This is a genomic window from Paracoccus albicereus (genome assembly GCF_024359525.1).
GTDB lineage: Bacteria > Pseudomonadota > Alphaproteobacteria > Rhodobacterales > Rhodobacteraceae > Paracoccus > Paracoccus albicereus.
In genome coordinates this window covers 55767-113437 of sequence record NZ_JAKZEU010000002.1, presented here as the reverse complement: position 1 = coordinate 113437, position 57671 = coordinate 55767, and the positions used below count along the sequence as shown (strand labels likewise).

The following is a 57671-nucleotide window of genomic DNA, read 5'->3' as shown; positions in this document are numbered from 1 at the left end:
CTGCGGCGGTCTCATCGCCTTCGATGCGGCTCAGCGACACCGCCTGCCCTGCCCTCTGCGCGTCACCGACCAGCGCGCGGACGAAAGGCAAGGCTGGCAGACGCTGTGGGGGTCCGTCCTGCGCCTCGTCGCGGGCAAAATCCAGAAACGCCTCGACCATATGAGTCATCTCGGCGATATCGGATTCCATCGCGACCAGATCGGCCTCGTCCGGGGGCAGGTCCGGCGACATCATCGACAGGCCCAGTTTCAGCCGGGTCAGCGGCGTGCGCAGATCGTGGCTGATCCCAGACAGCATTAGCTTGCGCTGTTCGTTGCTGCGTTCGATCCGGTTGCGCATGTCGAGAAAGGCTGCACCCGCGCTGCGAACCTCGGCAGCGCCGCCGATCCGGTAGGGCACCACCCTGCCCCGCCCGTATTCCTCGGCCGCCGTGGCCAGCCGCTTGATCGGACGCAACTGGTTCCGCAGGAAGATGATCGCGATTCCCGACATCAGCATCGCCGTCACGGCCATCAGCACCAAAAGCTGATGCGGGTTCGAGGCGCTGACCCTTTTGCGTTCGAACCCCAGGCTGTAAGGGCCGAAGGGACCGATCATCGTGATCGCGACTCGCTTGTAGTCGGTGGTCAGGTCAACCGCACGGATCTGCGGTATTTCGGCTCGAAGCTCTTCGATCACGACGCGCCCGGACAGATCGTAGAATTTGCGCGCATCCGCCTCGGCGGCGTCGGGATCGGGCAGCCGCAGGGTCAGGCCCAGGGGGGCTGCGATCGACTCGCCGGCCAGCCCGGCTGTCTCGGTCCCCTCGGCGCGTTCTATCCGGCGCGCAACCAGCGCGATCTCCTGCGCCATGCTCGCGGTCATCTGCCGCGTCACGCCCTCGAAATGGCGCTGCAGGAACATCACCGAGACGACCAACAGCAGGGTCACGATCGGCAGCACCAAAATCAGGGCGGCGCGGCCATAGATGCCACGCGGCAGAATACGTTTGGCCAGGTCGCTGCGAGCGCCGTCGCGCCGCAGCCACGTCCCCTTCAGTCTTTCGCTACGGACCCTGTCGGCCATGGTATCCCCGCCTCGCCACGGCTAGGCTAGCCCGATGGCGATGGATACGGAAGCATTGCAGCGCATCTTGGCCCCGAACCCGTCACCACTGACCGGTCCGGGAACGACGACGTTTCTTCTGGGCCACGACCATGTCGCCGTGATTGATCCCGGACCCTCCATCGACAGCCACGTCGAGTCGATTCTGCAGGCAGGTGGCGGCCGGATCAGCCATATCCTTGTCACCCACGCGCACCGGGATCATTCCGGTGCGGTGCCGGCACTGCGGGAAGCGACAGGCGCGCCCGTGCTGGCCTTTGGCGACGCTCTGGCGGGACGGTCGGCCGTGATGCAGCAACTGGCCGCGAGCGGACTGGGTGGCGGTGGGGAGGGGATGGACCTGGACTTCACGCCGGATCATCGCATCGCCCACGGTCAGACGATCGAGACCCCGGACTGGCAGCTGAAGGCCCTGCACACGCCCGGTCATTCCGCAGGGCATCTCTGCTTTCAGTGGGGCGAGACGATGTTCTGCGGCGATCTGGTGATGGGCTGGGCGACGACCCTGATCTCACCGCCCGACGGCGACCTCGCCGACTTCCTGCGCAGCCTCGCCCTGCTTCAGGCGCTGGCGCCGACGCGCCTGCTGCCGACCCACGGCGATCCGATCGACACGCCCGCCGCGCGGCTGGCGGAGTTGGCCGCCCACCGGCGTCAACGCACCGCCGAGATCGTGGCGGCCCTGCGCGACGGACCTGCCCGCCCCGCGGAACTGGCGGCACGGATCTATCGCGAGCTGCCAGAGGCGATGTTGCCCGCCGCAACGCGCAATGTGTTGGCTCATCTGATCGCGCTTGCGAACCTTGGCGCGGTTGGTCATGACGGCCCGCTGTCGGCCGAAGCGCTCTTTTCGCTGGCCTGAGAGCCCCGGGCGAAATTTTCGTCCGAACCCCACTGGACGCCCCCGAAAGCCATTGCTATACGCCCCTCGGTGTTCCGGCGTAGCTCAGCGGTAGAGCAGTTGACTGTTAATCAATTGGTCGTAGGTTCGATCCCTACCGCCGGAGCCAATTTTCCCTAGATTCTGACGAAAGTGGCGCTAGTCGTATGCCGAACTGGGCGTGACGGCATACCTGCCGATGTCCATCCTTGTGCGAGGAGAGCTGACGTGAGCGTCCCCTTCGATTTCCAATCCGGTCGTCGGCCGCCGAATTATGCCAGCCGCGCGATGATCGCGACATCGCACGGGCTTTCGACGTCGGCTGGACTTGCGGTCCTGGCCGAAGGCGGCAATGCCGTCGATGCGGCGATCGCGGCCTCGGCCGTGCAGGCGGTGGTCGATCCGCAGATGACCGGGATCGGTGGCGACTGCTTCGTCCTCTATGCACCCAAAGGTGGTGCAGTGCGGGCGCTCAACGGGTCGGGGCGCGCGCCCGCCGCCGCCACGCCAGAGGCGCTGGCGGCTGCCGGCGTGACGGAACTGACCCAGACCAGCGTGCACTCCGTGACGATTCCGGGCGCCATCTCGGCCTGGTGCCTGCTGCATGCCGATTACTGTTCGCTGCCACTCGATCGTCTGTTCGCGCCCGCGATCGATTACGCCGAGAACGGATTTCCCCTTTCAACCCGCGTTGCCCGCGATTTCGCCGAAAGCGCCGAGATCCTGCGCGGCGACGAACACGCGACCGCCGTCTTCCTGCCCCAAGGCGATCCTTACCCCGGCCAGGTCCTGCGCCAGCCGCTTTTGGGCCGACGCCTGCGCGAGATCGCGTCGAACGGCGCAGCCGCCTTCTATAAGGGAGAGACGGCCGCATCGATGGCAGCTCATCTGCAATCGCTGGGTGGGCTTCACCGGGTCGAGGATTTCCACGAGGGCTTGACGACCGCACGTTGGGAAGAGCCGATCGCCGCCAGTTACCACGGTTACGAGGTTCTGGAATGCGGGCCCAACGGTCAGGGACTAGCAGCGCTGATGATGCTGCGTATTCTTGAAGGGTTTGACCTAGGACCCGCCCGTCCGCTTGCCGATCGCATCCATCTGCAGGCCGAAGCGACGAAGCTTGCCTACCACCATCGTGACGCGCTGATCGCGGATGCTGATCATTGCCGGGGCGTCGTCGACGAACTGCTGTCGGACCGCGTGATCGACAGCCTGCGCGCGCGCATCGACCCGCGCCGCGCCTCGGCGCCCACGCTGTGGACCGAGCCCGAGCATCGCGACACCGTCTATATGTGCGTTGTCGACCACGAGGGTAGCGCGATCTCCTTCATCAATTCGGTGTTCCATGGCTTCGGCTCGACCCGTCTGTGCCCGAAGACCGGTGTGCTGTTTCACAGCCGTGGCGCGTCGTTCCGGTTGCAGCCCGGCCATCCGAATTGCATCGGGCCAGGCAAGCGTCCGCTTCACACGATCATTCCCGGGATGCTGCGAAAGGATGGCCGCCTGATCATGCCTTTCGGCGTGATGGGCGGCCAGTATCAGGCCGCAGGACACGCCGCGTTAATGTCGGCGCTGATCGATCGCGGGCTCGACCCGCAGGCCGCCATCGATGAGCCACGCAGCTTCGCCTATGAGGGCGTCCTGCGCATCGAAGCAAGCCATCCGTCCGACGTCCTGGACGATCTGGCCGCACGAGGTCACAAGCTGGACGTCACACAAGACCCGATCGGCGGCGCGCAGGCGATCCGGATCGATTCCGACAACGGCGTTTTGATCGGCGGATCGGACAGCCGCAAGGATGGCGCCGCGTTGGGTTTTTAAGCCGCGCTATCGATTGTCAATCGCGGCTTCGTCGCAAAGCACATCCATCTTTTCCTGCATGTCGCGCAGATGCGCCTCAACCCGGTCAGCTTCGTCACTGGATGGCCGAGGTTCACGCGATGGGTCCGCACCTTCGGTAAAGTGCTTCAGAAACAGTCGCATGACGTGTTCGACACCGGCGGGCAGGACCTCGCGGCAGTCGGTATCGAAATAACGACCGCGGACGTGGGGCGCAGTTATGATGTCGAACGAAGGGAAGTAGACGCAGTTATCGAAGGCCTTCGTGCAACGCTCGGCTGCGACGCGCAGCACCGCCTTGGAATAGACGGTCGAAGTCAGGACGTGGCGGTCTTCGAACGTCGCGTTCAGTGGCACGGGCGATACGGTCAGGATGATCCGCAGATCGGGCCGCTTTTCACGAAGAAAGGTCAGCGCGTCCGCCATGTCTGCGTAGACCTCGTCGTCGTCGAAATTCTTGAACGCGACGGTCTCGGGGTCGTAGCTCCCGCCCGCGACGCCCGGCGCGATCGGAAAGACCGCGCCATCGCGTGTGTCGACCCAAGCCTCGGTCAGGCCCAGCGTGAAGACGAAGACATCCATCTCTTCGATGGCGCGGCGAATGGCCGCAAAGTGGCTTTCGCGGTCGGCCTCAAGCTCTGCGTCGCTCAGGTAGCCGCCAGGCTGGATCTGCGGTCGGAACGGGTCGACCACCCCCGCCACGTTGGACGATGGCCAGGAGAACGCTTGCGGCTGAAATGTCCCATAGGCGCGTTCGAACAGCTGTTTCAACTGCCGGGCGGTGTAGATGTTGCCGTAACGCGCCGCGAACATGCCATAATTGTGACGCGACGCGATCGGTTGGGCGATCAACGGATGGGCGCGTTCGGTGATGTGGTGATTGAAGCCGGAATTCGACATGAACCGCGCGACATGCTGCGCAAAGCAGCTGCCGGCGGTGACGATCCGGTCGTCCGGATCGATCTTGAACGGCGGCGGTGACACGGGATCGAGCCGCTCTGCCTCGAGAACGCCCGGCTCTTTCTTCCAGAATTGACGATCCGGCAGGCCGACATAGGGATGTTTCATTCGCTGCCCTCTGTCAGGCGGATGATCTTGCTTAGCATGATATCACCGTAGGCCGCGTTGCCATGCGTCGGGTCGCGACTGAAATAGGCAGGCCGCAAGAAGCCGTCCCCGTCGACGGACTCCGGGTCTACGGCAACGAACGTCGCGGTTTCTCGCTCTGCCAGTTCGCGCAAGATGTCACTCTGCATCCTGTACAGGGCGAGACGCAGCTCCCGCGGTGCAGGGCCCATCTCAAGCTTGTCCTTAAATGCACCCGGAAACCTTCTGACATGCTCGAAGTCGGAAATCGGTGGTGGCGGCTCCAAGATCATCTTCGTCGAGTCCGGACGCATGCTGAAGATTTTAGCGACAAGGTTTGCGGACATGCTGCTTTCGATCTGCTCGCGCATCATCGCGGACGGTATGAAGTGGCGTTTGGTCGGTGATGGGGGAATGGCGCCCGCGTCAACCGCACCAATCGCGAAGGGAACGGGATTTTCGATCAATCCAATCAGGTTGTGCACATTTCCGGCCAAACAGAGGCAGAGCGCATCCGGCGCGACGCGAGCGATCTCGGAAGCGATGGCAGCCGGAAGACCCTTGGGTGTGTCGACGGTCGCCTGAAGCTGCCGAAGGTTCAGGAAGCTGACTTGGCTCGGTTCGGGACGAGCGTCTGCAGCCGCTCGCAGACATTCGATATGGCTGTGACCGACGACCAGCACCCGCAGCGGGCGCCGTTTACCACCGACTTGTCCATGACCCGTCCGCTCCTTGGGTCGAAAGCGATTTGCGATCCGGCGCAGGCCTCGCGCTACCCGATGCTCGTCCAATGCCATCTTGTCACCCCTGATCGTACAGGCTGTTGCTGCCGGCGCGTGCGGGTCGACTGAACCCTGCCTCGTCGTCATCGTCCTGGCCCGTAATCTCTGCCATCTGCTGGCGCAGCAGCGGGTCCCATGCATCGCGCAATTCGCGGACCCGCGCAATGAACGCCTCATTCTCGAAGGGCGGAACGTCGATGTCGTAATAGTCCGCGACCTCGCGCAGCGATTTGCGGTCCATGTCCTCGAACGCCGCGGACATCTCGGTCGCTCTGGCGCGCGAGACGCCCAGAGCCTCGTAGGCAGAGCGTCCGATCCGCAGCGATGAATCGTAGGTTTCGCGAATGATGTCCCGGCACCCAAGCGCCCAAAGTTCGAACACATGCGTGCGGTCGAACGCGCGGGCGATGACGTGCACACCGGGATAGGTCTTTAGCACATAGGACACCAACTTGTTCGTTTGCGCCTGATCGTCGATCGCGACGACCAGAAGACGCGCGTGCTCGATCCCTGCGGAAACCAGCAGGTCCGGCCTCGTCGCATCCCCATAGTAGGTGCGAATGCCGAATTTCCCCAGAAGGTCGATCTGGCGCGAGGAATAATCGATGACGGTCGCGCGGTATCCCGCGACCTGCAACATCCGATCCACAACGCCACCCACACGCCCGCGCCCGGCGATGATGATGTCGCCCTCGTCCTCGATCGAATCGAAGGCACGTTCGGCACCGCGGGCGTAGCGCGGGGCGATGACCCGGTCGTACAGAATGAACAGGAACGGGGTCACCAGCATCGACATCGCGACGACCAGCAGCAGCAGGTCAGCCATCTCTTTCCCGATCGCACGCGCGCCCACCGCATAGGACAGAAGGACGAATCCGAACTCGCCTGCCTGAGCCAGCGACAGCGCGAAAAGCCAGCGGTCCTGACCGCGAATGCGGAACATGGCACCCAGCACGTAGAGGATCGCGAATTTCAATCCGACCAGAAGAGCCGTCCAGGCGATCACGGTGACAGCACTGCCCGCGAGCAGCGCGAAATTGATCCCTGCCCCCACCGTCATGAAGAACAGCCCGAGCAGCAGGCCCTTGAACGGATCGACGTCGGATTCGAGTTCGTGCCGATATTCGCTGTTGGCCAGCACCACGCCGGCGATGAACGTGCCAAGGGCGGGCGACAGTCCGACCAGCGTCATCAGCAGCGCGATGCCCACGACGAAGAGAAGTGCGGTCGCGGTGAAAAGCTCGCGCAGCCCGGCCATCGCGATGAAGCGAAAGACGGGACGCGTCAGATAGTTGCCGGCCAGCGCGATCGAGGCGACCGCGGCCAGCGTGACCAGCACCGTCTGCCATGTCGTCAGACCGTCGACGAGGCTGATACCGTGGCTCTCAGCATCGGCCCCTGCGCCGACCGCCCCGCTCACCGCCAGCAGGGGCATGATCGCCAGCATGGGGATCACCGCGATGTCCTGAAAAAGCAGCACGGAAAAACCTGAACTGCCGCCGTCGGTCTTCATCAGACCCTTCTCGGTCAAAGTCTGAAGGATGATTGCCGTCGAAGACACGGCCAGGATCATCCCCATGGCCACGCCGGTCTGCCAGGCATTGCCTGCGATCAGCGCGACACCGGCGAAGGCAGCCGTCGTCAGCACCACCTGGCCCCCGCCAAGACCCAGCAGACGCCCGCGCATCGCCCATAGCTTCTTGGGCTCAAGCTCCAGCCCGACCAGGAACAGCATCATGACGACGCCGAATTCGGCGAAATGCTGCAGTGAGACGACATCGACATGGAGCAGTCGAAGCAAGGGGCTGATCGCCATCCCGGCAAGCAGATAGCCCAGAACCGAGCCAAGACCGAAGCGGCTGGCCAGCGGCACGGCGATGACGCCTGCCAACAGAAAGATGAAGGAAAGAAGCAGGAAGCCGGCCATCGTCAAACTGGTAGGATCATCGAGCGCTTCTCGCAACTCCGAAGCTGCCTGGACGATGCATGAGCCAATGCCCGTGCAACCCGCTGCGCCGCCAATGCGTTGACGGGCATCAGAAAAGGAGTGGCCGATCCCATGAAGATCGTCCGGACAATCGCTGTTCTCGTCTTGGCGCTGACGATCGCAGCCTGCCGTTTTCCCGCAGACCCGGAGGGCACGACCGACGAAGTCGAAGGTGCGGTGCTGAAAGTCGGAGAACTGAGCGAACTGGGGGAGGCGGACCAGCAGGCTGTCGCATTGGTCGCCTATAACCTTTCGGCCGAAGTGCGGATATCACGGGGCGACCCGCATACGCTCTTCAATGCGCTGGAGGAGGGACGGCTTCACCTCATCGCCGGTGCGCTTCCGATGGATACCCCCTTTGCCAAGGATGTCGCGCTCACCCGTCCAGTCGGGAAGCTTGAGCGCGACGGTGATCAAGTGGACCAGGTCCTGGCCGTCCGCCAGGGCGAGAACGCCTTCCTGATCCGGGTCGACCGCGCCATCAAGGGAATGCAGCCGTGAAGGATATACCGGCCGAAATCCACGATACGCTTTCGCGCGCCGAGCGGCTCGAATGGTGGAGCATCGGCTTCCTGATCAGCATCATCGCCGTGATGTATTTCGTCATGGGATCCAGCCAGGCGATGAAGACCGCGTGGATCGAAGACACATTGAGCCTGATCCCACCCATCGTCTTCCTGATCAGCCGCAAGGTCGAGACGATGGCGCCAAGCCGCGCCTATCCGTTCGGCTTCCATCGCGCAGGCTCGTTGGGGTTCTTCCTGTCGGCGGCAGCGCTGGCCGGAATGGGTGCCTTCCTCATCTACGATTCCATCCACTCGCTGATCCTGCGCGAGCATCCGACCATCGGGAACGTCGAGGTGCTGGGCTTCGACGTCTGGCTTGGCTGGCTGATGATCGCTGGGCTGGCTTATTCCGTGGTTCCGCCGGTGATCCTGGGGCGGAAGAAACTGCCGCTGGCGAAGAAGTCGATGGACAAGATCCTTCATACCGATGCGCAGATGAACGCAGCAGACTGGAAGACCGGGCTTGCCGCGATCGTCGGGATCGTGGGGATCGGCTTCGGTTTCTGGTGGGCGGACGCCGCTGCGGCGGGGTTCATCGCGATCGATATCCTGCGAGACGGTCTGCGATCGATGCGGATATCGGTCGCGGAACTGCTGGACGGCGCGCCGCGACAGTTGGACAGCGCCGATGTGCATCCGCTTGTGGACCGCGTCGTCGACAACCTTGGGCCCGACCATCCCGGCATGGCGGTCAAGCTTCGCGAAACCGGGCGGTTCGTGCGCGCGAGCATCGAGGATGATCCGGGTCGGACCTTAACGTTGGAAAAGGCCGAAGCCATCGGGGCAGAAGAGGATGCGTGGCGTCTGATCGCCGTCAATCGCGCGCTGAAGGATCCGGACCGCGAACGAAATCAGTCATGATCGTTCAGCGCCGCGAAGGCTCGCTCCAATGCCTCGGTAACGCTGGCTCCAAGGGTTTGTGGTGCGGGCCGATCCACGCCCTGCCAGCCGTGTTCAAGCGCCTGTTTCGTCGAGGTCGCGTTCGCCTTTCGCACACCCCCCAGCGCATCCCAGGCGATCGGCATCGCCACCCCCGCACCCGGCCGTGCGCGCAGGGAAAACGGCGCAATCGCGGTCGAGCCGCGCTCGTTGCGCAACCAGTCGATAAAGATCTTGTTCTTGCGTTTGGCCTTCGACATTTCGGACAGAAACCGCATCGGTTCGGCCTCGGCAATCAGCGAGGCGACGCCCCGGCAGAACAGCTTCGCCGTGTCCCATCCCACGGTGCGGCGCAGCGGGACGACGACGTGGATGCCCTTGCCGCCCGACAGCATCGCCCAGCTTTCCAGTCCCAGATCGGCCAGCCGATCGCGTAGATCGAAGGCCGCGGACTTCACCTCGGCGAACTTGAGCCCCTCGTCGGGATCGAGGTCGAAGACCAGCCGGTCAGGCCGGTCGAGCCGATCACGCCGCGCGCCCCAGATATGGAACTCGATCGTGCCCATCTGCACTGCTCCAACCAGACCCGCCGCGTCTGTGACGTAGGCGTAGGGCTCGGCGTCGCCGTCCTTTTCGGTGATCTCGACGATCTTCAGCGCATCGGGAAAGCCCTTGCCAGGGTGTTTCTGGAAGAACCTCTCCCCCTCCAGCCCCTCAGGCAGTCGCAGCAGCGACAACGGCCGATCCGCCGTTTCTTCCAGCATCGCGGGCGCGATGGCCTCATAATACCGCGCGACGTCGCCCTTGGTCAGTTTTGACTTGTCGAAGATGACCCGATCCGCGCTGCTGACCGCGATCCCCGCGATCTTTTCTGCGTCATCTGACATGGCCACCTCTCTTTCGACGCGCACCTCGCGCGCGGGCTTGTCCTCGCGCAGGTCCAGAAACACCGCATGACGCAGCCGACCTTGCGCGGTGATTTCAGCATAGTCGATCTCCGCCACCAGCGAAGGCGACAACCACCGAACACCCGCCGTCTCTGATGCGGGGGCCTCCACTGTGGCACTTTTGCGCGCCAGAGGCTTCATCCGCGTTGCGATCTCGTCCATCTTGGCTTCGTCGAAACCCGTCCCGACCTTGCCGACATAGGTCAGCTTGTCGCCTTCATGCGCCGCCAGCGCGAGCGAGGCAAAGGGACGCGCGCGGCTGGAACTGGGTTGCCAGCCGACAATGACGAACTCGGCCCGCCGGCGACACTTGATCTTCAGCCAGTCCTTGCCGCGACCCGTACGATAGTGGCCGTCGCGTCGCTTGGCGATCAGCCCTTCCCCGCCTGACTCGCAGACCATGCCGAAGGTCTCTGCCGGATCGCCCTCGATCACCGGCGACACTTGCAGGGCGCCCATCGGAGGGACAGGCTTCATCAGTTTTTCAAGCGCCTTGCGGCGTTCGGTCAGCGGCTTGTCCGTGAGATCAGTCCCAGCGAGCGAGAGCAGGTCGAAGGCTACGAACGAAAACGGTCCGCCCGCCTTGATCGCGTCCTGCAGCGCGCTGAATCCCTGCATTCCTGCGCCTGCCACGATCTCACCGTCGATCAGCGCGGCATCGCACGACACATCCTCGAAGGCCGGGACCAGAGAGGAAAACTTGTCGGTCCAGTCCAATCCGCTGCGGGTATAGACCCGCGGTCCACCTTTGCCCAAGGCGACCATCGCGCGATATCCGTCCAGCTTCAATTCGTGCCAGTAGGCACCGGGATCGGCCAGATCCTCGACCAGCGTGGCAAGCTGCGGCTTGGCAAGACGGGGCAACTTGCCGGTGAGAGCGGGTGTTTTCGGCGCCGCCTCGGACTTGATCTCGGCGAAGGTGCGCCCGGTAGAGACGCTGCGCTTGTAGCGAGCGACCGGATCGCGCTGACCCGCTGCCTCATCGTCGCCCTTGATCATCAGCCAGTTTTGACGTTTGTCGTCGCCTGACTTGCGACCTTTCATCAGGATAAGGTTCCAGTCGCCGGTCATGCGCCGGCCGTGCAGACGCAGGTGCAGGTGCCCCTTCTTGAGCCCGCGCGCGACCGGGTCGAGCGGCTGCCACCAGCCGATATCCCACAACATCACGGTGCCGGCACCGTAGTTGCCCTCAGGAATTTCGCCCTCGAAACCCAAGTAAGACAACGGGTGATCCTCGGTCCTGACGGCCAGACGCTTCTCGGACGGATCGAAGGACGGGCCCCGCGTGATCGCCCAGCTCAGCAGGACGCCTTCCCATTCCAAACGCAGATCCCAGTGAAGACGGGTCGCGCGGTGGTTCTGGATCGAATAGCGCAAGCCAACGCCCGAGGGATGTCCCGCCTCGGACGGTTCGGGCGTCTGTCCGAAATCGCGCTTGTCGAGATAGGTGCCAAGCTCCGCCATCAGGCCGACTTGGACTTGGTCCGGCTACGCGCGGGCTTCTTGGCGGCAGAGCTTGTCTTCTTGCCGGTATCCTTCTTCAGGCTTTCCTTCAGGGCCGACATCAGATCGACGACGTTTTCACCCTTCGGTCGCTCATCATCACCGCCGGCCTTGGCGCGAGGGGTCTTGCGGTTCTTTCGCTTGGCCTCGATCAGGTCACGCAGCGCTGCATCATAGTGGTTCTCAAAGGCGCTCGCGTCGAAAGGCGCGGTCTTCTTCTTGATCAGCTGGGTCGCGACCTCCAGCAGTTCCTTGTCCGTCTTGGCATCCTCGATCCCCGAAAACATCGGATCGGCCTCGCGGATTTCGCTTTCGTAGCGCAGCGTTTCCAGAAGCAGACCGTCGCCGCAGGGTCGGATCGCACACAGATACTCACGCCCGCGCATGGCCAATTGCCCGAGCCCTGCCTTCTTTTCGGACCGGAGCGCATCGCGCACGACGCGATAAGCATCCTCTGCCAACTCGTCGGTCGGAACGACGTAATACGGTTTGTCGAAGTAAAGTGGCGCGATCTCGGACTGATCGACAAACTGGACCAGTTCCAGCGTCTTTTTCGTCTCCAGCTTGATCGCGTCGATCTCGTCGGGATCCAGCAACAGGTATTCCCCGTCGCCGGTCTCGTAGCCCTTCAGGATCTCGGCGCTCTTCACAGGTCCAATTCCTGGCACGACCTTCTCGTAGCGAACCGGCTTACCAGACGGTTCGTGGATCTGACGAAAGCCGATCCGCGCGCTTGTCTTGGTGGCTGAATGAAGCTCGACTGGGATCGCCACCAGCGAAAGCCGAAGCTGACCCTTCCAGACCGCACGTGATGCCATGACGTCGCTCCCGAAAAACACCCAACGAGCGGCACCGCTGTTTGGTTCACAGGAATTCCGTCCACAATTCATTCATTTAAGCCAACATTTGTTAGGCCGGCCAAAGTGCGTGGAGCGGGAACATCCGGCCCCCTTCTGCATTGTTGCCGCGTAAGCCTCATCGCAGCGGAGCCCGCTTTTGTCCGGCCAACCATCCTGTCTTGTCCAGAACCTGTCGCACTACATCGATCTGACCGATCACGATCGAGAGTTGCTGGCGACCTTGGAGCGTTCGCCCAGAGACTATTCGGAAGCGACAGAGATCCATTCCGGTGGTGATCGCAACCGCGACCTTTACGTCGTCAAGCAAGGCTGGCTGTTCAGCTATACCGATCTTCCGGACGGACGGCGTCAGATCGTCAAGATCCATCATCCAGGCGACGTCATCGGTTTCCCGGATATCGCCATGAAACACATGACGACCAACCTGCGCTCGGTCGAGCCGGTCACCCTTTGCCCGTTCCCGAAAAGCGCGCTTGAAACGATCTTTACCTCATCGCCGCGGCTGTCGGCGTTGATGCTGTCCATCGCTTTACGCGATCAGGTCGTCTTCATCGATCTTCTGCGCGTGATGGGCCGGATGAGCGCGATGGAGCGGGTCAGCCACTTCGTGCTCGACCTGCTCGCGCGGCTCAGGATCACTAACAAGGACATGACGGACACGTTCCGTCTGCCGCTGAATCAAAGCCAGATCGCGGATTATCTGGGGCTGACCAACGTCTACATCAGCAAGACATTCAAGCGTCTGCAGGATGACGGAATGCTGTCGCGCGACGGTCAACAGATCACCCTGACCAGAGAGGAGGAGCTGAAGGAACTTGTCGATTTTGAGGATCGCTACATCGAAATGGACACCTCCTGGTTCCCCGGCGGCTGAAATCCGCCGCTTCAATACAGATTAAAGACGGGGGGTCCACGTCGTTTAAGGTGACCATAACTTTCGCGCCCGCTGGGTGGCGCGCGGAGCGGCGGCCCGAGCGGGGCAAGGCTGCTCATCCAGACCTCGTTGCGCCTCGCCGGGTCTGTTCAACTTAGAACGCGGGCGCCCTTTTTTGTGACACCTTGGGGGTGGACGATGCCGACATGGATCATGGTCGGGACAGCCGTCTTGGCGCTTGTCCTTTATTTGCCCTGGCTGGCAGTCGGTCTTTGCGTCGTGGCGTTGGCGCTGCAGATCGCGGTCATTGCCGCGCGCGTCGTCAGCGGGGTCTTGCGGCCCTGCGCGGACCAGACTTCCGGTCGAGGCGCTTCCGGCGCGCCTCAGGTGTTTTCGGTCCACGTTGCGACCCATGAAGAGCCGCCGGAACTTGTCATCGCAACACTTCGTTCGCTGGCTGCGCAGACGTGGCCGCAGGATTGTTACGAGGTGATCGTCATCGATAACAACACTGCGGATCCCGCCTTGTGGCGTCCGGTCGAGCGTGCCTGCGCTACGATGGGCCCGCAGTTTCGGTTCATGCATCGCATGGGTGTCAAAGGGGCCAAAGCCGGTGCGCTGACCATCGCCCTTGCCGAACGCCGCCACGACACGACCCATATCGTCACCGTCGATGCGGACTACGTCTGCACGCCCCATTTCCTGTCGTCAGCGGCCGACGCGCTGACCCGAACCGGTGCCGATTACGTGCAGTTTCCGCAGGCTTATCGCGGCGCTGCCTCGCTTGCCGGGGGCATCGGTACCGAGCTGGAGGAATATTTTCGTACCCACGCCACCGTCGCCGATGGTGCGGAGGCGGTTCTTCTGACCGGCACGCTATCGGTCGTCTCGGTCGAGGCATTGCACGGCGCAGGCGGCTGGTCCGCACGCACGATCACCGAAGATGCAGAGTTGGGGGTCAGGCTGTGCCACGGGGCCTATGTCGGTCGCTACGTGGCAGAGGTCGTCGGCAAGGGTCTGTTGCCGCTTTCCCTGGGTGATCTGCAGCAACAGCGCTACCGCTGGACGCGCGGGAACCTCCAGGCCCTTTGGCAGCACGCAGCGTTGCTAATTGCCCCTGGCGCTGGTCTGTCGCTGCGTCAGCGCGCCGCGATCCTGACGCAGCTGACCGCATGGCTGAACCTGTCGATGCTGCCGGGACTGGCGCTGGTTCTTGCGCTGCTCACGAACCGTGCCCCTGATAGCCTGGTGTGGATCGCCGCGGCGTCGGTCATTCTGGGTCTCTGCGACATTTTGTTGCGTCTCAGCCTTCGGGGCTGGCGCGACAGCACCCGTCCCCGGCCGCTCCTGGCCGCGATCTGCAACAGGCTGGCGTTGACCCCTGTCGCAGCGCGGGCAAGCCTCGACGCGCTGACGGGACGCAAGGCGACGTTCCGCGTGACCGACAAGTCGGGCAACGGCCCGCGTACCGCCGATCTTCCGCTGGCGCAGGCCGCGCTGTTCGCGATCGCGCTAATCGCGGTGATCCCGGCTGCCGCGTCAGGCCCGATGGCCATGGCGGCGATTTTCACACTGATGCTGCCGCTGCCAGCAGCTCTGGTAACCGCGAGGACGTTGAAGCGTTATCGCGCTGCGGTTCAGGAAGGACAGAGATGACACCCGATTATCAGGACGATCCGGTCGCGCCATTGGTCGACATCATCATTCCGACCCACAACCGCGCGCATCTGATACCGATCGCTGTCCGGGCGGCGCTGGACCAGTCGTGGTGGAATTGCCGCGTGACCGTTATCGACGATGCGGGAAGCGACAGAACCGAAGAGACGCTGCGGCCGTTCTTTGAGCGACCAAACTTCAACTATATCCGCCTGGCCAAAAATCTTGGCACCGCCAACGCCAAGAACGCGGGCTTGCTGCTGACCGGTGGCGCCGCAGTCACCTTCCATGATTCCGACGACATTCCCCATCGCGACAAGCTTTTGCATCAGGTGCGGGTGCTGTGCGCGCGGGACATCCACGCCGATCCGTGTCTGAACTGGGCCCCGACCGGTCACCGGCCGGGGCAGCGCCTCGACGTCGGCGCTGCCTTGGTCCATCACGAGTTGATCCTGCCGGACGGACGCAGGGTCGAAATCCGGCGTGATCAGTCGCTGTTCGACGACGTCTTTCCCAACACGCAGATGGGCACGCAGGTGCCGGGCGAGTGGACGCACATCAATTCTGGCCTGTTCCGCCACGCCACGTTGGCCCGGAACGGTGGTTTCGAAAATTGCATCGAGGAGGACCGCGAATTCCGCAATCGCCTGATCCTGAATGGCGAAATCGTCTGGATCGTGCCTGAATTGCTGCTCACCAAGATCGAGACACCAGACAGCCTGACGCAATCGAAGACCACGGATTACGACAGCGAGCGTCGCAGGGCCGACCGCTTGCTGGTGTGGGAGCGGGTCGCGGAATGGCGCCGCACCGGCCGCGTCCGGCCGGTCGAGATTGACCTTCCGGACCTGAAGCTGGAAAGGGTCAGCAATCCGGCGCTGCTTTGTGCGCGGAATCTGCCGATGACCGCAGGGACTCGCGTCGCGGTCGAGGCGATCCTTGGTCAATGGCAGAAAGGTCGCAGCGCAAGCGAGGCCGCGGCGTGAAGGATCTCGCGATCATCGACCCATGCTGCGCCAAAGGCTATGCGCCCGCAGACCTGAAGGCGGGGGTGCTGGGGGGGACCGAGGCGACCGTCCTTCGCGTCACACAGGCCCTTTCGAGCGACTTGCAGATCATCCACTTCCAGAAGGGTCGCGATGGATCGCAGGACAGCTTCGCAGGACGTCTTTGCCCGTTGGATTCCCTTCCCGATGACCCTCCCGCGGAAATGGCGGTCGTGCTCAACTCCTGGAAGCTTGCCTGCAAGCTGCGCAAGTCCTGGCCTGAGACGCCCGTGACGTTATGGCTTCATATCCACCCGGGCAAGCATAACCGCAAGATGGGAGAGGCGCTGAGCCAGGCCGGGGTCGAGGTGATCTGCGTCTCGCAAAGTCATGCCGATACGCTGGCGGCCTTTCTTCCGGGCGGCCCCCGGCCGCGCATCCATGTGGCCTACAATCCCATCGACGAAACGCTCGCACCCGACGAGACAGTGCGGGACCAGAACCAGCTTTTGTTCGCAAGCGCCCCGCACAAGGGGTTGCGGCAGGTCTTTGCGCAGTTCGCCGCACTGCGCGAATTGATGCCCGATCTGCGTCTTTCGGTCGCGGATCCAGGATATCTTGCCTGGGACACCGGCCCCGTCCCCAAGGGCGCGCAGCTGCTGGGACCCCTGCCCCATGACAGGTTGATCGCGCGGATGAGACACTCTCTCTGTCTCTTCTATCCGCAGGACAGCTTCGCCGAGACCTTCGGCCTCGTCCTGGCTGAAGCCAATGCCGTCGGAACGCCCGTCCTCGTGCAACGCGGCTTGGGCGCGAATGATGAAGTGGTCACCGATCCCGATCAGCGCCTGGACGGATTCGATGCAGCGCGGGTGGCCCAGCGTCTGCGAAACTGGCAGGCTTGGCCACCGCATGTCGTGGCGAACCCGTCTTTCCGCCTCTCCACGGTTGCGACGCGCTGGCGCACGCTGATCAATGCGATGGTGACGCCGGCCACCCAGGGAATGAATGCATGATGGATCACCTTCCGCCGCTCCGCCCTATCGGCGGCGATATCGCTTCGACCACCGCCGGCTTCGACGCGGCGCTGCGCCGGCTTGAACAGGCTGCCCCGGCCGAGGATCGCGATCAGGCTGACATCGCAGGATCGGTCGATGTCCTTCGTCAGGCAGGACTGCTCAGCGATGATGGCAGTGCCGATCCCGCCCTGACCGCGCGCCGGCTGATGCGGGTCGCTGGGGCGAACCTTTCCGTGGCCCGGCTGTGGGAAGGTCACGTCAATGCACGGCAGCTGGTCACGCTGTATGCTGACGACGGTTTGCGAAACAGGGTCGAACGCTTCGTCGCGCAGGGCGGGTTTCTCGGCGTCTGGGGTGCAGACGGCGAGGTCCCCGTCACGCTGGACAAGGACGGCAGGACGCTGAGGGGCGGTAAGATCTTCGCCTCAGGGCTGGGCGCGGTGAGCCATGCCGTGGTCACGGTCGATTCCGGTCCTGAAGTCCGGTTGGCCCTTGTCGATGTCACCGATCCGTCCCGCGCCGACGCGGGACGCTGGCAGATGAGCGGTATGCGCGCCACGCGGTCGGGAAGCTACGACATGAACGGCATCGAACCCGTCGGCTGGATCGGCGGCGCAGCTGATTACGTGATCGAGCCGTATTTTCACGGTGGGGTCTGGCGTATCGCAGCACTGCAACTGGGCGGTGCTATCGGTCTCGTGGAAGCAGCGGCCACCACGCTCCGCGACCGCGGGCGGCTTGATGCGGAGGCGCAGAAGCTCCGCCTGACAGACATCCTGATCCGGGCGGCCGCCGCGGCACCCTTGATCGCGAAAGCCGCGCGACAGGCGACGGCTGCATGCGACCAGCCTGATCGGGCCGTCGCTTTGTCGTTGTCGGCGCGATTGCTGACTGAAGCGATCGGCCTCGATGCGATCCGCGCCGTGGAGCAAGGTGTGGGGATGGGGCATTTCGCCGACGGGTCAATCACCGGTCGAAAGGCGCGCGATCTTGCCGTCTATATGCGGCAGGCCGCACGGGACGCGTTCATGATGCGCGTCGCCGACCACGCGCTTCAAAGCTCGGAATCGATCTGGGGGCTGCTGGAATGATGCCCGGGGGCGTCGTCGTGGATCCCGCTTGGCTGACGGGCTGGGCACCCATCATGGTGCTGGCACCGCATCCTGATGATGAAAGTCTGGGCTGCGGCGGGCTGCTGGCCTATGCTTTTCGCAATCACGGTGCGCGCGTCGTGTGCATGACCGATGGCAGCGCATCCCATCCCAATTCGCAACAATGGCCACCCGCTCGCCTGGCCGAAGCGCGACGGAATGAGATGCGGAATGCGGTCGCCGAACTGGGTGGAAGTGCAGACGATCTGAATTTTCTCGACCATCCGGACGGTTGGCTGGGCGCCAGCGATCGCGACGCCGTAGCGGAAGCCTTGGTCGCAGAATGCGCCGCCAGCCATGTCCGGCGTGTGTTCGTAACAAGTGCGGAAGATCACCACGAAGATCACCGCGCAACCGCCGACATCGGAGCGCGCATGTCCCGTCTTGCGCCCGACCTGCAAATCTTCGCCTATCCTGTCTGGAGCCGGTGGGACGACCCCGATTTCGACCGCAGGCTTCCGGAAAAGCAGGCGGTCTTTCTGCCCATCGGCGATGCGCGCGCCGCAAAGCTTGCCGCCATCGAGGCTCATGCAAGTCAGCGAGGCCGCCTTGTCGAGGACGACCCGAGCGGATTTGCGATGACAGACGACTTCGTCACCGCTTTCGTGGACAATGCCGAGATCTTCTGGAAGGTCGCCGAATGAGCGTGCCTCTGACCGAACTGCAACGTCTTTACGCCGGAACCGACGACCCGTGGGATTTCGACGGCGTCTATGAACAGGCGAAGTTTGCCGCAACGGCCGACGCCCTCTCGCGCGACGCATATGATGCCGGGTTCGAGATCGGTTGCGGCAACGGTGCGCTGGCACAGCATCTGGCGCCGCGATGCGGGCGGTATGTCGGCATGGATGCCGTCGAACGCGCGATCGAGGCAGCGCGACGACGCGTTCCCGAAGCCAGCTTCATCCGCGACCTGTATCCTTGCCCGCTGCCGAATGAAGAGTTCGATCTCATCGTCCTGTCAGAATTCCTGTATTTCCTCGGTGCCGAAACGATCCGTGATCTTGCCGCAGATATCGAAGGGCGATGGCCGACGGCAGAACTGATCCTCGTTACCTATCTAGGGGACACGGCGCATTCGCTGCAGGGCGAAGAGACACTGGCGATCTTCACCGACGCAGCCACCGGGCATCGCTTCGAACCGGTCCGCCAGGAGACACGCTATCGCATCGATCGGGGTTTGCCGAAATGAATGATCCCATCGCAGCGATTGTCATTCCCGCGCGAAACGAGGAAGCGCGGATCGGCGCCTGCCTTGCCGCGATCGCGCCGCAGGCGAAGGACATTCTGACCGTTCTCGTCGTCAATGGTACCAATGACGGCACTATCGCTGCCGCAAGACGCACGGCCACGGAAAGCGGGTTGCGCCTTGACATCATCGATCGCGGCGCAATCACTGCGGGGGGCGTCGGTTCGGCGCGGACGATCGGTTGCAACCACGCCCTAACCAAGCACCTGTCGATCAAGGCCATCCTGACCACGGACGCCGATTGCATCGTGGCCCAGGACTGGGTCGCAAACACGCTCGCCCATCTGTCGCACCATGATGCCGTCTGCGGACGCGTCGAGGCGATGCCAGAGGAATCGTCGATCCTGTCGGGCATGGATCCCGGACCGGCAACTCTTGAGGGTCGCTACCGCGAGTTGGTGCTTGCCTTCTATCGGCGACATGCACCGGAAGCCGCCAATCCGGACGTTCATCACGGAGAGGCTGCTGGGGCGAGCCTCGCGCTGACAAGGACGGCCTATGACCGCACCGGCGGCTTTCGCGCGCTGACGACCGGCGAGGATACCGATCTGGTGCGGCGGATGAAGAAGGCGGGACTGTCGGTCCGGCATGCGCCCGACGTCGTTGCCCACGCGTCCTGCAGGCTCGACGGTCGCGCGCGCGGCGGCATGGCCGAGGCGCTGCGACTGCGGCTGGAGGGCACGGATTACAGGATCGGGGACGGCATGCCCGAAGCCGATTGGCTGATCGCGCGGGCAGAGGCGGGCAGGCTTGGTTTCTGGCCGCCCCATGTGCCGGTCAGCCGCCGCATGCGAGCACGCGATCTGGCACCGCAGATCGCGCGGCTGGAGACGCACCTGGCGAGGCTTTTCGCGGCCTAGGCCGTCAGCCCCTCTGGTTCGGGAAAGCCATTCGCGCGGCAGCAGGCGGTCAGGGTGTTGGCCAGTAGGCAGGCGATCGTCATCGGACCCACGCCCCCCGGCACCGGCGTGATCGCGCCCGCGATGGCGGCACAGGTGTCGAAATCGCAATCGCCGACCAGACGTGTCGTTCCGGTGTCGTCGACAATGCGGTTGATCCCGACATCGATGACCGTGGCGCCCGGCTTGATCCAGTCGCCCGGCACCATCTGGGGTCGACCGACCGCCGCGACAACGATATCGGCGCGGCGCACGACATCGGCCAGATCCTTCGTGCGGCTGTGCGCAATCGTGACCGTACAGCTGTCACCCAACAGAAGCTGCGCCATCGGCTTGCCGACGATGTTCGACCGTCCGATGACCACCGCATCCATGCCCGACAGCGAACCGTGATGGGCGCGCAGCATCATCAGGCAACCCAGCGGCGTGCAGGGCACCATGCTTTTCTGCCCGGTCCCCAGCAGACCCACGTTCGAGATGTGAAAACCATCAACATCCTTCTCGGGCGCGATGGTGTTGATCACCAGATCCTCGTCGAGATGGTTCGGCAGCGGCAATTGGACAAGAATGCCATGCACCGCCGGATCGTCGTTCAACCGACGGATCAGCGCCAGAAGGTCCTCTTCTGACGCATCGGGGTCTAGCTTGTGCTCGAAGCTTTGCATCCCGGCTTCGACCGTCTGCTTGCCCTTCGAACGAACATAGATCTGGCTTGCCGGGTCCTCGCCGACCAGCACGACGGCAAGGCCCGGGGTAATCCCCTGATCACGCTTCAACGTTTCGACCTGCTTTGCGATCCGCGCCCGCAGCTCTGCCGCAATCGCCTTGCCGTCGATGATCGTCGCGCTCATGCCGTTCCTCGTCCGTTGATCTGCGAGCGGATGATTAAGCAATCCGTCACGCAATGGGGAGGGGGAAATAAGGATGACGCGTTCGGGCCTTGGACGATCGACCGGTCTGCGAATGACCCTTGGCTTGCCTGTGGCGGTCCTCGCCTTGTCGATGGCAATGGTCGGACGGATTTCGCAATGGCCGCCCGCCGCTGGCTGTGAGAAGGTCGCCCGAACCACGTTGATCAGGAGAGGTCCATGCATCTCGCTCGTTTTCCGCGCATCCACCTGGCGCATCTTCCGACACCGCTGGAAAAGCTGTCGCGCCTGACGGCAGAGCTTGGCGGACCCGAGATCTGGATCAAGCGCGACGATTGCACGGGTCTTTCGACTGGTGGCAACAAGACTCGCAAGCTGGAGTTCCTGATGGCCGAGGCGCAGGCAATGGGCGCCGACACGGTGATGACCCAAGGCGCGACACAATCGAACCACGCCCGCCAGACCGCCGCCTTCGCCGCGAAGCTGGGCATGGACTGCCACATTCTGTTGGAGGATCGCACCGAGTCCAACGACCGCAACTACAATGGCAACGGCAACGTCCTGCTGGACCATCTGCACGGCGCATCGACCTCGAAGCGCGCCGGTGGGATGGACATGCAGGCCGAGATGGAGGCAGTGGCCGAGGATCTGAGAGCCAAGGGCCGCAAGGTCTACGTCATCCCGGGCGGCGGCTCGAACCCGACCGGGGCGCTCGGCTACGTCAACTGCGCGTTCGAACTGCTGGGTCAGTCGAACGATCGCAGCCTGCGGATCGACCATCTGGTGACGGCGACCGGTTCCGCCGGCACGCAGGCCGGGCTGATCGTGGGCCTGAAGGCTACCAATGCGGGCATTCCGCTGACCGGCATCGGCGTGCGTGCGCCCAAGGACAAGCAGGAGGCCAATGTCTTCGCGTTGGCCGAAAGGACGGCGGAGAAGCTTGGCTGCCCCGGCGTCGTGAAGCGCGAGGACGTGGTCGCCGACAGCGACTACGTTGGCGCGGGCTACGGCATCCCGCGGGAGGATACGGTCGAAGCGATCCGGATGTTCGCGGAACTGGAGGGGATCCTGCTCGACCCGGTCTATTCCGGCAAAGGTGCGGCAGGTCTGATCGACTATTGCCGCAAGGGTCGTTTTGCCAAGGGCGATCGGGTGGTGTTCCTGCACACCGGCGGCTCGGCTGCGCTCTTCGGCTATGACGCCGTCTTCGCCGATGGCGAACGGACGATGGCAAACGCCTGATTGCAGATGCCTGCGCGATCGGCCGAAACCTTCACCCGACGGCAGGAGCTTCCGAGCCACGGTGTCCCAGCGGGGCCGCTGCGCTGATGCGACGAGTTGGCATTCTGGGCGGGATGGGTCCCGAAGCGACGATCCTGATCATGCAGAAGGTCATGGCGGGCGTCGTAGCGCAAGACGACGCCGACCATATCCCGCTGATCGTGGATCAGAACCCGCAGATCCCGTCGCGCATCGCCCATCTGATCGAGGGGACGGGTGACGATCCCGGGCCTGTCCTGGCCGATGCGGCAGGGCGGCTGGTCGCCGCTGGCGCGGAAGCTTTGGCGATCCCCTGCAATACCGCGCATCACTACGCCGACGCGATCCGCGCGTCGGTCAAGGTTCCGCTTTTGGACATGATCGAGATGTCCGTTTCCCATGCTGCCAACCTTAACGGTGCTGGCGGCAGGATCGGCATCCTGGGCTCACCGGCGATCCGCAAGGTTGGATTGTTCGACGACGCGCTGACGCGCCACGGCCTGACCGGCCTTTACGTCGAGGACGAAGCGGCGAGCCTGGCCGCGATCCGCCAGATCAAGGCGCAGGGTCCGCAGCCCGAAGCGCAGGCGTCGCTCATGCGGGCCTCCGCCGCCCTGCTCACGCGCGGCGCGAACGTGCAGATGATCGCCTGCACTGAATTTTCGCTGATTGCCAAGGCGGTTTCGCCCGACGTGACGGCCTTCGACACGCTCGACCGTTTGGCGGAGGCTATCGTTTCATTTTCGACAGGCACGCCATCGCAATCCGTGCACCGACCATGATCAGTCGTGATGCCGCACCGACGCGACGGCGAGCGATCCGGTGGCTCGGGCGCAACCGCGGTGGACTGATCCTGGCCATCACCATCGCGCTGGCATCGAGCTTTCTGTCTGAACACTATGCGGCGCCCGCGATGCTGTTCGCGCTGTTGATCGGGATGGCGTTCAACTTCATGAACGATCAGCCCGGCACGGCCGAGGGGATCGGCTTTGCATCGAGCACGCTGCTGCGGCTCGGGGTTGCGCTTCTGGGATTACGACTGACCTTCACCGACGTTTCCCAGCTTGGCGTCGCCCCGATCGTCGGCGTCGTCGTCATGCTGGCCGCGACAATTCTGGGTGGCATTGTCTTCGCGCGGCTGGCGGGCCGGAGCGCGGCCTTCGGTTTGCTCAGCGGCGGTGCGGTCGCGATTTGCGGCGCATCAGCCGCGCTGGCCATCGCCGCGGTCGTGCCCAAGCGGCTGCTGAAGGAGGAAGACGTCCTTTTGACGGTTGTGGGCGTTACAGCGATGTCGACGCTGGCGATGGTCGTCTATCCGCTGCTGTTTACCTATCTCGGCGCAGCGGACGTCGAAAGCGGCTACATGATCGGCGCCACGATCCACGACGTGGCCCAGGTCGTCGGTGCAGGCTATTCGGTCAGCGACAGCGCCGGCGACATCGCCACCTTCACCAAGCTGCTCCGTGTCGCGATGCTGCCGGTTGTGTTGCTGCTGATCTCGCTGATCTACCGCAAGGATTCCGGGGGCGCCGCCGGCCTGCCGTGGTTCGTGATCGCCTTCGTCGCGCTGATGATCGTGCGCAACACGGTCCCCCTGCCCGAGGCACTGCTGAGCTTCATCAACGATGGGTCGCGCTTCCTTCTGGTCATCGCGATCTCGGCCCTCGGGGTCAAAACCTCGTTGCAGAAGCTGCTGGCGCCAGGGCTGAACGGTATCGCCCTGATCGCCGCGGACACGTTGTTCCTGCTGGGCCAAGCGCTCATCTTCGCGCATCTTTTCCTGTTGTGACGAAATGACGGTCGGGCGTCGAAGAACCACGACGCCCGCGCGACATCGTCAGCGCAGAAGTTGAACGTCATTCTGACGGTGGCGTGCAGAAAGCTTGCGCGCCTGACGGCCAGGGACCAGATGACGGGCCGGGATCATGCTGTCGGCGTCCATCTCGGCCAGTTGAGGCAGTATACTGAACAGTTCCTCACGCGCTTCGGGCGACATCATGCGCAGCGCCTGCTTGCCGGTGTAGAACGATTCCATCGGCGCACCGCAGGCGAAGACGATCTGGTGGCTGTCAAAGAGGATGTGGAAATATTCGACCTCGTCCACATCCATCGCAACGTCGATACCGTCCAGAAGCAGCAGCTGCTTTGCCGCGGCCAGCACCTCGGCCTGACCGAACATGCGCTCGGCGATTTTCGAGCGGACCAGAACCCGGTGCTGCGGCGAGACGAGCACATCCTGCTGGGGCAGACCGCGACCAAGCGCGCCGGCCATGATGCGGATCGGGCGCAGCTTGGGATTGGCCGCCAGTTCGGTGGCATCGATCTTTCGCGAACCGATCCAGCGGACCTGTTGCAGGCCGTGATCCAGCGTCATGACCAGATCACCTGCCGACAGATCCTCGATCGCGACCTCGCCCCCGTCGACTTCGATCGGTGTGCCGCGGGTGAAACAGGTGACACCGGTATGCTCGGTGTCCATCGCCCCTGTTCCCGACAGGCTGAACGTGACCGTCGGCCCACCCTGCTGCGCGATGAAGCTGAGGTTGCCGTCCTGCGCATCATTCGCAAGCGCCGCGTTGGCGAAGGCAAAGTTCGTCCCGTTGCGCAGGTTGTAGTCCGCCAGCGTAGACGCGTTGTACCATTGCGTCAGATCGACGAAGTCGTTGTCGGTGTTGTCGTCGTTCGTGCCCGACGTTTCCCCTGCGCCGAAATCAGAGATGAAGACGGAGTCCCCGGTCGTGCCCGAGATGACGAAACGGTCGTTGCCCGCCCCCCCTGTCAGCGTGTCCGCGCCGCCCCCGCCGCCATTCAGCGTGTCGTTGCCAGCACCGCCCGACAGCGAGTCGCTGCCGGTTCCGCCAAGGAGTGAATCGTTGCCGCCTTCGCCGTTCAGCGTGTCGTTGCCCGCTCCGCCAAGGACGGTGTCGGCGCCGTCACCGGCAAAGACCGTGTCGTTACCGCTGCCGCCGGTGACCGAGTCGTTCCCGGCGCCGGTGTTGTAGGTCATGCCGACCGTGCCGGTCCCGATGATCGTGTCGTTGCCCGAAGCGGTCGTGATGCTTTCGATCTGGCTGAAGGACCCGGTATTTGTTCCGTCGGTATAGGTGCCGGCCTTGTTGCCGGAAAAGGTGACGGTGACGTTCCCGGTCGATCCAAAGGAAAGCTGGTCGTTGTTTGTGCCGCCTTCGCCGCCGATGATCGTGTTGTTCGACGTCTCGCCAGCCGTGATGATGAAGGTGTCGGATCCGTCGCCACCATCCAGCAGGTTGTTGCCGCTGCCGCCAACCAGCGTATCGTCTCCGGTGCCGCCATAAAGCGAGTCGTTTCCGATACCGCCGTTCAGGCTGTCATTTCCGTCATCGCCGTAAAGAACATCGTTGCCGGCCTCGCCGAACAACGTGTCGTTGCCGATCTCACCGTAAAGCGTGTCGTTATCGGCGCCCCCCCGGATGGAGTCGTTGCCTGTCCCGCCGAAGACGAGATCGTTACCCGCGCCGGACTCCACGGTGTCGTCGCCTGCGCCGGCCCTGATACGGTCGTCGTTCCAGGCGGTGCCGGCGGATGAAACGCCATCGCCACCGTCGACCCGATCCGTGCCGTTCGCGACCGGCTCGACATAGGCCGAACCGATGGAATCGTTGCCCGCGGTGCCTTCGATGAACCCGTCGTCCCAGCCGCCGACGGGTCGGTCTACTTGCAAGCCGAAGTTATTATTCACGACCGTGCCAAGCTGTATTGACTGGATCGGCTTGTCCGTGAGCGGCGCATTTGCGGTCAAAGAGGGCGCGAGGAAAAGTTCGCCGGATTGGGCCTGAACCAGGATCGCCGTCGTCGTTCCGGTTGTGCCATCGGCATATGTGACAGTAACGTTGTAGCTGGCACTACCATCATGATTGAGAGTTCGGGACGCGCCGCCAATGGTCGTCGTGTATGTCTGACCCGTTCCGACCGAGTTTTGGTAGGCCGTAACGGTCGTATTGTTCATCGTGTTAGAGGTGATGTTCTGGTAAAGCGGATTACCCGACGTACCGAACGTCCGTCCCTCTAGCGCGATGGCGTTTTCCGCACTGGCGCTCGCCGTCGTCTCAACAATATCAATGAAAACTGTCCCTCCCAACGCATTGGTCGGGATGCCGAGATAGATCCAGTTAAACGTAGTGGGCATGGCGCGCTCCGATAGTCTGAGTGCCGCAGGCAGCGACGTGTCGAACTGCGCTGTCACCGGCTGGCACGGCGAAGCAGCGGACGAGATCAGCGGAAAGAGAGAGGATGAGTCGGGTGACAGCCGACCGGGTGCAACCGACGGCTGCACCGCGGTTCTCGATCGTCGTCGCTTTGGCTGTCGATCGACTCATCTTTCGCGTCCCACTGTGGCAACCACGGACGCGTCATGACAAAGTTGCCGCCCACATCGTTCGGATGTGTTTCAGCAGAAACCAGCCAGACGTGAGGGGATCACCGGCGAATGGTCTTGCAACCATAGCGTGCGCGATACGGGGTGATCCCCACGGTGTCTAGTCAAAAGTTTATTGGTTCCCAGACGGGACGCCTCCCGGTGTTGCGTTATGACACGCACCGCGACGCCATGCAGTCGCTGCGAGCGCGATCGAGCGACACGTCAAGTCGCGGAACGTAAAGAATCTTCGTGCGCGCCGTCAGGATCCGGTCCTCAAGATAAGAAAGATGCCACTGACCACCGCGAATCCTAGCACGCCATATCTCAGCGCCGGGCCCTTGATGTGCGCATGGGTCAGTCGCGAAAGGCCGCTTCCGATCAGCACGGCAGGCATCAGCGTCAGGGCGGCGTTCGCCTGTGCGATCTGGAACATCCCCATCAGGGCGAGGATCACCAGCGAGATGACCTCGCCGACGAAGAAGCATGTGGCGACGGTCGATCGCAGGACAGGCCCCGGCGCATGCTGATAGAGCAGCGCCAAAGGCGGGCCGCCGATCCCCGTCGCCGTTTCGGTCACGCCGGTGAACAGGCCGACGCCCAACGCCGCCGGGCGGTTCGGATCGAACCGCGGCGCAAGCAACGCGGCTGCGGCCGCGATCACCGTGAACCAGCCGACCGCCAGTCCCAATTGGTCCCCGCTGAGCGCCGCGAGCATCCACAGCCCCGCGAAGGTGCCAAAGAACCGTCCCAGCGTGATCCAGCCCGTACCGCTGCGATCAATCCGGTCACGCTCACGCCAAGCGATGTGGAAGTTCAGCGGCAGCATCAGGATCAGCAGCGTGACAGGCAGATACTGCGGCGCGAGGATGCCGAAGATCGGTGCGACGATCAGCGCGAAGCCGATGCCGATCGCGCCCTGGACGAAGGCGGCAACCAGAACCACTGCCGAAAGGATCAGAAACAACGTCATGCGAGGGTCCGTGCACGGTGCAGGTCCGCGGTCGGATGAACGCGCGTGATCGGCGCCGCGGCAACGGCGGCTTCGGTGGTCTCGCGGATCTCGGCCAGCAATGCCCGCGCGTCCCAATCGACCGGCCAACCCTGCCAGAGGCGCAACTTGCCGTTGGTGAAGACGCCGTCGATCTGATCGCGGTTGCCGTAGCGGACCAGTTCCCATGTCAGATCGTGGGAAGGGGTGAATTCGGGCCGGTTCAGATCGACCAGCAGAAAATCCGCCGCGAACCCCTTGGCAATGCGCCCTGTCACCGCGCCCAGACCGCTCACATCGGCGGCCATGCGTGTCGCCGCATCCAGCCACAGCCAACCACCGCCGCACGAAGAATCGCCCGACGCGAGACCGAAGCCGGCACGCTGCAATGTTTCGGCCGCATCCATCAGCCGGAACCCGTCGGCGCGCGTGCCATCGGTCCCCAGCCCGAAGCGTATCCCCAGCGCGGCCATCTGCAGCGCAGGCGCGATCGCGTTGCCCTTCCAGACCGACGCGACCGGGTTGTAGGCGACAGCCGTTCCCGTGTCGCGCAGCATGTTCAGTTCGGCCGGGGTCACCAGCGTGGAATGTGCGATCAGCACGTGCGGCCCAAGCGCATCCACATGCGCCAGATGTTCCAGCGGGCGTCGCCCCGTAGCGACCAGCGAGCGTTCGACGGCCACCAGATGCTCATTCACATGGGTCTGGAAGATCACACCGGCTTCGGACGCCATATGTGAGACGCGCGTCAGCATCCCGTCGCTGGCAACCTCGGGGATCGAGATCGCGAGAGACGGGTGGACCAGTGGATCCTCCACATACTTCGCCAGATGCGCCTCGGCCCGCGCAATGATCGTATTGGGCGGCGGCACATCGGCCGCACCACCCAGATCGTTGCAGATCAACCCGATCACCGATCGCATGCCCGTTTCGCGCGCGGCTGTGGTCAGCGCGTCCAGGTGCCCGGCCGAGCGAGTACCGGCATCAACTGCGCAGGTGAAACCGCCGCGAAGCGATTCCAGCGCGGACAGTTTTGACGACAGATAGACCATTCGCTGATCCAGCGAGCCTTCCAGCGGGACCCAGATCCGCCGGAAGATCTCGGATGGCTCGCCAAAGACCAGCGACTTGCCCAGCGATTGCGTCAGATGCGTGTGGCTGTCGATGAAGCCCGGCATCATCAGATAGTTCGGCATCTCGATGGCCATCAGGTCAGGATGACGCGCAGACAGATCCGCAACCGTCGCGACGTCGGTGAAGCGGCCATTCTCGACCAGCGCCCCCATCCCCACCACGGAGCCGTCCTCCAGCAGCATCCGACCCGGGACAAGCAGCATCCGGTCCTGATCGAACAGGCTTTCACGAAGATCACGCATCAATGGCTCTCCTGCAGGCTGGGGTTGGCGACCGGACGCATGTGGGTGAAAAGCGCGTTGACGATCACCGCGGTGATGGTGCCAGCCGCAAGGCCGTTCCCGATGATCATCTGCGACCATTGCGGAAACTGGCTGTAGATGCCGGGCACGAGGATCGGCAGCATCCCCATCGAAAGACCCGAGGCCAGGGTCATCATCGCGCCGTGTTCGCGCAGGTCCGTCCGCCGCAGAAGATCAATGCCGATCACACCGATGATCGCAAAGACGATCACGGCAGTGCCGCCGATGACGGGACCGGGCAGCGCAGCGGCCAGCCGCGAGACCGGGGCGAAAAGTGCGATCAGGATCAGGATCACGCCCGCCGTCGCCGTGACGTAGCGCGACTTTACGTTGGTCGCGCGGACGATCCCGACATTTTCGCCCGAGGTTATGATCAGCGAGGTACCGAACAACCCGCCGACAAGCGACATCAGCGCGTCCCCGCGAATGGTACGCGGGACGATGCCGCGGGCATCCTCGCGTCGGCCAACGATCTCGGCGGTGGCGATGGTCTGACCCGTCGCTTCGGCCATCGAGATGATGGAAAAGACGATCAGCGGCAGTGCGGCGATCAGATCGAATTTGGGCATTCCGAACGGGAACAGCTGCGGCACCGCGATCAGCGGACCGGTGCCCACACCCGACAGGTCGATCTGACCGAAGATCGCAGCCAGAGCCGTCCCGGCAATCAGACCCAGCATGACGGAAATGCGCCGCATGGTGCCGGTGAAGCCCCAGGCGAACAGGACGGTCAGGGCGATGGTCGCAAGCGCGAGCCCGACGTTCAACGGATCTGCGAAATCGTCTGTGCCCGGCTTGCCCGTGATCGTGCCGCCATAGATGCGGACAAGATTGACCGACACGAGTAGCAGCATCGTTCCCACGACGATCGGCGGAAAGTACCGCAGAAGCCGGCGGAAGACGGGCAAGGCCAGAAAATAGAAGATCGCGGTCAGCAGCACGGCGCCAACCGCGGTCTGGACGTCGGTCTGCGTCGCGATGGCCAGAAAGATCGCGATCGGCGCGCCACCGGGGACCATGATGAAGGGCAGTCGGGCACCCAAACCTGCCGGACCGAAGCTTTGCAGGATCGACCCCAGCCCGCATACCAGAAAGGTTGCACTGATGACGCTGACGGTCAGGGCAGCATCAAAGCCGAGCGTCTGAGCAACCAGAAAGACGGCCGTAATCGGGGAGGCCGCCATGACGAGGACATGTTGCAGCCCAAACAGGATCAGGCTGCGCGGCGGCAGAACCTGATCGACAGGATCTTCGTGAGATGAGTGCGTCAAGATTGAGGACATATCAGCCGTTCCCTGTTGCTGACCCAAACTTTATTGTTCTTGCAAAACGTTTTGCACGCCTCTGAATAGCATGTGTTTCGATTCTGACAAAACGTTTTGTTACAGACTGCAGCGCGAGGTTGCCATTCAGGCGTCCAGCCTGCATCACTGCCCGAGAAACAATCAGGATTAAAACGTGCGCAAACCGACGATCATCGATCTTGCGAAGGCGGCTGGGGTATCACCGACGACGATCTCTCATGCCTTCAGCGGCAGACGGAAGGTCGATCCCGGTACGCGTGACCGGATCGTGGCGTTGGCCGAAGAGATGGGATACCGCCCCAGCAAGGCGGCACAGCGTCTGCGCAGCGGCAGGACCGGCACAATCGGGCTTGCCTCTTCGATGCCGTTCGCAGTCGCCGCCGGTCCCTCCCGGCTTGGGTTCCTGATGGAAATTGCCGCCTCTGCTGCCTTGACCGCGCTCACGCGCGACATGGCGCTTTGTCTTGTGCCGACGTCACCCGACAGCAATCTCGACAATCTGGATTTCGACGGCGTGATCATCGTCGAACCGGTTCGCGACGAGGCTCTGATCCAATATTTCGAAGCGCGGCACATCCCCATCGTTTCGATCGGCAAGGTTCCGGCGCGACCGGATGTCGCGTCCATTGACCTGCATTCCGGCCGGACCGCCCGCCTGCTCCTCGACCATCTTCATGAGGCCGGAAGCCGCCAGATCGGGCTGATCACCGGCGAACAGCGGCGCAACTCCTACGAGGAGACGGAGGCAGTATACGCCACCTTCGCCGCCGAGCATGGGATGACGCCGATCGCGATGCGATTGGACGAGAACGGCGGCGAGACGCTCGCCGAGCGTGAGGCGGCATCCCTTTTGACGCAGCATCCGCAGCTTGACGGGTTGCTGGTGAGCGTCGACGCGCTTGCCACCGGGACCATGACAGCGCTGCAACGCCTTGGTCTGGCGGTCCCGTCAGACGTGCGCCTCGCCACGCGTTACGACGGCATGCGCGCTCAGCTTTCCCGACCGCAATTGACCGCGGTTGACCTTCACCTTGACGATGTCGCGCGCGCTGCCGTCGAGGCGATCCTGGCACAGATGGATGGCGAAGATCGTGTCGTCGCGGGGCCAACCCCTGAAATCATCATTCGGGAGTCGAGCCGCAGTCAGACCGGCGGCGGTTTCTAGGACGTTGCCCGTCGGATCGATCAGGATTTGGCAAGCACATCCTGCCAATCCGCGTGGCGCGCGAATTGCGCCTTGGCGAAGGGGCAGAGCGGGATGATCGAGACGTTGTCGCGGCGCGCATCCTCGATCGCCTTCAGCACAAGCTGCTCGCCGATCTTCTGGCCGCGCAGGGCTCCGGGTACCTCGGTATGATCGATGATGATCAGGCTTTCGCTGACGCGGCTGTAGGTCATCTCTGCCTCGACGCCATCGGTCCGAACGACGTAGCGGCCCTTCGATGCACCATCCTCGCGTTCCACCTGAACGGTCGCTTGCGGAGCTTCGGTGACAGCCGCGTCGGGCGCACGCGGTCGCCCTCGGCGGCCCGTGTCGCATTCAAGCATGTCGCGATCCCAACGCCCCAGTTCGGCCGCTGCCTCATAGGTCGATGACAGGAAGGACAGCAGCGTCGCAGCGGGGTCTGCCGCGGATCTGACCGCCTCGTAGGGCAGAACGAACTCTCCCATCCCGTCGTGCCAGAAGGCCGCGTCCGGGGTGACCGACGCCGCGCGGAACGCACCCGGCGACGGATAGGCGTAGGCATAGAAGGCCGGGTAGTCGATTCCGTTGCCGCCCGGCCAGAATCCGGCGGACGAAACCTCGCGGTCATAGGCTTCCTGCGCGACGTCATCGGGCAGCGATGGAATGCCGGCCGGGTGCAGCGGTGCGCGCCGCCCCGAAAAGCGGGTCACGGCCAGATCGAAGCTGCCCCAGAACAGATGCACCGGGCTGGACTTACCCAGATACCCCGAACGGAATGTGGTAAAGACCTCGTCGATCGACAGCAGCGCGCCGTGAAGGCGGCGGACCGCGTCCCCGTCGTAAGGGCGATCGCGACGATCTTCGGCGAAGGGTACCGGGAAGGGCACTTCGTTCGGTGCGCCGTCGAAGGTCGGTGTCCCGCCGAGGTCGCCCACCAGACGCAGAAATCGTTCATGAAAGTCGGCGACCGTGGTGGGGCCAAGAGCGAATTCGGCCGTCGCGCCATCGCCGGCGCTTCCCCGCAGCGTGTCGTCTTGAAAATCGAACTGGATCTCGATCCCGGGGCCGTCCGGGATAAGCGACGTAGTCAGTCCGCGGGGCGTGACGTAGAAGGTCGCGTTCCACGAATGGTTCAGCCACGGCGTGTGGGCTAGCCGGTACTTGCCCACAACCTGCAGATAAAGGTGCAGGGCGGAACAGGTCTCTCGCCAGCCGAGATAGTCGAGTTCTGGCCACTTTTCGCGCATCAACGGATCCTCCCGTGAAAGAACGCCGGTCAGGCCGGCACCGGAATATGTTCGTGGCGATCGTCCACCGGCAGATCGAACCGTCCCTGGCCCCATCGTTCAGCGCGCCATTCGGCCTTTGCCTGCTCGATCCGCTCTTTCGATGACGCCACGAAGTTCCACCAGATGTAGCGTGGCCCCGAAAATGTCTCGCCCCCAAGGATCATGATCCGTGCGCCCCTGTCGCCTGCAGCGACGGTGATCCGATCGCCGGGACGAAAGACCATCATCTGCCCCGCCTCGAAATCCTGACCGGCGATCGAGATCGAACCGTCGACGATGTAGATGCCCCGATCCTCGTGATCGTCCGGCATCGGCAGGCGCCGCCCCGCAGCCAGCGTGACGTCGCCATAGAAGGTTTCCGACAGCATCGTCGCGGGGGCCGTTTCGCCATAGGCGTTCCCCAGGATCAGTCGCACGCTGACGCCATCATCCTCGATCACAGGCAGGGTCTGCTTGCCGAAATGCTCGAAACTCGGGGTCGTGTCCTCATGCGCGTCGGGCAGCGCAAGCCAGGTCTGGATACCGAACAGGCTGCTCGGTCCGCTTCGCGCCGTGGCCGAGGTCCGTTCGGAATGGGTCACGCCGCGACCGGCGACCATCCAGTTCAACTCTCCCGGTTGGATGACCTGATCGGCGCCCGTGCTGTCGCGATGGTGGAAATCGCCGCGGAACAGATAGGTGACCGTACCAAGCCCGATATGCGGATGCGGCCTGACATCGACACCCTGCCCGGTCAGAAACTCCGCCGGACCCGCCTGATCGAAGAAGATGAAGGGGCCGACCATCTGCCGCTTCGGCGCAGGCAGCGCCCTCCGCACTTCGAAATCGCCAAGATCGCGCGCCCGGGGAACGATCAGCGTTTCGATCGCGTCCGCGCCCACATCGTCAGGACATCCGGGATCGAGGGTGGGGTTCCAGCTCATGACGATGCTCCTTCCTTGGTCGCGACGGGTCCAGGCGCCGATCGGTCGGCGCGCTGTCGAAACATGCGCTTCAAACTGACCTTCGCGCTAGCCCCCTCTGCCGACACGCGGCGTCGCGCCAGGTGCGACACCGACCAAGAATTGCCGCAGCCCGAGAGCCGGTCAGGAGCCCCTGCCCCACAGTTCAGGATGAGCATTGAAATGCGCGGCCAGCATGTCGGTCAGAACCTTGATCTTCCGCGTCGGACGTTGACCCGGCGGACGCACGACATGGGCTGCGGCGGCTGGCGGTGGAAAGGCCGGCATGACCTGGACCAGCGCATCCGAAGCAAAATGCGGATGGGTCAGGCAATCGGGCAGATAGGCGATACCGAGGCCGGCAACTGCTGCAACGACAAGCGCGACGCCATTATCCGCCTTGAAGTTGCCCTGCGGCTGGAACGTGATCACCTGCCCCGCATCCGTCAGCCGCCAGGTCTCGGTCCCCTGCATCAGCGCGTTGTGCTCGGCCAACTCTTCCACTGTTTCGGGTGAGCCATGCTTTTCGACATAAGCGGGGCTTGCAACCAGCTTGCCGGTAATCGGCCCGATGCGCCGTGCCACAAGATCGGAATCGGACAGATGGCCGACACGGATCGCGCAATCGAAACCCTCCGCGACAAGATCGACGAAGCGGTCGCTGTAGCTGCTGTGGATCTGCAACCGGGGGTGGCGCTTCGACATGTCGGCCAGCACCGGCGCGAAATGGGTCGGGCCGAAGGACAGGGGCATCGCCACCCTCAGCCGTCCGCGCAATTCCCCGGTGGGCATAAGCGTCTCTCTCGCCAGGTCCAGTTCGACCCCGATACGCGCGGCATGTTCGCGAAAGGTCACACCGGCTTCGGTCAGTGTCGCGCCCCGCGTGGTGCGAAAGAGAAGCTGAACCCCAAGTTCGTCCTCAAGCCGGAACAGCCGCCGGCTGACGATGGACTTCGACAGACCCAGACGGCGGGCCGCTGCCGAAACGCCCCCGGTATCGGCGACCTCTACGAATGTGCGCAGGTCTTCGATATCCACGCCGGCGTTCCCTGTTTCGCGACACCGCACCAGTAAGACGCCGGATGCGGCCGAATTCAAGTTGGAGGAAGCTTCGTGCGACTACGACACTCTGCCAGACGCTCCCTTCGGTCAGAGTTCAAAGCGTGACCTGGGGTCACGCGCGACTGGCCAGGCGTCTCTTTCAGGTGGCATTCGCCGTATCCCTCCCGGTAGGTTGATCACGCCCGACCGAACCGACGGAGGAAATCATGCAACCTGTCACCATGCACGTGCGCGAGGGCATCGCCCATGTCGTGATCGACAGCCCGCCCGTCAATGCACTCAGTCAACCCGTCCGCGCCAGTCTGGCGGACGCAGTCGCGCGGGTCGAGCAAGACAGTCAGATTGCAGGCGTGGTGCTGTCCTGTGCCGGGCGAACCTTCGTCGCCGGCGCGGACATCAACGAATTGGGCGCACCGCTGACACCTTATCTGCCAGACATTCTTGCAGACATCGCCGCCTCTCGCGTGCCCTGGGTCGCGGCGATCAAGGGAACCGCGCTTGGAGGCGGGCTGGAATTGGCGATGGCGTGCCATGGTCGCATCGCCGAACCTTCCGCGAAGATGGGCCTGCCAGAGGTGTCGTTGGGTATCCTGCCCGGTGCCGGGGGGACCGTGCGACTGCCGCGCTTGGTGCCCATGACGACGGCGATCACGATGATCACCGCCGGCAAACCCATCGACGCGAAGGCCGCGCTTGATGCGGGGCTGGTCGATATCCTGGCAGAGACTGACCTGCTGAGCGAAGCCGAGGCGCTTCTTCACGATCTTCCGATGGGAATACCCCTGCTGGAACGCCCGGTGCGAGATGCAGACGCGATCGACTGGGACGCTGAGCAAAAGACGCTTCGGAAGAAAAGCCAAGGCGCGCAGGCTCCGCTTGAAGCACTCGCCGCGCTGCACGACGCGGCCAGCCTTTCAGCCGAACAGGCGCTGGCGGCGGAACGCGACCGCTTCCTGCGACTGGCGGTCAGCGATCAGTCCAGGGCGCTGCGGCACGTCTTCTTCGCGGAACGTGCAGCCGGACGAAGCCTTCGCGACCTGCAGGCCGAACCAGCCGATCTGTCCTGCGTGGGCGTGATCGGGGGCGGCACGATGGGTGCGGGGATCGCGGTCGCGCTGCTGCTGGCCGGTTCGCAGGTGATTTTGGTCGAACGGGATGAGGCATCGGCCGCCAAGGCCCGCACGCGGGTCGACGAGACGCTGACTGCCAGCGCCAAGCGCGGCGTGATCGATGCATCCGGCCACGCCGCCGCGCTGGACCGACTGAAGACAGCGCAGGATTACGGCGCCCTTACCGATTGCCAGCTTGTGATCGAAGCCGTGTTCGAGGACATGGCGTTGAAACGCGAGGTCTTCGCAAGACTCGATGCCGTCATGCCCGCAAGCGCAATCCTCGCCACCAACACGTCATATCTCGACGTGGATGCGCTGGCAGGGACGACCGCCCATCCCGACCGCGTGCTGGGCTTGCACTTCTTCGCGCCCGCCCATGTCATGAAGCTGCTGGAGGTCGTGCGGGGAAGCGCGACCGGCCCACGCGCCCTGGCGACCGCAGGCGCACTCGCCAGGCATCTGCGCAAGATCGCCGTCGTCGCTTGCGTCTGCGACGGCTTCATCGGCAACCGGATCATGAATGCCTACCGCAACGATTGCGAGTTCATGCTGGAGGAAGGCGCCCTGCCCCAGCAGATCGATGCGGCGATGGAATCCTTCGGCTTCGCGATGGGCATCTACAAGGTCCAGGACCTGAGCGGCCTCGACATCGCCTGGGCCCAGCGCAAGGCACGGGCCGCCACCCGACCGGCCGACGAGCGCTATGCCCATATCGCCGATAGGCTGTGCGAGGCCGGCCGCCTTGGGCGAAAGACCGGAAGAGGCTTCTACGACTATTCCGACGGCAAGCCTAAGGTCGATCCCGAGGTGACGGCGATCATCGAGGAAGAAAGCGCAAAAGCAGCACGCACTCGGCGCGATTTCACCGAACGCGAGATCATCGACCGCATCCTGACGGTGATGCAGGCCGAGGGTCAGGCGATCCTCGACGAAGGCATCGCCGAGTCCGCCGACGACATCGACGTGGTCATGATCACGGGCTACGGCTTCCCGCGACACAAGGGCGGACCAATGTGGCTGACACGCGGCTGAGCCCAGGGGTACCCAGACGTCAGCGTATCATCCTTATTTGGATCAGTGTGCGGTCACCCGCTTGGTCTTAACGCCGAGCGCCGAGGCCTGATGCTGAAGGCGGTCGATCAACTCGCGATAGTCCTTGTTGTGACCATAGGCTTCGACCGCACGGAGAATGAGACGAAGATCTTCCCCGGAAACCGAGGCGCGCATGGCTTTTCGCTGACTGTCCAACATTGAAACCTCCAAACTGGTGAATCACACAAGACGCGTTCTACCAGAAGTATAGCTGAGCGGTAGTTGACCTTTTGTATATGCATAAAGGCCGTCCCGACGCGGCAAGCGAGAGGACGCTGCGCGATTCAACGACCATGGCGCCGAAACATCGCTCGCTCAGCGTGACGTCAAAATGAAAAGTTGATGGCGGACGGTGAGAAGTCTAACGAAGGTTCCCACTTCAGATCATCAGACCTCAACGGGAACTTCTAATTTGCTGTTTTGGAATAATTATTTCCGTCAGCGTCCCTCATCGAGCCTCATCCGGGTTTAGCCGAGCTCGAGGCCATCCGCTACCTTCTTTCCGATCGGGTAACATCGAAAGGAAAGCGCATGCCGCTCACCGTCAAGCAGATCGAGGCCGCAAAGTTCGGCATCAGCAAGGAACGTCTGGGCGACGGAGGAGGCCTGTATCTGAGGCTCCTCCGGTCGGGCAGAAAGCAGTTTCAGGTTCTGATTCCCAAGAGTGAAGTGAGCAAGCAGCGCGTGTGGTTGCCGCTCGGCGAATTTCCGGACGTGAGCCTCAAGTCTGCACGTGACGCCGCAGGCTGGGCGCGGCTGCAGTCGCGTAGGGGATGGTCGGTCGATCAGATTCGGACCGCCATCGAGACGGGGCGCGAAGACCAGTCTCCGACCGAGCCTGCCGGTCCCGCCGACAAGTCGCTGACGGCCTTCAGGATTGTTGCGGCGAAGTGGTTCGAACTCAAGCGCGAGGGCCTGAAGAACGGCAAGCATATCGACCAGAACTGGAATACGGTCGCGACTTACGTGCTGCCATCGCTTGGTGATCGGCCGGTCGGTCAGATCGCACGCATGGAAGTTGTCGACGCGCTGCGCCCGATCTGGCGCGAGAAGCACGAAACCGCGCGCCGGACCCTGGCGCGCGTGAAAGAGATCTTTGAATTGGCGAAGCTTGAATATGACGTTGCCGACAATCCCGCCGACTACGCTCCGAAGATCGCATACGGCGCGGTGCGCCGTAACACGCAGCATTTCGGATCCTTACCTTGGGAGCGTATGCCTGAGTTCTGGACGTGGTTGACCGAGGTCCGCTGCGCGGAGCTAACCCGCCAATACACGATGATGATCGTTCTCAGTGCGAAGCGGACGAGTGAGGTGCGGTTTGCGCATAACTCATACTTTTCTCCGGACGAAGGAGCCATCTGGGAGACGCCGGCTGAAGCGATGAAGATGGGCAAGCCGCATCGCGTGCCTATGAGCACGCAGCTCCTGACTGTCCTCGACAACGTCCGGATCTTGACCGGCGGAGCGGGCTACCTATTCGCGAAACCCCGGACCAAGCGCGGCGTGGTCTCCGAAAACGTCGCACTGAACCTCGTCAAAAATTTCGATACCGAGATTACTGCACATGGCTTCCGTGCGACGTTTAAGGGTCGGGCGCGACTGCAGAAGCGATACGAGCGGGACGCGATCGAATTTGCGCTGGCACACGGATTGCCGCCACTCGACGCGGCCTATTTTCGCGAGGATCTGCTAGAAGAGCGGCGAATCCTGATGAAGGATTGGGGCGATTTCGTGACGGGTGGGGAGCCGGTGGTCAAGTTGCGGACGTCAATCTGAGCGCGCGATCCTGCGAAGACTGAACTTCAGTGTCTGTAAAATGACGTTGACCCCAATTTACACGCTATATTTTAAGCGAAGCAGAGTAAATCTCGCGATGTGTGCGGCCGACAGTTAGTTGATCATGACGGCGTCAGGCTTTGCGAGGTTAGCTGCCGAAAAGGCAGAATCATTAGAAGGGGATTTAGACCATTGGTCACGATACTCTTCTTCTTTATTTCTAATCGTTCGAATGAGAGGTGGAGCTGGTGAAAGCTCTCAAACAACCCTTGCTTGTCATTTGAACACTTTGCATTTGCCAGCGGTGATCTCTGGCACGCTGTCTCTGCATTTGCTACCGAGGTCAGGAGTGTTGGCGTTGTTCTGATGGTGCAAGAGGAGTTGGGGAAGCGCGACGTTACCTCGGCTTTGCTTCCAAGTGAACCGTTGTGGGACGACCGAACAATGAAAGGTAGCAACGATGGCGACGGTCTACTACAGTGGCGGCGCTTCAGCTGAGTAGAAGACGTTGCCGGGCACGACCCCCGGGCATTTCGCATCCCAGCAAAGTCTCAGATGGCTTCTATGGAAGCGCTTTCACGGAACGGAACCATGACTTTCACGCCCAATGGCGAGGTGTATCTGATTAAGAAAGTCATAGGACGGCAATCCTTGGTGCATACTCGACGCCTCTAGCCTAACGAAATTCGATCTACTTTGTGTCCGTCTCGCTTAACCCCGCATGGGAAAGCTTAGACCAGGCGACATACACACCAATCAACACGAACTCGCCGCCCGGTCGACCGACTTCTATCCCTCTTGTCGCTATCTGTCAGCCTGACCCTTAGCCAGCGTTAGAGGGCGGCAGCTAATCGCCTATTTGCTCGCCTTAGCAGGAAACCTGAGCAGATTTCCGCTCCTCTCTGGGCTTCTGAACAAAATGCTCTTCGATCGCTTTGATCATGATGTCATGCACAGGCGTTTCGCCGCTACGCATGCCACGCTGATTTCGCAACTCGTCAATCAACGCTTCAGTGCCGACTGTGTGAACGCAGATTTTCGTCAGCAGCCTGATGATCTCTTCGAACTCACCTTCGTTATTTTCAGGAATTACAATGATTTACCTTCCTTCTCATTTCTGCCGGATTGAACGAGCTGCAAATGGTTCGCAGCTTCACTGCACTTATGCAACTGCTGTGCGAACGCACTAGATGGTCGTAGCTAGCCTGATGTCAAACGGACCGTGTCTTCAAGTTACCAAGTCGCATCGGCCCGGTGCGACCCCAACGTCTACGCTTTAGAGCATGGTCCGATTGTCTCTCAGGCACTTCTTCACGTGCACTGGGTGACAGCGCTAACTGAAATTCCTTGAAGCCACGAGCGGTGGTCTTCGCCCGCGCTGGAACCTTTGGTCCGACCCCGGCTGAGACCCAGTCCACTTCAACAAGCCCTCTGTCTTCCATGTAGGCCAATGTTGCTTGAAGCCTGTCGGCTTCTTCGACCCCCATATCATCGACCGACACCGCGTCAGGGTGATGGCCCGCCATCAACGTAAGCAATACTAGACGCGCATCTGCCTCAAAGATCTTCCCCATCCTTCACTCCACAACCGGAAGTCAGAATTCGTCGAATCATCTCTGGCCGCGACGGCCACGGGTCAAGCTTCGCCCGCTGGTGGTCGAGCCAGTCGAGCATTTCGGGCTGAAGGCGGACCATGACAGGCGTTCCCTGCCCTGTCGGTGCAGGTCCACGCACGCCTTTCCGTTATACCAAAGTTTTCTCTTGCTTGCCCATGGAACCTTGATACCACGAAAAACAGACCGAGCAAGCGCTGGAATGCTCGCCCGGCCCTAACCGAGACCCTGTTCAAGGAGGAACAGTGATTGGTTACTCATTGCCATAACACCCCCTCAACGCCACGTGAACGGCTCGCCGAATAGCGGGAAGACGTTAGCGTGGCGCTCGAAGCAATCGGCTCACCCAACTCTGCCAACCATCAGCTCCCCAAGCCCGTAGTTATCCGAGTATCTTTGAAAGTAACGACGGCGCCTTCGTGATGCTGACTCCAGGAGACTCATTCAGGCTGGGCTTAGTTTTGCAATGACCTCTGCAATCGATTACCTCGGGCGTGAAGTTCTTTGCTCTGGCGAGTTTTTGGTCAAGGTGCGAACACGTCTAAAGGAAGACTTGCGGAAGATTAGACTGATTGACCCTCTCATGTCTGCTCGCACCTCCTCTACGACATAGCAGATCGAACGAACGGAAAAGCAAAAGCAGACGCCGCGAAACCCCTTCTGATGGGCTCCCGAATTAGAACCTGAAGATGTCGGCAGCCTTGCATCTTGCCTATCGCGTCATTCGTCGCCGCGAATGTCCGATGCAACACTGGTGCTTTTGGGCATGATGATCGGTATCGCGCCGAGGATGATCAGTACGATGGCTGTCGACAGGATCGCCGTCACCTCGAGGCCGAGCCCGGCGATGACACCGATCGCGGCCGTTGCCCAGATACTCGCCGCAGTCGTGAGACCTTCGACCTCACGTTGCTTTGCGCGAACGATGATGGCGCCCGCTCCCAAGAAGCCTATTCCTTGGATGACGCCTTGCAAGACGCGGGACATGTCCTCGATCGGCATGCTCCTCTGCAGTGGTCCTATGACGAAGAGGGCTGCGCCCACCGCCACCAGCATATGGGTGCGGATACCGGCGCTTCGGTGCTTGCGTTCCCGCTCGTAGCCGAGGATCCCGCCGAGCAAGGCTGCGATCGACAGCCGCACCGTAATGCGGGTGATTGTCGACAGGTCCGGGACATCCGAAAACTCGCTGACAATCGTTGACCAGATCTCACTCACGAAAGCTTCCTCATACTGAAGAAGGCAACTGTGATGGCAGACTCATCGCCGGACAAGACAGCAATTGATCGCGCCTCCTCACCGCGACAAACAGCGGGCGAAGGATGATCGCAGCAAATCGAGCAGCTTCCCTAGTATCGTGACAACCTATCGTCAGCGGGTCGGCCTGCGCTCACCCGGCTCGCGGGGCAAGCATGATGAACGCGGCACCGATTAGACACAGGCTGGCACCTGAGAGATCCCAGAAATCTGGTCGCTGACCCTCCGCCCCCACATCCAGATCAGAGAGGCGATTATGTAGACACCGCCGTAAGCGGCAAAGGCGCGTCCAGTGAAATCTGCTTCGACCCGGGCGAGAAGCCAGCCGAACAGAACCAGGCTCGCAATGCCCGGCAACAACCAGATGATCGACGCTCCCCGCCACCATGCCCAGATGGCGAGACAGCCTGCGATCTCGGCTACGACAACAACAAAATGGTGCGACAAGACTGGCATCAGGTTGAAGGCGCTTCGTGATCAGCAAGACATTCCTCATGGTTGCGAAGCATATCGGAAATACGAGTGATCGCGCTCAGGGACGAGCCGCGCGGCGATGCGGCGGACGCAATCGTGCAAGCCCGCACGCTCAGCATCTCCTTGGTCATGTTGACCGACAATCGTCGCACGACCCAGGCGATTGCCAACGGGCTGGGGATCGACCATCGCTCCTCATTCATGCCGGAAGACAAAGTCGCCTTGATCCAGGGCCTGAACTCCGAGAAGGGTGATGCTGATCGGTGATGGGATCAACGACGCGCCCGCGCTCGCTGCCGCCGATGCCGGCGTCGCCATGGTTTCGGTCATCGACATGGCGCTCGAGACGGCCGACACGGCGATCCTGCGCAACCGGCTGGCGGATGTGGCGGCCCTGATCCGTCTTGCGCAAGGAGCGATGACCTAAATCTGACCGAACATCGCTATAGCGCTTGGACTCAACGCCGTCTTTCTTGTGACCACGATGCTGTGAATCACCGGCCTCTGGATTGCAATCCTCGCCGATACCGGCGCCACGGTCCTCGTGACGATTAACGCCCTGCGGATGTTGCTCTTCCAGCCGGTGGGGGCAGCCAGTTCTACTGAGCCGTCCGCAGTTACGCTCGGTGATCGTCCGAGCATCCGACCGAACGCCACTGAACGGAGAACACCATGATCCTCACTCGTCGCGCCTTGGTCGCATCGGCTTCGAGCTTCGCCGTCCTGGCACCGGTTGCCGGGCTGATGCGTGAAGCCCGCATCATCCACGTGCGGATGCTGCACTGGCTGTATCTAGCTTCTGGAAAAGGATGGCTTCACCGTCACCACGGAGCGAATATTCGGGACGCTCTTGATGCGCCTCAAGCTCGACAGCGGTATTTCAAGAACCATGATTTCCTGTCACACCGATGAGATCGACGACTACGTCATCGAGGGACACAGGTCAGCGGCCGATATCCGCAGGTTGCTTGCGGAGCGCCGATTCCGTTAGGCTCGCCGTGCCCGGCATGCCTTATGGATCGCCAGGCATGGGTTCCGAGGATGAACGAGAGCCCTACGACGTGCTCATGATCAACAAGAGCAGCACGCAGGTCTTCTCGAGCTACGAGGCGGCTTGAGAGCAGTTCGGACGGGGCAGCAGTCCCACCGAGCAATGGGCGGTGATTATCTATCTTATGGAGCTCCGTCACAGCGCTCGAGGGTAAAAAATCTCAGCTGCGCTCGGATTAAAGTGCGGCTTCAATTCTCAGACCGAAATCCTATTTTACTCAAGGTTGCGGACAAGAGGATACGGCGGCCTCAACTATAAGTGGCGAACGTTTATCTTTTATATATGATTCACGATGAGTCGCGGGAGCGATTCCGCCCGTTGATACGCCGAATGTTTGTTCGCGGCAGATAGAAGTGATTTCGATCGGCGCCGCTAGTCAACGACGCTTCCACATCGGCTATCCCGCAGCTGATCCCCTTGAGGAATACATCATGACTGTGCTGCACAACCTGACGTCAGCAACTCGCGGCCGGGCTGACCTATTGAATCGGCTTTCGTATTGCGAAGGTAGAGCCTGTCTAAGGTTGATGGACGTGACTGACCCCGACGAAATCGAAGCGTTTCTGATCAGCATCTTCGATCTCTCCGACAATCCCTATCCATGCCAGCAGCAGGACAGACTGATCCGTAATGTCTCAGAGCACAGCGACAACCTAGTGATGCGGCGCTTCGAAGCATGCGGGGTCGCAATCGATGTGACCCGGGAATGCTGCGTCGTCAGGCATGACCAGTCGGCTTTCCCGGCAGAAGTTATCGCCGACGCGATGCTGACGACACTCGATCAGCTGCATGATCCGGCGGGCATGATACTCGGAGGGCTGGCAGCGATCTGGGACAGCGCATCGATTGCGCCGACGATCCGTCTCGATCCCAAGCCGCAGGCGAACTGAGCCGCTACGCCACCACCTGCACTGAGAAGCGGCTCCGTCCCCTCTCGATCCAACCCGCCTCAGTGCCGCGATCGACCGCCTGTTCTGCGATCGACGTCAGCTGCAGGCCGTCTGTTTATGGCATGGGCAGCCACCAAGCTCACCACCTCGCACCAAGAGCGTGACGCGATGCTCTCGAGACCCCTGGGTCGGAAAGGTCTTACCGGGAATATTGTGGCGGTAATATTGAGATTACCCGAAACAAACCGGCAATCATCATCATCTCGACCCCGTTCAATGCGACGGATCGCGTGAGCCACCGGTCGACAGGCTCAGAGAAGCGCTCCTGACGACTTCGGAAGTTGGGCTTCAGTTCTCGGCTCAGCGAGCGTATCACGGCGCTCCGGTCTTCATCGGTCTATCTTGGCATCGAGCATATCGTGACCTTCTGATCGTCACCACCAGCTCTCAGTCGGGTTGCTCGAGAGCATCGATCACGAGCACGAAATATCGCCCGGCAGAGAACACCACCCTCGCGTCCGCACCATCTAGTGCTGCGCTGTCTGGACCGGTCTGCGATAGCTCCGTCTTCCTCATTGAAGGGCGAACTTCCTGGGTCGACCTTCTCGTTTGTGTGCCGATAATCGGACAAATCCCGCGAGACCCCATATTATCGGACAGGATAAAGGATCTCGTCCCAGGGTCGCAGCGCTGGCGCGGCACACGGAAAACAAGGGTCACCGTCCACACCGGAGAGCAGATTCGAGGCACCGCAAGATGAGGTGGCTGGGTGGTGTCTGCGCCCATGTGATAAAAATATCGAGCTGAAGGGGTGTCCGTTTTCCGACAGGAATCGAATTTTATCGTTGTCGGGTTTTTTACTGTAAGGTCATGAAATGCCAAGATAAGGGCATGTCTACGTGCTGCCAAAATGTGGCTAGATATCGGACACGATAAAAGCACGCGATAAAACACGTCCGGGACGCGTTTGCCACGTGATGATAAAAAAAATGGCGTCCCACGTGTTGCCTGCGCGGCAAGGCGTCTGGCCCTCATGGTCGGGGTTTCGTCCCCTTTCAGCATCGGATGCGGGCTCTTCGTCTCAAATCCGGTCGTTCGCAGAAGGCTTATCTGGCTCAGAGCGGTCGAACAGGATGGGTGACGGGTCGCATCGAAGGGCGGTGATCAACGGCTCATCGCAGCAGCGCAGTGCTCGTCGTTCACGAGAGCACGCGTCTCGTGCGCCATGCGTCCATACGGATAGGAGTCGGCTCTTGCGATCCCGCGCGATTGCTCCCTGAGCACGTATCCCGTCTCTTGGAGACAGTTCCACGATGACCGGAAAATCACCGGTAAACTCTCTTGCGATCACCATCTCCCAAAAAGTTCAGACACGTCTTCCGATCATCTGGCGGGCCGGCTGCACAGCCAGAAGCCCTGCCGACATGACTTTCACCAGACAACGACGCGATCGGACATCGTTACCGGAATTGAACCTCAAATAAACCTAGCAGCTATCTTCCGTTCGGCGGGCTTGGGCGGGATGAGATGACGAAGAAAGCATCCGTGGCAGTGCGAAGCTCGTCGCATGGTGCAGCGAGGCTGAGAGCCACGATGCGGATACATTCTTCATCATGCTCTTAGGTCGTCTGGGTGATTGCGCAAACCGCACCTGTTATCCGAATTTGACCGCAAACGAACCGGTAAAGCACCCATATGCTTGCGTCGTCGGGACCCACCAAGAGACAGCGCCGTGATGCGTTGGTCCATCACCGATTATGCGGCAGCAATCTCACGCAAGGTCGACGTGACGAACAGGGCGGCTAGCGGACCGAATTCTGATTGCCTGTTCAATTCCGGTAAGCTCAATATTTCCGGTAATGGATTTATTACCGGTGGGTGCTCACCGCTGGCCTTGGAGAGGGCGGTTCACGCGGGCTCTAGCTCAGTTAGCCTGATGCGGTTCCGCTAGCGGGTTCGCGTTCCCGGTCCAAAGGTCCGGCCGTGTCACCGAGACCACCTTCTCGGCACCTACTATCCACAGCCATGGCCGCCGCCACTATGTCTGGGCATCGGGCGGGCGAATCCAGCGGTCCGATAGATCTCTCGGGATGCCTGATCTGCCTACATCAATCTCACGATGACGCATCAGCAAGCAGCTTGAAGGCTGGCCTTGGTCATCGTCAAAAAGTCTGATTAGCGCCTTTACAATCATGCCGAGGAGGTAAAGGCTCACCCAAAGCACACATTGAGATCTTCAGGCGATTGGCCATCCCGCGCGACCGATTTTGCGTGCGCGGGGATGATCGTCCACCGCCAAATCACCGCAGCCACAGAGGAAATCGCGCAATGACAGGATTCACGAGACGCAGTCTCTTGGGGATGATCGGAACGGCCGCAGGCAGTTCGGCGATGTATTACGCGATGGCGTCGATGGGCCATGCGATGCCCTCGAATTATAACGGACCGATCAAGCTCGACGGTGATCCGGGTGACACCAAGGTGCTGGTTCTCGGGGCGGGGCTTGCCGGGATGACCGCAGCTCTGGAGTTGAGAGCGGCGGGCTACACCGTGGAGGTTCTTGAATACCGGGAAAAGGCCGGCGGTCGCTGCTGGACGCTGCGTTCAGGCGATGCATACACCGAACTCGGTGGGGCCAAGCAGACGGTCGATTTCGCCGAAGGAAACTACATCAATCCAGGTCCCTGGCGTCTGCCGCACCATCATTACGCGGTGATGGATTATTGTCGTCGCCTGAAAGTTCCGATCGAGCCCTTCATTCAGACGAACTACAATGCCTATGTCCATCGCGGCGACGCCTTTAATGGCAAGCCGCAGCGCATGGGTCAGATCCTGACGGACTACCGCGGGCATGTGTCCGAACTGCTGGCGAAAGCGGTCGATCAAGGAAAGCTGGACGGAGAGGTCACTGCCGACGATCGCGAGATGCTGATCGAGAGCCTGCGCAGTTTCGGCGTTCTGGACGATCAAAACGCCTACGTGAAAGGCCTCGAGACCAGTGAATATCGCGGCTACGAGAAGCAGCCTGGGGGCGGCGTCGGCGCTGCACCGATCCCGTCGGACCTTCTGGATCCTCAACAGGTCATCCAGTCGCAGCTGTGGCGGTATCTTTCGACGCATGAGTCGGTGGAGCACTGGGCACCGATGTTCCAGCCGGTCGGCGGCATGGATGGCATCGCGAAGGGGTTCGAGCGCGAGGTCGGCGATCTCATCACCTACAACGCCAAGGTCGTCTCCCTGCAACAGGACGACAACGGTGTGACGGTGACGTGGGAAGACACCGCCAACGGTGGCGGCACCCAGACCAGCACCGCCGATTACTGCGTCTGCACGATCCCGTTCTCGATCCTGGGGCAGATCGATCACAACCTGTCATCGGGCCTGTCCAACGTGATCGACTCGATGTTCTACAACGGGTCGACGAAGGTCGGGCTCGAGTTCAAGCGTCGCTTCTGGGAGCAGGACGAGCAGATCTACGGCGGCATCACCTACACCGACGAGGCGATCACGCAGATCAGCTACCCGTCGACGGGTTATCAGTCGGACGGTCCGGCGGTGCTGCTGGGTGGCTACACCTGGCGGGGCGCGGACACGTTCAAGTTCAACGCCATGCAACCGGAAGAACGGATCGAATGGGCGCTCCGAATGGGTGAGAAGATCCATCCGCAATACCGCGAGGAATTCAAGGCGGGTGTCGCCGTCACCTGGCACAAGGTGCCATGGGTTCTGGGCTGTTCCGGCGTGTGGGAAGATCGCGAGTCGCAAGGCTACGAGGAGGCGATCAAGATCGACAACCGCGTCGTCTGCGCGGGCGAGCATCTGTCCTACATCCCCGCCTGGCAGGAAGGGGCGATCCTGTCGTCGCTCGATGCCATATCGCGTCTCCACGACAAGGTCATCAACGGGTGAAGCCATGAACACACTGATCATCACAGCCATGACCGTCGCGGCGATTTCGGCAAGTGCGGCTTTCGCGCAATCGTCGGCCGACCAGACACCGACCGATCAGGGGGCCGGAAGTGAGACCCTGCAAAGGGATGAGTCGGGCGACGCTGCGATGCAGCCCGAAGAAACGGCCGTCACTGCGGCGGCCGAGGGCGAGCAGTTCGGTCAGGGCGGCTACACCTCGACCGACGGCGAAGACATCTATCAAACACTCTGCGCGGGGTGTCACATGCCGGACGGTGGCGGCGCAATCGGTGCAGGCGCTTATCCCGCGCTCGCCGGCAACCCCAATCTGGAATATTCGGGCTACGCCGTGTCACTGATCGTGAACGGGCAGAAAGCGATGCCCGCGTTTGGCACCTTCCTCGACGACGAGCAGATCGTCGCGCTGACCACCTACCTGCAGACCAATCTGGGTAACGACTACACCCCGGATGCAACGATCGAGTCGGTCGCCGACGCCCGTCCGGCCGAGCCTGTCGATCCCAACACAGCGGAGCATGAATGACCTATCGCCTTTTGAAACTCGCCCCGATCGCAGCCTTGGTTCTCGTGGGCCAGTCGGTCTCCGCCGAGGTGACGCGACACCCGATCCCGGATTCGGACTTTCCGATTTTGCAGGCGGTTGAAGTTCCGGCAGATGCGACGCTCGTCTATCTGAGCGGCACGGTGCCGATGGTGGTGGACGAGTCCGCAGCGGAAGATTCACCGGACCGCTTCGGTGATACCGCAGCCCAGACCGAAAGCACGCTGCAGTCGATTCAAGAGAAGCTCGAGGCGCTGGATCTGACGATGGGCGACGTGGTCAAGATGCAGGCCTATCTAGTCTCACCCGAGGGCAGCGAGGCCATGGATTTTACGGGCTTCATGGAGGGCTATACCAAATTCTTCGGAACCGAGGATCAGCCGAACCTTCCGACGCGATCGGTCTTCGAGGTTGCCGGTCTGGCCAATCCCCTGTGGCTGGTCGAAATCGAAGTGGTGGCCGTCAGGCCCTGATCCACAGTCAAATCTGGGCTTCCTGACCCGCCGAAATTATCATCGGCGGGTCAGTTAACTTCGCGACCTGGTTTTAGGCAGGCAGTCCTGCGGAAATGGCGAGATAGGTCGTTTAATTCCACGGACACGACATTGAGCGTCTAAGTATGCGCTCCGGCTAATATGACGATGACACGAGGCATAGCGGGCGCTTGAGGATCGCGCTCCCTTTTAGCCGACGATCTTGATCTGAAGCTCGAACACGGTAGTGCAGCGGCCTGAGATAGGCCTTCAGACGATGAATTAGTGAATGCAAGACGATACGCTCGCCACGTTCGAGCAGTCGGCGCTGCTCTCGGCTGAGGAGTGACCCATTGAGGAGCGGTTGAACAGAACCGGCGCGCAGCAATCGGTCCAATGGTCCGACCGGCAACACCGTCGAACGAGTTACACCGGATCACCCTGCCCTCCCCAGACCAGGATCGAGAAATCCACAGGAACCTCCGGCCATGCGGTTCCGAGTTTTATGTCTGCACAATAGACTTGGTAAGCAGACAAGGACCTTCGATCGCATGCCGACCATCCCCCACGACAAGTTCTATACGCCGGACGCCACCGCCCGCAGGTGCATCGGCGACCTGTGGCGGATCAGCGGTATGCGCGGAGACGATCTCTTTATCGAGCCATCCGCCGGTGCCTTCTGTCGCCATCTGCCCCAGGATCACCTGATCGCGCTGGACATCAAGCCAGAGGCGGTCGGGATCGCGACCGGTGATGTCCTTGATTTCGAAGCACCGGAGCTCGCCGGCCGCCGCATCGTTATCGGCAATCCACCGTTCGGCCGGAATGGGATGCTCGCAAGAGCCTTCATGCGGCAGGCGATGCAGTTCGCCGATATCGTCGCCTTCATTCTGCCCGCGTCCTACGCCAAGCCATCAATGCAGCGCGGGATCGATCGGCACTACCATCTCGTCCACCAGGCCAACCTTCCCGCGCAGGTCTTCGAGACCAGCGACGGCGAACAACGTGTCAACACCGTGTTCCAGATCTGGGAGCGGCGTGATCACCTGCGCAATGCTGATGCGGGCCTGGTCTCGCAGTTCCATTTCGCATTTGTGAAGGACATCTCCGATGCGGACCTGGTGATCCGCCGGGTCGGCGCTTGGGCCGGGTCGTGCCGGCGCCTGCCAAGACCGCCGATGGCCTGCTTCCGATGGGATGTGCGCCAAGTTCGAATTATTACGTCAAGGCCGTTGATTGCGATCCTGACCTGCTGGCAGAGAGGCTCGCCTCAATGGATCTCGCAAGTCTTTCGCGGGACGCCCTTTGTCCGTCGTTGTCCAAGCGCGAGCTGGTCTCTGCCTATGTCGAGGCTGTTAGCGATGCAGTGGAGCCAAACGGTTCCGATCAACTCGTCAGGACAACGAACGCCAAGAGCGAGGTTAGCGTTGTGGTTAGGGTTGAGACGAGCGCCCGGAGATGGGCGGTCGCTGATATCGGTAGTTCAGGCTCCGTAGAAAGCCTGTCGAAGCAAGAGGATCAAGCTCCCTCGACCCCCAATGGACCTGAGCCTCCGGAACTGTTCATGCTCGAAGCAAAGCATCGCGATCTGACCCGGACCTCCAGACTCACGTTGTCGCCTCTTCAACAGGTGATGTCTCTACAGCCTCCTGCCCAACAGCGACGGATTTGGCGCGAGACATACCCGCGACCACCGGACGATCGCCCTCGCCGAGGAGCGATCTGCTCAAGGCCATGCCGAACTACCCTGCGCGCCGCGTGACGGGTGCCGAGGGTGCGTGCTGATCTGCCTCGGCGTCGGAAAAGATAAAGCTCGTGCAGGTTGATGCATTGACATGGTAAGAGGCGCCGGACGGTGCAAGCGTGGCGAAAGTCCAGAATGGGCGGACAGCGGACCTTCACTGCATGTGAGGCACCACCCGTACAAGGGCATGGAAGCGGACTCGAGGCTCCTTGACGATAGGATCGTCGGCTCTCCCGAGTCCCTGCAACACAATTGCAGGGACAGCTCAGACACAGTCGCTGTTGCACCTCATGACGTGTCATGCTGTCGCCGCCCGCGCGCCGCGCTGGACATCCTCGGACCAGTCGGCTTCTGACTTTACACAACCCCTCATTGCGTGATTTCATTGTCAGAAAATGGCTTTATCACAGGATTTTAAGATTGAGTGAGGCTCTTCAGAAACTTTTCGAGCATGGCGCACAGTGGTTAAGGGCAGATTTTCACCTGCACACTCGAGCAGATAAGGAATTTTGCTATGATGGCGACGATGACCGTTTCGTCGCCAGCTATGTAGAGGCGCTTGAAGCTGCCGGAATACGCCTTGCTGTCATCACCAACCACAACAAATTTGACCTTGACGAATTTAAGGCACTGCGCAAAAGGGCGCGCAAATCCGGCATCGGTGTGCTCCCTGGCGTGGAGCTGTCCGTCAAGGACGGCGCAAACGGTGTTCACACACTTGTGGTATTTTCCGAAGCTTGGTTGGCCGAGGGGCAGGATTACATCAACCAGTTTCTTGGCGTTGCATTCGCTGGCAAGGTCCCCGCGCAATACGAGCAGGAAAACGGACGCAGCAACGACGACCTAATCGAGACGCTGAAGACGCTGGAAGCATACAACCGCGACTTTTTCATTATATTCGCACACGTTGAGGCTAATAGTGGATTGTGGAAAGAGTTAAGCGGGGGCCGAATGGGCGAGCTTGCCGCTGAGCCGCTCATTCAAAAATATGCTCTGGGCTTCCAGAAGGTTCGCACCCATGACAAACCGGATAGCGTTTGCCGCACGAAGGTCAAGGGCTGGTGGGGCGATCAATATCCGGCCGAAGTAGAAGGCTCTGATGCAAAAGAAATAACCGAGATCGGCAAAGGCAGAACGGTCTATCTGAAGTTGGGCGATGTTGGCTTCGATGCCGTAAAGTTTGCCTTGACCGATCATACTTTCCGCGTTGCGTCGGAATTTCCGTCCTTAGGGCATTCCCATGTCAACGCTGTTCGCTTTGAAGGCGGGTTGCTGGATGGCAGTCGCGTTACTTTCTCCCCGCATCTGAACTGCCTGATCGGCATCCAGGGCAGCGGAAAATCCTCTATCCTGGAAAGCGTGCGTTATGCCCTGGATATCCCCTTTGGCGACAAAGCGCAGGACAAGGAATACAAGGACAAACTCCTGCCCCATGTTCTGAAAAGCGGCGGCAAGGTGATTGTTGAAGCGACCGATCGGCATGGCGGTCGCTTTGAGGTGAGACGCATTTGGGGGCACTCTCCAGATGTCTATGTCGATGGCGTGCTGCGCCCGGGAGTCTCTATTAGGGAAACGATTATCGCCAAGCCACTTTACTTCGGGCAGAAGGACCTCGCCGCTGCTGGGAAAGGCTTCGGGCACGATCTTGTCGAAAAGCTCATGGGTGATAGCCTTAAGGGCGTGCGGAAAAAGATCGAGGAGCGCGCAGACGAACTTAAAACGGCGATAGAGAACTTCCATTCCGCGCGAAGCGATGCAGAGGACAAGCAGGCGCTAGAAGATGAACTTGAGAATGTCAAATTCAACTTGGAGCAATTTGACAAGCACGGCGTCAAGGACAAGCTTGAAAAGCAACTGATTTATAACGAGGACTTGACCTACTGTCAGGGCATTCACGAGGCAGCTGAGGCTTGGCGCAAGACGATTGATGATGCGGCAAACCAGGCCGAAGAAGATTTCAAACTGATCGAAGTTCATTCCTCCGATCAGAATGCAGATTTCTTCACACGCTATGCGGCCAAGGTGGAGGAACTAAAAGGCACGGTTGCGACAGCCAAGGCCCTTGCTGCCACGATCAAGACTAATTCCACCGAATTAGATGAACTGCGCCAGGAGCTTGAAGGCGTGCGAGACGGCCTGAAGGAAGAGTTTGCCGAGACCGAACGGGAGCTGGTCAAGGCGTTGCAGGAACAGGGCGTTACCTCGATCCAGCCAAATGCCTATATCAACTTCACTCAGCGCAAGCAGGAGCTTGAAACTGGAATCGCCGAGCTTGCCAAGCGGACGGGCAAGGAAAGAACAAGACTTGAGGCCGTTCTGACGGCCATGAACTTGCTGAATAATGCATGGCACGATGAATTCAAACTCATCGCGGCGGTGCTTGAAATCATTAATGAATCGCAAGGATCACTGAGAGTAGAGGCGGCGTTCAAGGGAGACCGCAACGCTTTTAAAGTCCACATTGACGGATTGCTTCGAGGAAATAATCTCCGCAAGGAATATTACAATGACCTTTCCGAGGCTTATTCTGATTTTGGCGAGGTTTTCAAGGACCTCGAAAAGGCTTGTGCTCACGCAAAGGGGAAGAGCCAGGACTTCAGAAGTCTCTTCATAGAAAATCTCTACTCACTCATCGCCTATCAGGTGCCCAACAGCTATTCAGTGACGTATCACGGCAAGGCACTCTTGTCTCATTCTCTGGGCCAGCGCGCCTCGGCGATGATGCTCTTCCTGCTTAGCCAGAAAGAGAATGATCTTCTGCTCATCGACCAGCCAGAAGATGATCTTGATAGCCAGACCGTTTACGAAGAGGTGGTCAAACTGCTTCGTCGGCTCAAGCCGAACCAGCAATTCATCTTCGCGACGCACAACGCGAATTTCCCGGTACTTGGAGATGCCGAAACCATTACTACATGCCGCTTCCGAGATGATGCAATCTCAATATCAGTCAGAAATATTGACGATAAGTCCTGCCAGGCCAACGTCATCTCCATTATGGAGGGTGGCCCGGAGGCATTTGAGCGCCGTAAGACGATCTATCAAATTTGGAAATCCCGTCGCGCTTGAATTCGTTAAAGAAGCCGAAGCGTTTCACGCCCTACCTCCCAACGACATTCTCCCTTGGTCTTGTTATGAGCCGCCATGGATGATCGGTTCGGGGACGCTGCAATGCCGCGACAACCAAATCGCAGAATGTCAGCGAAGGGCTGACCAATTTCGCGAGGGCAAGCCTTTGACTGGCATCAAGCTACTGAAGATCGGTCAAGAATTTTGACCCTACTAAGACCGAAATCTTGAAGGAGAGACGATAGATGCAAGTGAGGATGGTCCAGCATGCAGTTGGTCAGGGCGGCTTGCATAGCGGCGAGCTGACGCTTGGTCAAAAGCCGCTACGCTGGGTGTACGACTGCGGCTCCAATCAGGCCGATGCGTTGAAGCGGGAGGTCGGTTCCATCGCCAGAGACGGCGAAATCGACCTGCTTTTTCTTTCTCACCTCGACAGCGACCACGTCAACGGTGTCGATCTTCTACTGTCGCAGGTAAAAGTCCGCGAGGTGATCTTGCCTTATCTTAATGAGGAAGCCCTAGTCGCAACCATCGCGCGTGATGTTTCCCGCGGGGCATTGACGGGAGTGCTCGTCGAGGCTGTAAGCGATCTGTCGGGTTGGTTTGGCAGCCGCGGCGTTGAAACCGTCACTTTCGTCGACGACAGTGACGATGAAGGGGGCGACGGCCCGGATGTGCCTGACGCTCCGGCTGGCGGCGGTGATGGCGACTGCACCGCCAAATGGACGGGTGAACCGGTGCCTTTTCCGGAAACTAGCTCCGTTGCTCAAACTGGCGCAGGGACCGCAAAGATGCGGCGAGCTTTTCCAGGGGCGGCTCTCCTTGTGATGACACCGGGCGGGCAGCTCAATTGGGCATTGGTGCCCTATGTCCATAAACCATCCGCGGCTTTGATGAAGGCCTTCAACGATGCTCTAGATGCCGAGTTCGGTAAAGGCACGGACAAGAAAGCTATCGCTCAATCAGCGAAGGACCCGGCAGTACGGGAGAGGCTGCGTAACTGCTATGACGCGCTTTGGGCCGATCACAACCTGATCTCGATGACGCTGTACGCCGGTCCTATAACACCGGAAATCATGGAGATAGATATATCTATTTGTCGACGCTACCCCTATTGGCACCCCCATCACGAATGGGCCGATTGTGGGGGGTGGATGCTCACGGGCGACGCGCATCTCGATGGTTTGCGCCGTCGACAAAGATTCCTGAAGTTCTACCGACGCTTTTCAGGACTCACCAATGTATTTATGGTTCCACATCACGGGTCGGTCCACAACCATAGTGATGAGGTATTGAATGCGATGCCGGAGTTGCGGGTGGGCTATGCTGCAGCCGGACCGAACAACTATGGGCATCCTCATAATGAAGTGCGCGATTCTGTTCGAGCCCATCACTCCGCCTTTTTCCATCAGGTGGATCATAGGAGATTTAATCAGATCGTGATGGCAGTCAGAAAACGCTGAATAGGCGGCATCTCATACGGCCAAGTTCTGGAGGGCTAGATTTGGATCGCTATAAACTGGATGAGATAATTAGCTTATGCCTACAAGATCTCTACAATCAGGATGGTCAAATCTTGGCTCAAGATGTCGGTGAGCGTGCAATTTGCGGGCGATTGGCTATGCTAATGGATCCCAGACTTCCCTTGTATAGTGTGGATATTGAGTACAATCGCAAGGGTCCAGGCCTGGAACCGAAAGACATTGAGATGCCGGATGAGAACGGTGATTTGACGGCCCATCGAGTATTTCCGGATATCATTGTGCATGAGCGTGGGCATAATCTTCGCAACCTTTTGGTCGTCGAAGTGAAGAAGTCTACCAATGCCGTCGCTGACGAGCATGATCTCGCAAAGTTACATGCGCTGTGTGGTCAGCTTCGATACCAATATGGGCTGTTCTTGCGGTTATCCACGGGGCCAAATTCTGACTTAGCAGGTGTCCAACGCCAATGGGTCGAAGGGCCTGCAGCAGGTGAGTTTTGAGCGGCAGCTCCCGAGAAGGCGCGGCGCAGCAATAACGAATTTGACGAATGTCGGCTCTGGGCCGAAAGCGCCCCTGCCGATCAGTTCAACCGATTCACCTCCGCTCCAAATCGCTGACCGAACCGATCAACAGCGCGAAGACTAGAAGCCGCAACCGCCCCGCCGATCTGCCTCACGACCTCGATCGAGCAAGACATGCGCGATCCGACGGATCATCGCCTAGAACCTCGGTCCGATCTAGGAATATCCCCGAGGGAGGCCAGACCGCCTTTCAGAATCCAGGCGGAACGTCTGTCTTGCGGCAGAGCGGCAAAGAGGACAACGAGCCGTCCGTGCTGTAAGATGTTCGCACGGCTGTTCTTATTCCGGAGCGCGCCTTGTAACGCCCGGCACTTGTGAGCACCTTCAGTCCTCACCAAGAGAAAGGGAGCCCCGAGATGCTCAGATCGCTCATCGCCGCCGCCGGGATCGCGTCGACCGCCGTTGCTAGCCCGCTCGCCGCTCAGGACACCGAGACGCTGCGCGTCGGTATGTCGGGTGGCTACTTCCCGTTTACCTTCGTCCGCCAGGACGAGTTGCAGGGCTTCGAGGTTGACGTAATGAACGCCGTCGGAGAGCAGGCGGGGCTAAAGGTCGAGTTCGAGACGATGTCCTTCTCGGGCCTGATCGGCGCGCTGGAGGCGGGGAGGATCGACACGATCGCCAACCAGATCACCATCACCCCCGAGCGCGAAGCCGCCTTCGTCTTCAGCCAGCCCTACGTGATCGACGGCGCGCAGGTCGTCGTGCGCGAGGGCAATAACGACATCGCCGGGGTCGAGGACTTGTCCGGTCGATCGGTTGCAGTAAACCTCGGCTCGAACTTCGAGCAGTTGCTGCGGGACCTGCCGAACGCGGACGAGATCGACATCCGCACATACGAATCGAACATCGAGCAGGACGTCGCCCTCGGCCGGGTCGACGCCTTCGTCATGGACCGCGTCTCCTCCGCCCAGGTCATCGCCGAAAGCCCGCTGCCGCTGCAACTGGCGGGGCAGCCCTTCTCGGAGATCCGCAACGCCCTGCCATTCCGCGATGACGAGGACGGGCGCGCGCTGCGCGACCGGGTGGACGCCGCGCTGACAGCCCTGCGCGAGGACGGAACGCTAAAGGCGATCTCTCAGGAGTGGTTCGGCAGCGACATCACGACGACCGCCACGGCAGCAGCGGACTGACCTGACGATGCGGGCCCTCGACCTCGACTACATGCTGGGTCTGGTGCCCGTCATCCTGGGATACGTTCCGCTGACGATGTTCATGGCGGTGGTGGCCATGGTCTGCGCGCTGATCCTCGCCTCGCTCCTCGCGGTCGAACGGGTGGTGCGCGTGCCGGGGCTGGACTGGCTGGTGATCCTCTTCATCAGCTTCTTCCGAGGCACGCCGCTGCTCGTGCAGCTGTTCCTGTTCTACTACGGGCTGCCGCAGGTCGTGGCTTTCCTCACGCAGATCAACGGGGTGACGGCGGCGATCATGGGACTGACGCTGCACTTCGCCGCCTACATGGCCGAGGCGATCCGCGCCGCCATATCCGGCGTCGATCGCTCGCAGTGGGAGGCGGCGCATTCCATCGGCATGACGCAGTCGCAGATGATGCGCCGGATCGTGCTGCCCCAGGCCGCCCGCATCG

General features: G+C 61.4%; 45 protein-coding genes, 1 tRNA gene and 3 pseudogenes (2 of these 49 cut by a window edge). 32 read left to right on the top strand and 17 right to left on the bottom strand.

Features of this window, described 5'->3' with window-relative positions; translation table 11 throughout:
- A protein-coding gene (locus MLD63_RS04075; protein WP_255328607.1) for a sensor histidine kinase crosses the window boundary here: on the bottom strand, positions 1–1066 show its 5' portion. The gene continues 341 nt to the left of window position 1, outside the view; 1066 of the gene's 1407 nt are visible here — the first part of the coding sequence; it begins with the start codon at positions 1064–1066; its stop codon lies beyond the left edge, outside the window.
- Positions 1067–1100: 34 nt separating this feature from the next.
- Between MLD63_RS04075 and MLD63_RS04070 the strand changes: the two genes are divergently transcribed.
- The 3 genes from MLD63_RS04070 (at position 1101) to MLD63_RS04060 (ending at position 3806) form a co-directional block, all read left to right on the top strand.
- Positions 1101–1967: an MBL fold metallo-hydrolase gene (locus tag MLD63_RS04070; RefSeq protein ID WP_255328606.1), complete on the top strand. Its 867-nt coding sequence runs from the start codon at positions 1101–1103 to the stop codon at positions 1965–1967.
- Between the two features lie 73 nt (positions 1968–2040).
- Positions 2041–2115: transfer RNA gene (locus MLD63_RS04065), tRNA-Asn, on the top strand.
- A gap of 98 nt (positions 2116–2213) precedes the next feature.
- Positions 2214–3806 carry a gamma-glutamyltransferase family protein gene (locus tag MLD63_RS04060; RefSeq protein WP_369696987.1) on the top strand — a complete coding sequence of 531 codons (1593 nt, stop codon included), beginning with the start codon at positions 2214–2216 and terminating at the stop codon, positions 3804–3806.
- Between the two features lie 6 nt (positions 3807–3812).
- On the opposite strand, the gene MLD63_RS04055 is transcribed toward MLD63_RS04060, so the two are convergent.
- The 3 genes from MLD63_RS04055 to MLD63_RS04045 are packed head-to-tail and all read right to left on the bottom strand — an operon-like array spanning position 3813 to position 7619.
- Positions 3813–4892: a GSCFA domain-containing protein gene (locus MLD63_RS04055; RefSeq protein ID WP_255328605.1), complete on the bottom strand. Its 1080-nt coding sequence runs from the start codon at positions 4890–4892 to the stop codon at positions 3813–3815.
- Positions 4889–5707 carry a hypothetical protein gene (locus tag MLD63_RS04050; RefSeq protein WP_255328604.1) on the bottom strand — a complete coding sequence of 273 codons (819 nt, stop codon included), beginning with the start codon at positions 5705–5707 and terminating at the stop codon, positions 4889–4891. Before MLD63_RS04050 ends, MLD63_RS04055 begins: the two co-directional genes overlap by 4 nt.
- 4 nt (positions 5708–5711) lie before the next feature.
- Entirely contained in the window at positions 5712–7619 is a 1908-nt protein-coding gene (locus tag MLD63_RS04045) for a cation:proton antiporter domain-containing protein (RefSeq protein WP_255328603.1), read from the bottom strand.
- 165 nt (positions 7620–7784) lie between these two features.
- On the opposite strand from MLD63_RS04045, the gene MLD63_RS04040 reads away from it, so the two are divergent.
- The gene (locus MLD63_RS04040; RefSeq protein ID WP_255328602.1) at positions 7785–8180 is read left to right on the top strand and encodes a transporter substrate-binding domain-containing protein; all 396 of its coding nucleotides are present in this window, start codon (positions 7785–7787) and stop codon (positions 8178–8180) included.
- Positions 8177–9106 carry a cation efflux transmembrane domain-containing protein gene (locus MLD63_RS04035; RefSeq protein ID WP_255328601.1) on the top strand — a complete coding sequence of 310 codons (930 nt, stop codon included), beginning with the start codon at positions 8177–8179 and terminating at the stop codon, positions 9104–9106. The genes MLD63_RS04040 and MLD63_RS04035 overlap by 4 nt, the downstream gene beginning before the upstream one ends.
- Here the strand turns inward: MLD63_RS04035 and ligD are convergent.
- Complete coding sequence (ligD, locus tag MLD63_RS04030; protein ID WP_255328600.1) at positions 9097–11535, bottom strand: DNA ligase D; 2439 nt, start codon at positions 11533–11535, stop codon at positions 9097–9099. The genes MLD63_RS04035 and ligD overlap by 10 nt on opposite strands.
- Positions 11535–12392, bottom strand: coding sequence for a non-homologous end joining protein Ku (gene ku / locus MLD63_RS04025; protein ID WP_255328599.1), 858 nt, complete (start codon positions 12390–12392; stop codon positions 11535–11537). Before ku ends, ligD begins: the two co-directional genes overlap by 1 nt.
- A gap of 178 nt (positions 12393–12570) precedes the next feature.
- Here ku and MLD63_RS04020 point away from each other — a divergent pair, with 178 nt between their 5' ends.
- From MLD63_RS04020 to MLD63_RS03985, 8 genes are all read left to right on the top strand, one after another.
- Positions 12571–13308, top strand: coding sequence for a Crp/Fnr family transcriptional regulator (locus tag MLD63_RS04020; RefSeq protein WP_255328598.1), 738 nt, complete (start codon positions 12571–12573; stop codon positions 13306–13308).
- 198 nt (positions 13309–13506) lie between these two features.
- A complete protein-coding gene (locus MLD63_RS04015) occupies positions 13507–14964 on the top strand; it encodes a glycosyltransferase family 2 protein (RefSeq protein WP_255328597.1) in 1458 nt (485 codons plus the stop codon).
- A complete protein-coding gene (locus MLD63_RS04010; RefSeq protein WP_255328596.1) occupies positions 14961–15950 on the top strand; it encodes a glycosyltransferase family 2 protein in 990 nt (329 codons plus the stop codon). The genes MLD63_RS04015 and MLD63_RS04010 overlap by 4 nt, the downstream gene beginning before the upstream one ends.
- On the top strand, positions 15947–16966 hold the full coding sequence (locus MLD63_RS04005; RefSeq protein ID WP_255328595.1) for a glycosyltransferase family 4 protein: 1020 nt from the start codon (positions 15947–15949) through the stop codon (positions 16964–16966). The genes MLD63_RS04010 and MLD63_RS04005 overlap by 4 nt, the downstream gene beginning before the upstream one ends.
- Positions 16963–18060, top strand: coding sequence for an acyl-CoA dehydrogenase family protein (locus tag MLD63_RS04000; protein ID WP_255328594.1), 1098 nt, complete (start codon positions 16963–16965; stop codon positions 18058–18060). Before MLD63_RS04005 ends, MLD63_RS04000 begins: the two co-directional genes overlap by 4 nt.
- Positions 18060–18764: a PIG-L deacetylase family protein gene (locus MLD63_RS03995; protein WP_255328593.1), complete on the top strand. Its 705-nt coding sequence runs from the start codon at positions 18060–18062 to the stop codon at positions 18762–18764. Before MLD63_RS04000 ends, MLD63_RS03995 begins: the two co-directional genes overlap by 1 nt.
- On the top strand, positions 18761–19312 hold the full coding sequence (locus MLD63_RS03990) for a class I SAM-dependent methyltransferase (RefSeq protein WP_255328592.1): 552 nt from the start codon (positions 18761–18763) through the stop codon (positions 19310–19312). Before MLD63_RS03995 ends, MLD63_RS03990 begins: the two co-directional genes overlap by 4 nt.
- Positions 19309–20229, top strand: coding sequence for a glycosyltransferase family 2 protein (locus tag MLD63_RS03985; RefSeq protein ID WP_255328591.1), 921 nt, complete (start codon positions 19309–19311; stop codon positions 20227–20229). The genes MLD63_RS03990 and MLD63_RS03985 overlap by 4 nt, the downstream gene beginning before the upstream one ends.
- On the opposite strand, the gene folD is transcribed toward MLD63_RS03985, so the two are convergent.
- Complete coding sequence (gene folD / locus MLD63_RS03980; protein WP_255328590.1) at positions 20226–21119, bottom strand: bifunctional methylenetetrahydrofolate dehydrogenase/methenyltetrahydrofolate cyclohydrolase FolD; 894 nt, start codon at positions 21117–21119, stop codon at positions 20226–20228. The genes MLD63_RS03985 and folD overlap by 4 nt on opposite strands.
- Before the next feature lie 237 nt (positions 21120–21356).
- Between folD and cuyA the strand changes: the two genes are divergently transcribed.
- The 3 genes from cuyA (at position 21357) to MLD63_RS03965 (ending at position 24186) form a co-directional block, all read left to right on the top strand.
- Positions 21357–22379 (top strand): D-cysteate sulfo-lyase, encoded by a 1023-nt coding sequence (gene cuyA / locus MLD63_RS03975; protein ID WP_255328589.1) that lies wholly within the window; start codon positions 21357–21359, stop codon positions 22377–22379.
- Positions 22380–22465: 86 nt separating this feature from the next.
- Positions 22466–23179: a cysteate racemase gene (gene cuyB / locus MLD63_RS03970; RefSeq protein WP_255328588.1), complete on the top strand. Its 714-nt coding sequence runs from the start codon at positions 22466–22468 to the stop codon at positions 23177–23179.
- On the top strand, positions 23176–24186 hold the full coding sequence (locus tag MLD63_RS03965; protein WP_255328587.1) for a YeiH family protein: 1011 nt from the start codon (positions 23176–23178) through the stop codon (positions 24184–24186). The genes cuyB and MLD63_RS03965 overlap by 4 nt, the downstream gene beginning before the upstream one ends.
- A gap of 48 nt (positions 24187–24234) precedes the next feature.
- Here the strand turns inward: MLD63_RS03965 and MLD63_RS17940 are convergent, their stop codons facing one another.
- The 4 genes from MLD63_RS17940 to MLD63_RS03935 all read right to left on the bottom strand — a co-directional run bounded on the left by MLD63_RS17940 (position 24235) and on the right by MLD63_RS03935 (position 30488).
- On the bottom strand, positions 24235–26562 hold the full coding sequence (locus tag MLD63_RS17940) for a Hint domain-containing protein (RefSeq protein ID WP_304363987.1): 2328 nt from the start codon (positions 26560–26562) through the stop codon (positions 24235–24237).
- A 490-nt stretch (positions 26563–27052) separates the two neighbouring features.
- Positions 27053–27763 carry a sulfite exporter TauE/SafE family protein gene (locus tag MLD63_RS03945; RefSeq protein ID WP_255328586.1) on the bottom strand — a complete coding sequence of 237 codons (711 nt, stop codon included), beginning with the start codon at positions 27761–27763 and terminating at the stop codon, positions 27053–27055.
- Positions 27760–29157, bottom strand: coding sequence for an amidohydrolase family protein (locus tag MLD63_RS03940; RefSeq protein ID WP_255328585.1), 1398 nt, complete (start codon positions 29155–29157; stop codon positions 27760–27762). Before MLD63_RS03940 ends, MLD63_RS03945 begins: the two co-directional genes overlap by 4 nt.
- Positions 29157–30488 (bottom strand): uracil-xanthine permease family protein, encoded by a 1332-nt coding sequence (locus MLD63_RS03935; protein ID WP_255328584.1) that lies wholly within the window; start codon positions 30486–30488, stop codon positions 29157–29159. Before MLD63_RS03935 ends, MLD63_RS03940 begins: the two co-directional genes overlap by 1 nt.
- 187 nt (positions 30489–30675) lie before the next feature.
- On the opposite strand from MLD63_RS03935, the gene MLD63_RS03930 reads away from it, so the two are divergent.
- Positions 30676–31686 (top strand): substrate-binding domain-containing protein, encoded by a 1011-nt coding sequence (locus MLD63_RS03930; protein ID WP_255328583.1) that lies wholly within the window; start codon positions 30676–30678, stop codon positions 31684–31686.
- Positions 31687–31706: 20 nt separating this feature from the next.
- Here the strand turns inward: MLD63_RS03930 and MLD63_RS03925 are convergent, their stop codons facing one another.
- The 3 genes from MLD63_RS03925 to MLD63_RS03915 form a co-directional block, all read right to left on the bottom strand.
- Entirely contained in the window at positions 31707–32954 is a 1248-nt protein-coding gene (locus MLD63_RS03925) for a DUF5996 family protein (RefSeq protein ID WP_255328582.1), read from the bottom strand.
- A gap of 29 nt (positions 32955–32983) precedes the next feature.
- Positions 32984–33919: a pirin family protein gene (locus MLD63_RS03920; protein WP_255328581.1), complete on the bottom strand. Its 936-nt coding sequence runs from the start codon at positions 33917–33919 to the stop codon at positions 32984–32986.
- A gap of 162 nt (positions 33920–34081) precedes the next feature.
- A complete protein-coding gene (locus tag MLD63_RS03915; RefSeq protein WP_255328580.1) occupies positions 34082–34975 on the bottom strand; it encodes a LysR family transcriptional regulator in 894 nt (297 codons plus the stop codon).
- A gap of 230 nt (positions 34976–35205) precedes the next feature.
- Between MLD63_RS03915 and MLD63_RS03910 the strand changes: the two genes are divergently transcribed.
- The gene (locus MLD63_RS03910) at positions 35206–37143 is read left to right on the top strand and encodes a 3-hydroxyacyl-CoA dehydrogenase NAD-binding domain-containing protein (RefSeq protein WP_255328579.1); all 1938 of its coding nucleotides are present in this window, start codon (positions 35206–35208) and stop codon (positions 37141–37143) included.
- Between the two features lie 42 nt (positions 37144–37185).
- Here MLD63_RS03910 and MLD63_RS03905 read toward each other — a convergent pair whose 3' ends face one another.
- Positions 37186–37359, bottom strand: coding sequence for a hypothetical protein (locus MLD63_RS03905; protein ID WP_255328578.1), 174 nt, complete (start codon positions 37357–37359; stop codon positions 37186–37188).
- A gap of 375 nt (positions 37360–37734) precedes the next feature.
- Here MLD63_RS03905 and MLD63_RS03900 point away from each other — a divergent pair, with 375 nt between their 5' ends.
- Together MLD63_RS03900 and MLD63_RS03895 are read left to right on the top strand one after the other, a co-directional pair.
- A complete protein-coding gene (locus tag MLD63_RS03900) occupies positions 37735–38982 on the top strand; it encodes a tyrosine-type recombinase/integrase (RefSeq protein WP_255328577.1) in 1248 nt (415 codons plus the stop codon).
- A 919-nt stretch (positions 38983–39901) separates the two neighbouring features.
- Positions 39902–40111 carry a hypothetical protein gene (locus MLD63_RS03895; RefSeq protein WP_255328576.1) on the top strand — a complete coding sequence of 70 codons (210 nt, stop codon included), beginning with the start codon at positions 39902–39904 and terminating at the stop codon, positions 40109–40111.
- A gap of 1204 nt (positions 40112–41315) precedes the next feature.
- Here MLD63_RS03895 and MLD63_RS03890 read toward each other — a convergent pair.
- Positions 41316–41813 (bottom strand): MgtC/SapB family protein, encoded by a 498-nt coding sequence (locus MLD63_RS03890; RefSeq protein WP_255328574.1) that lies wholly within the window; start codon positions 41811–41813, stop codon positions 41316–41318.
- 172 nt (positions 41814–41985) lie between these two features.
- Positions 41986–42308: pseudogene (locus MLD63_RS03885) on the bottom strand (YnfA family protein).
- Between the two features lie 66 nt (positions 42309–42374).
- On the opposite strand from MLD63_RS03885, the pseudogene MLD63_RS03880 reads away from it, so the two are divergent.
- From MLD63_RS03880 to MLD63_RS03825, 12 genes and pseudogenes are all read left to right on the top strand, one after another.
- Positions 42375–43002: pseudogene (locus MLD63_RS03880) on the top strand (HAD-IC family P-type ATPase); the annotation flags it as partial.
- Positions 42999–43444, top strand: a pseudogene (locus tag MLD63_RS03875) (DUF411 domain-containing protein). The pseudogenes MLD63_RS03880 and MLD63_RS03875, both read left to right, overlap by 4 nt.
- A gap of 460 nt (positions 43445–43904) precedes the next feature.
- The gene (locus MLD63_RS03870) at positions 43905–44267 is read left to right on the top strand and encodes a hypothetical protein (RefSeq protein WP_255328573.1); all 363 of its coding nucleotides are present in this window, start codon (positions 43905–43907) and stop codon (positions 44265–44267) included.
- Positions 44268–46595: 2328 nt separating this feature from the next.
- Positions 46596–48176, top strand: coding sequence for a flavin monoamine oxidase family protein (locus tag MLD63_RS03865; RefSeq protein WP_255328572.1), 1581 nt, complete (start codon positions 46596–46598; stop codon positions 48174–48176).
- Between the two features lie 4 nt (positions 48177–48180).
- On the top strand, positions 48181–48720 hold the full coding sequence (locus MLD63_RS03860) for a c-type cytochrome (protein ID WP_255328570.1): 540 nt from the start codon (positions 48181–48183) through the stop codon (positions 48718–48720).
- Positions 48717–49211: a RidA family protein gene (locus MLD63_RS03855; protein ID WP_255328569.1), complete on the top strand. Its 495-nt coding sequence runs from the start codon at positions 48717–48719 to the stop codon at positions 49209–49211. Before MLD63_RS03860 ends, MLD63_RS03855 begins: the two co-directional genes overlap by 4 nt.
- Before the next feature lie 551 nt (positions 49212–49762).
- Positions 49763–50707, top strand: coding sequence for a hypothetical protein (locus MLD63_RS03850; RefSeq protein WP_255328568.1), 945 nt, complete (start codon positions 49763–49765; stop codon positions 50705–50707).
- Between the two features lie 668 nt (positions 50708–51375).
- On the top strand, positions 51376–54021 hold the full coding sequence (locus tag MLD63_RS03845; RefSeq protein WP_255328567.1) for a TrlF family AAA-like ATPase: 2646 nt from the start codon (positions 51376–51378) through the stop codon (positions 54019–54021).
- A 257-nt stretch (positions 54022–54278) separates the two neighbouring features.
- On the top strand, positions 54279–55484 hold the full coding sequence (locus MLD63_RS03840; protein ID WP_255328566.1) for a ComEC/Rec2 family competence protein: 1206 nt from the start codon (positions 54279–54281) through the stop codon (positions 55482–55484).
- A 41-nt stretch (positions 55485–55525) separates the two neighbouring features.
- Complete coding sequence (locus MLD63_RS03835) at positions 55526–56005, top strand: hypothetical protein (protein WP_255328565.1); 480 nt, start codon at positions 55526–55528, stop codon at positions 56003–56005.
- Positions 56006–56442: 437 nt separating this feature from the next.
- Positions 56443–57219: an amino acid ABC transporter substrate-binding protein gene (locus MLD63_RS03830; RefSeq protein WP_255328564.1), complete on the top strand. Its 777-nt coding sequence runs from the start codon at positions 56443–56445 to the stop codon at positions 57217–57219.
- Between the two features lie 7 nt (positions 57220–57226).
- Positions 57227–57671, top strand: the 5' portion of a protein-coding gene (locus MLD63_RS03825) for an amino acid ABC transporter permease (protein ID WP_255328562.1). It continues 230 nt past the right edge of the window; only the first 445 of its 675 coding nucleotides appear in the window; it begins with the start codon at positions 57227–57229; the stop codon falls past the right edge of the window.

Bases quoted from the DNA above. Each gene is read 5' to 3' on its own strand.
- MLD63_RS04070 (WP_255328606.1), top strand. From the start codon at position 1,101: ATGGCGATGGATACGGAAGCATTGCAGCGCATCTTGGCCCCGAACCCG.
- MLD63_RS04055 (WP_255328605.1), bottom strand. From the start codon at position 4,892: ATGAAACATCCCTATGTCGGCCTGCCGGATCGTCAATTCTGGAAGAAA.
- MLD63_RS04050 (WP_255328604.1), bottom strand. From the start codon at position 5,707: ATGGCATTGGACGAGCATCGGGTAGCGCGAGGCCTGCGCCGGATCGCA.
- MLD63_RS04045 (WP_255328603.1), bottom strand. From the start codon at position 7,619: ATGGCCGGCTTCCTGCTTCTTTCCTTCATCTTTCTGTTGGCAGGCGTC.
- ligD (WP_255328600.1), bottom strand. From the start codon at position 11,535: ATGGCGGAGCTTGGCACCTATCTCGACAAGCGCGATTTCGGACAGACG.
- ku (WP_255328599.1), bottom strand. From the start codon at position 12,392: ATGGCATCACGTGCGGTCTGGAAGGGTCAGCTTCGGCTTTCGCTGGTG.
- MLD63_RS04015 (WP_255328597.1), top strand. From the start codon at position 13,507: ATGCCGACATGGATCATGGTCGGGACAGCCGTCTTGGCGCTTGTCCTT.
- MLD63_RS04010 (WP_255328596.1), top strand. From the start codon at position 14,961: ATGACACCCGATTATCAGGACGATCCGGTCGCGCCATTGGTCGACATC.
- MLD63_RS04000 (WP_255328594.1), top strand. From the start codon at position 16,963: ATGATGGATCACCTTCCGCCGCTCCGCCCTATCGGCGGCGATATCGCT.
- MLD63_RS03995 (WP_255328593.1), top strand. From the start codon at position 18,060: ATGCCCGGGGGCGTCGTCGTGGATCCCGCTTGGCTGACGGGCTGGGCA.
- MLD63_RS03990 (WP_255328592.1), top strand. From the start codon at position 18,761: ATGAGCGTGCCTCTGACCGAACTGCAACGTCTTTACGCCGGAACCGAC.
- MLD63_RS03985 (WP_255328591.1), top strand. From the start codon at position 19,309: ATGAATGATCCCATCGCAGCGATTGTCATTCCCGCGCGAAACGAGGAA.
- folD (WP_255328590.1), bottom strand. From the start codon at position 21,119: ATGAGCGCGACGATCATCGACGGCAAGGCGATTGCGGCAGAGCTGCGG.
- cuyA (WP_255328589.1), top strand. From the start codon at position 21,357: ATGCATCTCGCTCGTTTTCCGCGCATCCACCTGGCGCATCTTCCGACA.
- cuyB (WP_255328588.1), top strand. From the start codon at position 22,466: ATGCGACGAGTTGGCATTCTGGGCGGGATGGGTCCCGAAGCGACGATC.
- MLD63_RS03965 (WP_255328587.1), top strand. From the start codon at position 23,176: ATGATCAGTCGTGATGCCGCACCGACGCGACGGCGAGCGATCCGGTGG.
- MLD63_RS17940 (WP_304363987.1), bottom strand. From the start codon at position 26,562: ATGCCCACTACGTTTAACTGGATCTATCTCGGCATCCCGACCAATGCG.
- MLD63_RS03945 (WP_255328586.1), bottom strand. From the start codon at position 27,763: ATGACGTTGTTTCTGATCCTTTCGGCAGTGGTTCTGGTTGCCGCCTTC.
- MLD63_RS03940 (WP_255328585.1), bottom strand. From the start codon at position 29,157: ATGCGTGATCTTCGTGAAAGCCTGTTCGATCAGGACCGGATGCTGCTT.
- MLD63_RS03925 (WP_255328582.1), bottom strand. From the start codon at position 32,954: ATGCGCGAAAAGTGGCCAGAACTCGACTATCTCGGCTGGCGAGAGACC.
- MLD63_RS03920 (WP_255328581.1), bottom strand. From the start codon at position 33,919: ATGAGCTGGAACCCCACCCTCGATCCCGGATGTCCTGACGATGTGGGC.
- MLD63_RS03910 (WP_255328579.1), top strand. From the start codon at position 35,206: ATGCAACCTGTCACCATGCACGTGCGCGAGGGCATCGCCCATGTCGTG.
- MLD63_RS03900 (WP_255328577.1), top strand. From the start codon at position 37,735: ATGCCGCTCACCGTCAAGCAGATCGAGGCCGCAAAGTTCGGCATCAGC.
- MLD63_RS03895 (WP_255328576.1), top strand. From the start codon at position 39,902: ATGCTCTTCGATCGCTTTGATCATGATGTCATGCACAGGCGTTTCGCC.
- MLD63_RS03870 (WP_255328573.1), top strand. From the start codon at position 43,905: ATGGACGTGACTGACCCCGACGAAATCGAAGCGTTTCTGATCAGCATC.
- MLD63_RS03865 (WP_255328572.1), top strand. From the start codon at position 46,596: ATGACAGGATTCACGAGACGCAGTCTCTTGGGGATGATCGGAACGGCC.
- MLD63_RS03860 (WP_255328570.1), top strand. From the start codon at position 48,181: ATGAACACACTGATCATCACAGCCATGACCGTCGCGGCGATTTCGGCA.
- MLD63_RS03855 (WP_255328569.1), top strand. From the start codon at position 48,717: ATGACCTATCGCCTTTTGAAACTCGCCCCGATCGCAGCCTTGGTTCTC.
- MLD63_RS03850 (WP_255328568.1), top strand. From the start codon at position 49,763: ATGCCGACCATCCCCCACGACAAGTTCTATACGCCGGACGCCACCGCC.
- MLD63_RS03840 (WP_255328566.1), top strand. From the start codon at position 54,279: ATGGTCCAGCATGCAGTTGGTCAGGGCGGCTTGCATAGCGGCGAGCTG.
- MLD63_RS03830 (WP_255328564.1), top strand. From the start codon at position 56,443: ATGCTCAGATCGCTCATCGCCGCCGCCGGGATCGCGTCGACCGCCGTT.